This window comes from Vibrio alginolyticus NBRC 15630 = ATCC 17749 (assembly GCF_000354175.2).
Classification (GTDB): domain Bacteria; phylum Pseudomonadota; class Gammaproteobacteria; order Enterobacterales; family Vibrionaceae; genus Vibrio; species Vibrio alginolyticus.
Window position 1 is genome coordinate 2,537,546 of record NC_022349.1, and the last position, 57,671, is coordinate 2,595,216.

57 protein-coding genes and 1 pseudogene (2 of these 58 running past the window's edge) are annotated in these 57,671 nt (G+C 44.5%); 26 read left to right on the top strand and 32 right to left on the bottom strand.

The window, feature by feature from the left end:
* From N646_RS11670 to N646_RS11730, 13 genes and pseudogenes are all read right to left on the bottom strand, one after another.
* Positions 1-1,103 carry the 5' portion of a uracil-xanthine permease family protein gene (locus N646_RS11670; protein ID WP_005379335.1) on the bottom strand. The gene continues 286 nt to the left of window position 1, outside the view, so the window shows 1,103 of its 1,389 coding nt (coding positions 1-1,103); the start codon lies at positions 1,101-1,103; the stop codon falls past the left edge of the window.
* Between the two features lie 232 nt (positions 1,104-1,335).
* Complete coding sequence (recG, locus tag N646_RS11675) at positions 1,336-3,417, bottom strand: ATP-dependent DNA helicase RecG (protein WP_017820701.1); 2,082 nt, start codon at positions 3,415-3,417, stop codon at positions 1,336-1,338.
* Between the two features lie 253 nt (positions 3,418-3,670).
* Positions 3,671-4,354: a tRNA (guanosine(18)-2'-O)-methyltransferase TrmH gene (gene trmH / locus N646_RS11680; protein WP_017820702.1), complete on the bottom strand. Its 684-nt coding sequence runs from the start codon at positions 4,352-4,354 to the stop codon at positions 3,671-3,673.
* A gap of 52 nt (positions 4,355-4,406) precedes the next feature.
* Positions 4,407-6,527, bottom strand: a complete 2,121-nt coding sequence (gene spoT / locus N646_RS11685) for a bifunctional GTP diphosphokinase/guanosine-3',5'-bis pyrophosphate 3'-pyrophosphohydrolase (protein WP_005379340.1) — start codon at positions 6,525-6,527, stop codon at positions 4,407-4,409.
* A gap of 39 nt (positions 6,528-6,566) precedes the next feature.
* Positions 6,567-6,840: pseudogene (gene rpoZ, locus N646_RS11690) on the bottom strand (DNA-directed RNA polymerase subunit omega).
* Positions 6,841-7,021: 181 nt separating this feature from the next.
* The gene (gene gmk, locus N646_RS11695; RefSeq protein WP_005379347.1) at positions 7,022-7,645 is read right to left on the bottom strand and encodes a guanylate kinase; all 624 of its coding nucleotides are present in this window, start codon (positions 7,643-7,645) and stop codon (positions 7,022-7,024) included.
* A gap of 448 nt (positions 7,646-8,093) precedes the next feature.
* Complete coding sequence (locus N646_RS11700) at positions 8,094-9,317, bottom strand: tetratricopeptide repeat protein (RefSeq protein WP_005379348.1); 1,224 nt, start codon at positions 9,315-9,317, stop codon at positions 8,094-8,096.
* A gap of 9 nt (positions 9,318-9,326) precedes the next feature.
* Positions 9,327-9,959 carry an energy transducer TonB gene (locus N646_RS11705; protein ID WP_005379353.1) on the bottom strand — a complete coding sequence of 211 codons (633 nt, stop codon included), beginning with the start codon at positions 9,957-9,959 and terminating at the stop codon, positions 9,327-9,329.
* Positions 9,960-9,963: 4 nt separating this feature from the next.
* Positions 9,964-10,371 carry an ExbD/TolR family protein gene (locus tag N646_RS11710; protein WP_005379359.1) on the bottom strand — a complete coding sequence of 136 codons (408 nt, stop codon included), beginning with the start codon at positions 10,369-10,371 and terminating at the stop codon, positions 9,964-9,966.
* 25 nt (positions 10,372-10,396) lie between these two features.
* Complete coding sequence (locus N646_RS11715) at positions 10,397-10,924, bottom strand: MotA/TolQ/ExbB proton channel family protein (RefSeq protein WP_005379363.1); 528 nt, start codon at positions 10,922-10,924, stop codon at positions 10,397-10,399.
* Positions 10,925-10,933: 9 nt separating this feature from the next.
* Positions 10,934-12,295: a MotA/TolQ/ExbB proton channel family protein gene (locus tag N646_RS11720; RefSeq protein ID WP_017634999.1), complete on the bottom strand. Its 1,362-nt coding sequence runs from the start codon at positions 12,293-12,295 to the stop codon at positions 10,934-10,936.
* A 3-nt stretch (positions 12,296-12,298) separates the two neighbouring features.
* A complete protein-coding gene (locus N646_RS11725) occupies positions 12,299-13,063 on the bottom strand; it encodes a DUF3450 domain-containing protein (protein ID WP_005379365.1) in 765 nt (254 codons plus the stop codon).
* A gap of 65 nt (positions 13,064-13,128) precedes the next feature.
* A complete protein-coding gene (locus N646_RS11730) occupies positions 13,129-15,729 on the bottom strand; it encodes a TonB-dependent receptor plug domain-containing protein (protein WP_017820703.1) in 2,601 nt (866 codons plus the stop codon).
* 819 nt (positions 15,730-16,548) lie between these two features.
* Here N646_RS11730 and N646_RS11735 point away from each other — a divergent pair.
* From N646_RS11735 to N646_RS11760, 6 genes are all read left to right on the top strand, one after another.
* A complete protein-coding gene (locus tag N646_RS11735) occupies positions 16,549-17,574 on the top strand; it encodes an ABC transporter permease subunit (protein ID WP_005384771.1) in 1,026 nt (341 codons plus the stop codon).
* A 1-nt stretch (position 17,575) separates the two neighbouring features.
* Positions 17,576-18,619, top strand: a complete 1,044-nt coding sequence (locus tag N646_RS11740) for an ABC transporter permease (protein WP_005379369.1) — start codon at positions 17,576-17,578, stop codon at positions 18,617-18,619.
* A 37-nt stretch (positions 18,620-18,656) separates the two neighbouring features.
* Positions 18,657-20,483, top strand: coding sequence for an extracellular solute-binding protein (locus tag N646_RS11745; protein ID WP_017634997.1), 1,827 nt, complete (start codon positions 18,657-18,659; stop codon positions 20,481-20,483).
* Between the two features lie 9 nt (positions 20,484-20,492).
* Positions 20,493-21,350 carry an ABC transporter ATP-binding protein gene (locus N646_RS11750; RefSeq protein ID WP_005379371.1) on the top strand — a complete coding sequence of 286 codons (858 nt, stop codon included), beginning with the start codon at positions 20,493-20,495 and terminating at the stop codon, positions 21,348-21,350.
* Between the two features lie 35 nt (positions 21,351-21,385).
* Positions 21,386-22,225, top strand: coding sequence for an ABC transporter ATP-binding protein (locus N646_RS11755; protein ID WP_005379372.1), 840 nt, complete (start codon positions 21,386-21,388; stop codon positions 22,223-22,225).
* Between the two features lie 168 nt (positions 22,226-22,393).
* Complete coding sequence (locus tag N646_RS11760; protein WP_017820704.1) at positions 22,394-22,819, top strand: phosphate-starvation-inducible protein PsiE; 426 nt, start codon at positions 22,394-22,396, stop codon at positions 22,817-22,819.
* A gap of 55 nt (positions 22,820-22,874) precedes the next feature.
* Here N646_RS11760 and N646_RS11765 read toward each other — a convergent pair whose 3' ends face one another.
* Positions 22,875-23,741 (bottom strand): YicC/YloC family endoribonuclease, encoded by an 867-nt coding sequence (locus tag N646_RS11765; protein ID WP_005395766.1) that lies wholly within the window; start codon positions 23,739-23,741, stop codon positions 22,875-22,877.
* Positions 23,742-23,925: 184 nt separating this feature from the next.
* Between N646_RS11765 and rph the strand changes: the two genes are divergently transcribed.
* Positions 23,926-24,642, top strand: a complete 717-nt coding sequence (rph, locus tag N646_RS11770; protein WP_017634994.1) for a ribonuclease PH — start codon at positions 23,926-23,928, stop codon at positions 24,640-24,642.
* 104 nt (positions 24,643-24,746) lie between these two features.
* Entirely contained in the window at positions 24,747-25,388 is a 642-nt protein-coding gene (gene pyrE / locus N646_RS11775; RefSeq protein WP_017634993.1) for an orotate phosphoribosyltransferase, read from the top strand.
* An 84-nt stretch (positions 25,389-25,472) separates the two neighbouring features.
* Here the strand turns inward: pyrE and N646_RS11780 are convergent, their stop codons facing one another.
* From N646_RS11780 to coaBC, 3 genes are all read right to left on the bottom strand, one after another.
* Positions 25,473-26,423: a Kdo(2)-lipid IV(A) acyltransferase gene (locus N646_RS11780; RefSeq protein WP_017634992.1), complete on the bottom strand. Its 951-nt coding sequence runs from the start codon at positions 26,421-26,423 to the stop codon at positions 25,473-25,475.
* Between the two features lie 6 nt (positions 26,424-26,429).
* Positions 26,430-27,020 (bottom strand): nucleoid occlusion factor SlmA, encoded by a 591-nt coding sequence (slmA, locus tag N646_RS11785; RefSeq protein WP_005379386.1) that lies wholly within the window; start codon positions 27,018-27,020, stop codon positions 26,430-26,432.
* A 170-nt stretch (positions 27,021-27,190) separates the two neighbouring features.
* Positions 27,191-28,390 (bottom strand): bifunctional phosphopantothenoylcysteine decarboxylase/phosphopantothenate--cysteine ligase CoaBC, encoded by a 1,200-nt coding sequence (gene coaBC, locus N646_RS11790; protein WP_017820705.1) that lies wholly within the window; start codon positions 28,388-28,390, stop codon positions 27,191-27,193.
* Between the two features lie 193 nt (positions 28,391-28,583).
* Between coaBC and N646_RS11795 the strand changes: the two genes are divergently transcribed.
* The 8 genes from N646_RS11795 to N646_RS11830 all read left to right on the top strand — a co-directional run bounded on the left by N646_RS11795 (position 28,584) and on the right by N646_RS11830 (position 34,925).
* The gene (locus N646_RS11795) at positions 28,584-30,257 is read left to right on the top strand and encodes a methyl-accepting chemotaxis protein (RefSeq protein WP_017820706.1); all 1,674 of its coding nucleotides are present in this window, start codon (positions 28,584-28,586) and stop codon (positions 30,255-30,257) included.
* Between the two features lie 114 nt (positions 30,258-30,371).
* A complete protein-coding gene (radC, locus tag N646_RS11800; RefSeq protein WP_017820707.1) occupies positions 30,372-31,046 on the top strand; it encodes a RadC family protein in 675 nt (224 codons plus the stop codon).
* A gap of 302 nt (positions 31,047-31,348) precedes the next feature.
* A complete protein-coding gene (gene rpmB / locus N646_RS11805) occupies positions 31,349-31,585 on the top strand; it encodes a 50S ribosomal protein L28 (protein ID WP_005384783.1) in 237 nt (78 codons plus the stop codon).
* A 13-nt stretch (positions 31,586-31,598) separates the two neighbouring features.
* Positions 31,599-31,769 carry a 50S ribosomal protein L33 gene (gene rpmG / locus N646_RS11810; protein WP_004410866.1) on the top strand — a complete coding sequence of 57 codons (171 nt, stop codon included), beginning with the start codon at positions 31,599-31,601 and terminating at the stop codon, positions 31,767-31,769.
* 276 nt (positions 31,770-32,045) lie between these two features.
* On the top strand, positions 32,046-32,522 hold the full coding sequence (locus N646_RS11815) for a hypothetical protein (protein WP_031777180.1): 477 nt from the start codon (positions 32,046-32,048) through the stop codon (positions 32,520-32,522).
* Between the two features lie 102 nt (positions 32,523-32,624).
* The gene (mutM, locus tag N646_RS11820; protein ID WP_017820708.1) at positions 32,625-33,434 is read left to right on the top strand and encodes a bifunctional DNA-formamidopyrimidine glycosylase/DNA-(apurinic or apyrimidinic site) lyase; all 810 of its coding nucleotides are present in this window, start codon (positions 32,625-32,627) and stop codon (positions 33,432-33,434) included.
* 86 nt (positions 33,435-33,520) lie between these two features.
* Complete coding sequence (gene coaD / locus N646_RS11825) at positions 33,521-34,003, top strand: pantetheine-phosphate adenylyltransferase (RefSeq protein WP_017820709.1); 483 nt, start codon at positions 33,521-33,523, stop codon at positions 34,001-34,003.
* Positions 33,990-34,925 carry a glycosyl transferase family 90 gene (locus tag N646_RS11830; protein ID WP_017820710.1) on the top strand — a complete coding sequence of 312 codons (936 nt, stop codon included), beginning with the start codon at positions 33,990-33,992 and terminating at the stop codon, positions 34,923-34,925. Before coaD ends, N646_RS11830 begins: the two co-directional genes overlap by 14 nt.
* A 31-nt stretch (positions 34,926-34,956) precedes the next feature.
* Here N646_RS11830 and N646_RS11835 read toward each other — a convergent pair whose 3' ends face one another.
* From N646_RS11835 to N646_RS11845, 3 genes are read right to left on the bottom strand one after another with little or no spacing between them, the layout of a single operon-like run.
* Positions 34,957-35,745, bottom strand: coding sequence for a glycosyltransferase family 2 protein (locus tag N646_RS11835; protein WP_017820711.1), 789 nt, complete (start codon positions 35,743-35,745; stop codon positions 34,957-34,959).
* Positions 35,742-36,509, bottom strand: a complete 768-nt coding sequence (locus N646_RS11840; protein WP_005395793.1) for a glycosyltransferase family 2 protein — start codon at positions 36,507-36,509, stop codon at positions 35,742-35,744. The genes N646_RS11835 and N646_RS11840 overlap by 4 nt, the downstream gene beginning before the upstream one ends.
* Positions 36,510-36,544: 35 nt before the next feature.
* Positions 36,545-37,600, bottom strand: a complete 1,056-nt coding sequence (locus tag N646_RS11845; protein WP_017820712.1) for a glycosyltransferase family 9 protein — start codon at positions 37,598-37,600, stop codon at positions 36,545-36,547.
* 107 nt (positions 37,601-37,707) lie between these two features.
* Here N646_RS11845 and N646_RS11850 point away from each other — a divergent pair, with 107 nt between their 5' ends.
* The 9 genes from N646_RS11850 to N646_RS11890 all read left to right on the top strand — a co-directional run bounded on the left by N646_RS11850 (position 37,708) and on the right by N646_RS11890 (position 44,735).
* On the top strand, positions 37,708-38,115 hold the full coding sequence (locus tag N646_RS11850; protein WP_005395798.1) for a diacylglycerol kinase: 408 nt from the start codon (positions 37,708-37,710) through the stop codon (positions 38,113-38,115).
* Positions 38,116-38,126: 11 nt separating this feature from the next.
* Positions 38,127-38,837, top strand: a complete 711-nt coding sequence (locus tag N646_RS11855) for a 3-deoxy-D-manno-octulosonic acid kinase (RefSeq protein ID WP_017820713.1) — start codon at positions 38,127-38,129, stop codon at positions 38,835-38,837.
* 144 nt (positions 38,838-38,981) lie between these two features.
* Positions 38,982-40,046, top strand: coding sequence for a dTDP-glucose 4,6-dehydratase (gene rfbB / locus N646_RS11860; protein WP_017820714.1), 1,065 nt, complete (start codon positions 38,982-38,984; stop codon positions 40,044-40,046).
* Positions 40,046-40,912, top strand: a complete 867-nt coding sequence (rfbA, locus tag N646_RS11865) for a glucose-1-phosphate thymidylyltransferase RfbA (RefSeq protein WP_005379428.1) — start codon at positions 40,046-40,048, stop codon at positions 40,910-40,912. Before rfbB ends, rfbA begins: the two co-directional genes overlap by 1 nt.
* Complete coding sequence (locus tag N646_RS11870; protein ID WP_021034096.1) at positions 40,913-41,326, top strand: sugar 3,4-ketoisomerase; 414 nt, start codon at positions 40,913-40,915, stop codon at positions 41,324-41,326.
* Complete coding sequence (locus N646_RS11875) at positions 41,313-41,834, top strand: GNAT family N-acetyltransferase (protein WP_017634982.1); 522 nt, start codon at positions 41,313-41,315, stop codon at positions 41,832-41,834. The genes N646_RS11870 and N646_RS11875 overlap by 14 nt, the downstream gene beginning before the upstream one ends.
* On the top strand, positions 41,834-42,943 hold the full coding sequence (locus tag N646_RS11880; RefSeq protein WP_017634981.1) for a DegT/DnrJ/EryC1/StrS family aminotransferase: 1,110 nt from the start codon (positions 41,834-41,836) through the stop codon (positions 42,941-42,943). The genes N646_RS11875 and N646_RS11880 overlap by 1 nt, the downstream gene beginning before the upstream one ends.
* Complete coding sequence (locus N646_RS11885) at positions 42,943-43,875, top strand: glycosyltransferase family 2 protein (RefSeq protein ID WP_017820715.1); 933 nt, start codon at positions 42,943-42,945, stop codon at positions 43,873-43,875. Before N646_RS11880 ends, N646_RS11885 begins: the two co-directional genes overlap by 1 nt.
* Complete coding sequence (locus N646_RS11890; RefSeq protein WP_017820716.1) at positions 43,872-44,735, top strand: hypothetical protein; 864 nt, start codon at positions 43,872-43,874, stop codon at positions 44,733-44,735. Before N646_RS11885 ends, N646_RS11890 begins: the two co-directional genes overlap by 4 nt.
* Before the next feature lie 48 nt (positions 44,736-44,783).
* On the opposite strand, the gene N646_RS11895 is transcribed toward N646_RS11890, so the two are convergent.
* The 12 genes from N646_RS11895 to N646_RS11950 form a co-directional block, all read right to left on the bottom strand.
* Positions 44,784-45,464 (bottom strand): acylneuraminate cytidylyltransferase family protein, encoded by a 681-nt coding sequence (locus N646_RS11895; protein WP_017634976.1) that lies wholly within the window; start codon positions 45,462-45,464, stop codon positions 44,784-44,786.
* A gap of 2 nt (positions 45,465-45,466) precedes the next feature.
* Positions 45,467-46,102, bottom strand: a complete 636-nt coding sequence (locus tag N646_RS11900) for an HAD family hydrolase (RefSeq protein ID WP_017820717.1) — start codon at positions 46,100-46,102, stop codon at positions 45,467-45,469.
* Positions 46,086-47,696 (bottom strand): aldolase catalytic domain-containing protein, encoded by a 1,611-nt coding sequence (locus N646_RS11905; RefSeq protein WP_017634974.1) that lies wholly within the window; start codon positions 47,694-47,696, stop codon positions 46,086-46,088. Before N646_RS11905 ends, N646_RS11900 begins: the two co-directional genes overlap by 17 nt.
* A 103-nt stretch (positions 47,697-47,799) precedes the next feature.
* A complete protein-coding gene (gene waaA, locus N646_RS11910; protein ID WP_017820718.1) occupies positions 47,800-49,074 on the bottom strand; it encodes a lipid IV(A) 3-deoxy-D-manno-octulosonic acid transferase in 1,275 nt (424 codons plus the stop codon).
* A complete protein-coding gene (gene waaF, locus N646_RS11915; RefSeq protein ID WP_017820719.1) occupies positions 49,068-50,123 on the bottom strand; it encodes a lipopolysaccharide heptosyltransferase II in 1,056 nt (351 codons plus the stop codon). The genes waaA and waaF overlap by 7 nt, the downstream gene beginning before the upstream one ends.
* Positions 50,120-50,842, bottom strand: coding sequence for a glycosyltransferase family 25 protein (locus tag N646_RS11920; RefSeq protein WP_017820720.1), 723 nt, complete (start codon positions 50,840-50,842; stop codon positions 50,120-50,122). The genes waaF and N646_RS11920 overlap by 4 nt, the downstream gene beginning before the upstream one ends.
* The gene (gene lpxM / locus N646_RS11925) at positions 50,839-51,825 is read right to left on the bottom strand and encodes a lauroyl-Kdo(2)-lipid IV(A) myristoyltransferase (protein WP_005379461.1); all 987 of its coding nucleotides are present in this window, start codon (positions 51,823-51,825) and stop codon (positions 50,839-50,841) included. The genes N646_RS11920 and lpxM overlap by 4 nt, the downstream gene beginning before the upstream one ends.
* A 126-nt stretch (positions 51,826-51,951) precedes the next feature.
* Positions 51,952-52,893, bottom strand: coding sequence for an ADP-glyceromanno-heptose 6-epimerase (gene rfaD, locus N646_RS11930; RefSeq protein WP_005379462.1), 942 nt, complete (start codon positions 52,891-52,893; stop codon positions 51,952-51,954).
* 147 nt (positions 52,894-53,040) lie between these two features.
* Positions 53,041-55,233 (bottom strand): YjbH domain-containing protein, encoded by a 2,193-nt coding sequence (locus N646_RS11935; RefSeq protein ID WP_005379463.1) that lies wholly within the window; start codon positions 55,231-55,233, stop codon positions 53,041-53,043.
* A complete protein-coding gene (locus tag N646_RS11940) occupies positions 55,230-55,988 on the bottom strand; it encodes a capsule biosynthesis GfcC family protein (protein ID WP_017820721.1) in 759 nt (252 codons plus the stop codon). Before N646_RS11940 ends, N646_RS11935 begins: the two co-directional genes overlap by 4 nt.
* A complete protein-coding gene (locus N646_RS11945; RefSeq protein WP_005379466.1) occupies positions 55,985-56,665 on the bottom strand; it encodes a YjbF family lipoprotein in 681 nt (226 codons plus the stop codon). The genes N646_RS11940 and N646_RS11945 overlap by 4 nt, the downstream gene beginning before the upstream one ends.
* Before the next feature lie 69 nt (positions 56,666-56,734).
* On the bottom strand, positions 56,735-56,953 hold the full coding sequence (locus tag N646_RS11950) for a hypothetical protein (protein ID WP_005379468.1): 219 nt from the start codon (positions 56,951-56,953) through the stop codon (positions 56,735-56,737).
* Positions 56,954-57,358: 405 nt separating this feature from the next.
* Here N646_RS11950 and N646_RS11955 point away from each other — a divergent pair, with 405 nt between their 5' ends.
* Positions 57,359-57,671, top strand: the 5' portion of a protein-coding gene (locus N646_RS11955) for an outer membrane beta-barrel protein (protein ID WP_017820722.1). 206 nt of this gene lie beyond the right edge of the window; only the first 313 of its 519 coding nucleotides appear in the window; its start codon is at positions 57,359-57,361; the stop codon falls past the right edge of the window.

Below are 57,671 nucleotides of genomic sequence, written 5' to 3' on the forward strand. Positions count from 1 at the left end.
CCAAGTACTGGCTCAGGAATCAGCTGAACAAAGCTAGCGACGCCAGGAAACAAGCCAAGAATCACTAACATGCCAGAAATAAAGTAACCCACGTAGCGGCTCGCGACTCCTGTTAGCATGATGATGCCGTTATTCTGGCTAAACGTTGAGTTCGGGAAGCTGTTGAAAACGGCTGCGATTGCGGAGTTTAAGCCGTCTGCTAACACACCGCCCTTAATGCGTTTCATGTACACTGGGCCTTTTACTGGCTCACCAGACACTTCAGATGTTGCGGTAATATCACCGATGGCCTCTAGTGCGGTAATAAAGAAAATCAGTACCAGCGGAATGAACAGAGACCAGTCAAACGATAAGCCATATTGCATTGGTACGGGCAGTGCTACGATCTCGGTTGCGCCTAGCTGAGAGGTATCTACCATCCCCATAAAATACGCCATGATGTAACCCACTAGCATCGCAATCACGATTGAAGCCACACGGATGTATGGGTTTTTCGAGCGGTTTAAAATCACAATTAATCCAAGTACCGTCCCAGCCAGAGCAAGTTTGTCTAAGCTGCCGAAGGTTCCTTCATTTAATGCTGCGTAGCCACCGCCCATTGATACTAAGCCGACTTGAATCAGTGTGAGGCCGATAAGAGTGACGACGATGCCTGAAACGAGCGGAGTGATGATTCGGCGGGCATGCTCCAATACGCGAGATAGGAAAATTTCTGCAAATGATGCGACTAAAATCGTACCAAAAATGGCAGCCATCATGGTGCTGATGTCTGCTCCACCGGCTTTCAGCGATAGGCCTGCACCAATAATAGGACCTAAAAAGTTAAAGCTGGTGCCTTGAACAGAGAGCAAACCAGAGCCAATTGGGCCAACGGTGCGAATTTGAATAAACGAAGACACGCCTGACGCAAACAAAGACATGCTGATGATGGTATTCGTTTGGTCTGCTGGTACACCCAAAGACTGACAGATGATCAGTGACGGAGTGATAACCGCGACGAACATCGCCAATAAGTGCTGAAGTGCGGCAAAAATGGTTTGAGGCAAAGGTGGTCGATCGTTGAGTTGATAGACCAGTTCCGAAGATCGGTTTGAAGTTGTCATTGTTTGTCTCGCTAGTCGCAATATTTCCCTAGTTCTCGCTGAATGGGAGAGCAGGGTGGAGTTGACGTCGTTACCTGTGATTGCTGTTAATCAGAGTCAACTCAGGTTGGTGGAGTGTGATCTAACACACTTAAAAATTTGTGCGCGATTATAGAGAGATTTACTCAAAAAGCAAACGTTTGCTTTGTTTTTGGCGCATTAAAAAACGAGCCATTTGGCTCGCTTTCAATCATTACGCTTTGGAGTAAATATCCCGCTCACCCAACCAGCGATCGATAATCGCTGTTGCGTTAGACGGGTAATTGTCATGAATATGACGCGCAATGCGCTGAACTTCGGGAATCAGGCGTTGATCTCGAACTAAGTCTGCGATTTTGAAATCAGCAAGACCTGTCTGCTTTGTACCCAATAGTTCTCCAGGGCCACGAATTTCTAGGTCTTTCTGCGCAATGACGAAGCCATCGTTACTTTCACGTAGTACTCCGAGACGTTTTTGCGCGGTTTTTGACAGCGGAGAGTGGTACAGCAGCACACAATGGCTAGCAACGGAACCTCGGCCCACGCGACCTCTTAACTGGTGTAATTGTGCCAAACCAAGACGTTCAGGGTTTTCTATGATCATCAAGCTAGAGTTTGGCACATCCACACCAACTTCAATCACTGTCGTTGCGACCAGCAAATGCAGTTTATTGTCTTTGAAGTCTTGCATCACCGCTTGTTTCTCTGCCGGCTTCATTCGTCCGTGCACTAGACCAATTTTTACGTCCGGCAGTTTACGTTGAAGCTCTTCTGCGGTATCTGCCGCGGCTTGCGCTTCTAATACTTCCGACTCATCAATCAGGGTACACACCCAATATGCCTGCTTGCCTTCGTTTAAGCAGGCATTTCGGACACGTTCGACGATATCATTGCGTTTGGTATCTGGAATCGCGACAGTCTGGATTGGTGTTCGACCTGGCGGTAACTCATCAATCACCGACGTTTCTAAGTCAGCATAAGCAGTCATGGCTAACGTTCGCGGAATCGGCGTTGCTGTCATGATGAGCTGATGTGGATAAGCGCCTTGTTTTGCACCTTTCTCACGCAGCTCTAAACGTTGGTGGACACCGAAGCGGTGCTGTTCATCAATGATGACCAAAGCAAGGTGATGAAATTCAACGTGCTCTTGGAATAGCGCGTGAGTACCCACTACCATTTGCGCTTCACCACTGGCAATACGAGCCAGCTCGGCTTCCTTTGCCTTACCTTTGAGTTTGCCCGCTAACCAACCGACTTGAATGCCCATGGTTTCAAACCAGTTTGCGAAGTTGATAGCGTGTTGCTCGGCCAATAGTTCGGTTGGCGCCATGAGTGCCACCTGATGGCCATGCTCAATGGCTCTAACAGCGGCCAAAGCGGCAACCAACGTTTTCCCCGAACCAACATCGCCTTGCACTAATCGCATCATTGGGTGCGGTTTTTCTAGATCGGCTTCAATCTCTTGTACTACTCGGGTTTGAGCGTTTGTAGGAGAGAAAGGCAGTTGGGCTAAAAGCTGCGTTTTTAGTTTATTACAAGGACCGAGAGGTAGCGCTGAATCCTTCTGACCTTTGCTACGCACCGCTAGCATCGATAAGTTTTGTGCGAGCAACTCTTCCATGATCAAGCGGATTTGGGCAGGATGTTTGCCTTCGTCAAACTCATCTAAATTAATGGTTGGTGGTGGGCGATGAATGGTGTGCAGCGCTTGCGACATCGTGATTTGATGGTCATACAACCCCGCTGGAAGTAATTCCTGCACTGCGGTTTTATCAAGCAGGGCTAAAGCTTGTTCGGTAAGGTTGCGTAATGTGATTTGGCGTAAACCATCGGTGGTGGGATAAACAGGGGTTAAGCTCTGTTCTACATCGGGCTTTTGCTCGCTGACGTAAAACTTGTAGTCAGGATGAACAATTTCCAAACCCATGCCACCGCGCTTAATTTCACCGTAAGCATGTACTAACTTACCTTGCGTGAAATTGTTCTTCATGGCTGCGGTAAAGTTGAAAAAGCGCAGCGTGATAGTGCCATTACCGTCGCTGATTTTTACCGTTAGCATTTTGCGCTTACCGAAGATGGTGTCGACTGCCATGACCTTACCTTGCACTGCCGCCCAAAGGCCAGCATGCAGTTTGGCAATAGGGTAAATACGAGTACGATCTTCGTAGCGTAACGGAAGGTGAAACAGCAAATCTTGAACGCTATGTAAGCCAACTTTGGCGAGTTTTTCTGCGACTTTCGCGCCAACTCCAGAAAGGGAGGTTAATGGGACGGCAGATAACATTTGGGCGGACATAGAGGGCTCAAGAAAATGGTTAACATAGCAGTATGTTAACCATGGAGCTGTGTTTTTGTACAGGAAAAAATAGTCATGCTTTAGTTAGTGTCATGATTTGACTGATAACCTATCATTCCGAGGAGCTTTAGCGACATCAGGATTCTATTTTCAACAAGTATGTCGCTGAAGTTAACACTATCAGCATCTGTATATTTGAGAATTAGATCCTGAACCACGCTCCTTCGCCGCCGTTCAGGATGACGAAAGTCTGTTACTTGCTTTGCATCTCTTGCCACCACGCGTCATCGGCGATGATTTGACCTTCTTCATCGAGTGGTGGGTAAACGAGCCCTTTTCGTTTCGCGACCTTTGCCAGCACTGGGTGACCACGTTCAAAGAGAATACGGTTGATTGTCTCTTTAGGCAGAGCGCTTTCTTCTCGGTCGTACATGCCTGCGGCTTCACGTTGACGTTGCGCTTCATACAAAATTACGGCACTGGCAACCGATACGTTTAGTGACTGCACCATGCCCACCATCGGGATAATAATGTCTTGATCAGCAAGCTGTTTGGCTTGCTCTGAAGCGCCAACCTTTTCGCTGCCTAAAATGATTGCCGTTGGTTTGGTGTAGTCGATCTCGCGAAAATCGACGGCGGTGTCCGAAAGATTGGTCACCAAAACCTGCATACCTTGCGCTTTGAGTTCGGTAATCGCAGTTTCAATCGAATCGTGAGTATCCACTTCAACCCAGTTACGCGCGCCAGCTGAGGTATGGCTCAGCGTACGCATTTTGTCAGGCCAAATTGCGTGAACTTTGTGTAAGCCTGTCGCGTCAGCGGTGCGGATCACGGCAGAGACGTTGTTTGGCTTATGTACTTCTTCGAGACAAAGTGTCAGATCAGTTTGGCGAGTTTTTAGGACTTGGTGAATACGGTTGTAACGTTCTAGGTTCATATTTATTGAGGTATAAAAAATCGCCACCTAACAGAGTAGGTGGCGATAGAGGTTAGTTCTTTCTGCGTCTGACTCGGGTTGCTTGAGGCATTGCCTTAATCTTACGCATGATACCAGCAAGGTGGACACGATCTTTCGTCGTCAACAGCACAGTCACAGTGTATAGACGACCATCACGTTCTTCCGTTGAAAGGCCATGAATGTTTGATCCTGTTTTCGAGATCACGTTGGTAAGTTCTGCAAGAGCACCTTGGTTGTTAAGCATGTCGACTTTAAGTTCAGCAATGAACTCTTTATCGTAGTCTTCAGACCAAGCGACAGCCATATAACGGTCTGGCTCTTTCTGATAACCACGAACGTTCGGACATGTTTCTCGGTGAACAACCAAACCACGACCAGGCGATACGTGAGCAATAATGTGATCATCTGGGATAGGATGACAACAATTTGCAAACGTCAGCAATAAGCCTTCTGCGCCACGAATCGGAAGCTTCTTCTTCGAGTCCGTTGGGATTGAACTTGTTGTCGTGAGCTCTTCGGTGTCACCAAGGAGACGACGTGCGATCACAATGCTCATCAACTCACCCAATCCAATAGCAGCCAATAAATCATCGATGCTTTCTAGGCGAAGATCATTCAAGACTTCTTGGATATTTTCTGGATAAATTGAATCAATCGAGTGACGGCCAAGTGCGTGATTAAGTAGGCGACGACCTAAAGTAATCGACTCTTCACGACGCATCGTTTTCAGTACTTGTCGAATCTTAGTGCGGGCACGAGAAGTCACGACATAGTTCAGCCATGCCGCATTCGGACGCGCACCAGGGGCACTGATAATTTCCACCGTCTGACCGTTTTTCAATGCCTTACTCAATGGGTAAGGGTTACGGTCAACACGAGCACCAACACAAGAGTTGCCTACATCGGTATGTACGGCATAGGCAAAGTCGACAGCCGTTGCGCCTAAAGGCAATTCAACGATACGACCTTTTGGTGTGAAGACGTAAATCTCATCTGGGAAAAGATCGGATTTTACGTTTTCAATGAATTCGAATGAGTTACCCGCGCTTTGTTGTAGCTCTAACAGGCTTTGCATCCAACGCTGAGCTTTCACTTGCGCAGTGGTACCAGACTTGTCGCCTTTGTCTTTGTAAGACCAGTGTGCTGCGACACCTTTGTCCGCCATTTGATCCATATCTTCAGTACGGATCTGAACTTCAACAGGTACGCCGTGTGGGCCAACCATGGAAGTGTGTAGCGATTGATAGCCGTTCGCCTTTGGTACCGCGATGTAATCTTTCATGCGACCAGGACGTGGCTTATACAAGCTGTGTACTTGGCCTAAAACGCGATAACAAGTATCAGCGGTATCAACAACGACTCGGAACGCATAGATATCCATGATGGTGTGAAAGCGCTGTTCTTTGGTTTTCATCTTGTTATAGATAGAGAACAGGTTTTTCTCACGACCAACGACGCGAGCATTCAAGCCGAAATCTTGCAGACGGCCTTCTATTTCGCTGTGAATGCGTTGGATCATCTCTTTACGATTACCACGTGCGGCTTTAACCACTTCTTTCAGTACGCGGTAGCGGTTGGGATATAGCGCCTCAAAGCCCAACTCTTCGAGTTCGGTTTTGATATTGTGAATACCAAGACGATGAGCGAGGGGCGCGTAAATTTCTAACGTTTCACGAGCAATACGACGCTTTTTATCTGGTCGAAGCGCGCCAAGCGTACGCATGTTGTGCGTGCGGTCAGCCAGTTTGATCAGAATGACGCGGATATCTTGCACCATGGCCAGAACCATCTTACGAAAGTTCTCAGCCTGAGCCTCTTTCCTATCGCGGAATTTGAGTTTGTCCAGTTTAGATACACCATCAACCAATTCTGCGACAGTGTTACCGAATTTCTCTTCGAGATCTTCTTTAGTTACATCACAGTCTTCAATGACGTCATGCAGCAAAGCAGCTTGGAGGGTTTCGATATCAAGGCGCATTTCGGCCAAGATACGAGCCACAGCGACAGGGTGGATGATGTATGGTTCACCGCTAGAGCGGGTTTGCCCTTCATGGGCATCTCTCGCTACCACATAAGATTGACGCAGAGCCTCAATCTGAGGCTCTGTTAGGTATTCTTGGGCAACGTCTTTGAGGCTATCGAATAGATACAAATTATAGGCCCGGGAGGTTGTTGAATTCTAAAGTCAGAATTAACGGTTGTGAGCGATGCTGCTTACTGCCGCTAGCTCTGCCGCTTCTTGCTCTTGCTGTTCTTGACGTTCACGAGCGTCTAGAACTTCTTTAGTAATTAAACCTTCTTCGATTTCGCGTAGAGCGATAACCGTTGGCTTTATCGTTCTCTTCTGGCACTAGTGCATCTTTACCGCCAGTTTGCATTTGACGAGCGCGGCGAGCCGCAATCAGTACTAGGTCGAAACGGTTGCCAACTTTTTCAACAGCGTCTTGAACAGTTACGCGTGCCATGAGGACTCCAAATAGTTAACTAAAATTTTAGAATGACGAGAAAGTATACAACCTAACTACTTTATTTACTAGCAATTAGACAAGCCACCGTTTGTGGACTTTCTCAGGTAGTTTATTGTGTTTTTCGCACTGGGCAAAAAACGGGAAATTCTTTATGTTTTACAGCGTGACTTTTTTGAAGTTACTCTGCTAACAACGCGTCAAGCATACCTTTATATTTAGCAGCTTGCTTTTCTTCCTTCAATCTTTCAGCACGCAAGATAGCTTTAAAATCCATCAAAGCGGTATCAAAATCGTCGTTTACGATCACGTAGTCGTACTCGTTGTAATGAGAGATTTCCGACTTGGCTTCAGCCATACGCTTTGCGATCACTTCATCGCTATCTTGACCACGAGTGTTCAAGCGACGCTCTAACTCACCGTTTGATGGTGGCAGGATGAAGATGCTTTTGGCTTCTGGCATTTGTTCACGGATTTGGCGTGCGCCTTGCCAGTCGATATCTAGAAAAACGTCGATACCTTTATTTAGTGTTTCTTCAATCCATACACGAGATGTGCCGTAATAATTACCAAACACTTCTGCGTATTCTAGGAAGTCACCTTTAGCGATCAGGGCTTCAAACTCATCTTTCGCTACAAAATGGTAGTGGACACCATTTTCTTCACCAGGTCGCATGTTGCGCGTGGTGTGAGACACAGACACTTTCATTGCGTAGGTTGGGTTGCGTTCCAACATCGCTGAGATCAAGCTAGATTTACCTGCGCCGCTAGGTGCAGATACGATATAGAGAGTACCTTTGCCCATTGTACTGTTCCACTTTTGATTGGATTGATTGAGTGCCGAAGGAAAGTTCGACATTCTTATAACGATAGCACTGGCATTGAGAAATCAACCACCAAAGGGGTGGATATTGGTGATAATCCCGCCAGAAAAATGGAGGCGAAGAGTATCATGATCTCTATTTTGTTACCAGTTGATCTTTCTGTCTGTGATCGTCTCAGATGAAATAGTTACTTACGCCAGAGTGTTCCTAAACAGCGAAGAAGGAGCGTGATACAGGACTTACCATCCGCGCACTCTGTTATTAAAACCATTTCTACAACCGTTTAGTGTGCTGATTTTAGGTTTAGAGTCCCGATTTGGCTTGCGTGAGTGACTCTGGTTAAAAATAGGGGTTAATAAAGATAAAACGGAAAAAAGGGGAAGCTTTCACTTCCCCAGGCGTGCGACTGACTCACACTTAATCTTCGAATTATCCTTGAGACTCTAGGAAATTTATCCAAGGGCTAACGGTTGACCTGAATTTTGGCGATTGAGCAGCGCCTTTCATCGCCTGCAAGGCCTTTTGTGGCTGCTTAAGCTCGAAATAGGCCATCCCGCGAATGTATTCAAGTTCTGCCTTTTGCTCTTTAGAGGCACTGGATGCCGCGCTTTCTACAAAACGAGTTGCTTCAGAATACTGCTTGTCTTGTATCATTAAGCGAGCAATCTGAATTTGCGTTTTAGCAGAAGGAGCGAGGTTATATGACTTTTTATAAGCGAGAATTGATTTATCTAGCTCTTTAGCTTGCTGCCAGAAGCTGGCTAGGCGGTCATAGTTTTCCTTCGTCTTTTCAATGTTTCCAGCTGCCATTTCCTTTTCAAGAGTTTTGGCTGCTTTATATGGAATACCTTGATAAGCCAAGAAGTTTACAAAGCGTAAATATTCCTTCTCTCCTTCTAGTTTCCCCATTTTGTAAACCATTTCTAGGGTGGCTAGAGAGTTGCGTTCTTGACCTAGCTCCATGTAGACACCAGAAAGTTGCATCCAGTAACGCTTTTTCTGAGGGTACTTTGAAGTCAGAGTTTTGAGTACACTGGCAACGCTTTTCAGCTGGCCTAACTCGTAGTGAGATGCAACGAGAATTAAGTACCAAGACTCACTTGGGCTCTTGCTCATCGCGATGGCTTTTTTGGTTGGCGGGATTGCATTTTTGTAATCTTCCAACTGAACATAAGCGCTCGCTAACGTGATATAAGCATGAGCTTGAGGCTTCTCTTTGGTTGTTTCTGCAACCTTGAACCATTCCTTCATCGTTTTTACAGACAACGTATACTTTTCTTCAGCTAGGTAAAGCTGAGCCAAGCTGTAGCGAACTTGTTGAGCAACAGGAACGGGAAGTGCGTCGAGCTGTAATGCTTCGGCAAAGTATTTTGCTGCTTGCACATAATTGTCTTGTAGCGAATACAAAAAGCCAGTCTGCTGAAGTAAAACTGCTCGGTCGTATTTTTTCGAACTTGTGCTTTCTAAAGCGCTTGCTAGTTTTTCTTTCGCTGCTGAATATTTTTCAGTTGCGATCAACTCTTGCACTTTGTTAACGGTTCGAAATGTCCGATCTGATAACTGAGGAGCTTCTTTTGCCATCGTAGGAGCGGCCATTGCCACTCCTGCGAAGAGAATTAAAGAAGCCACTTTGCTTTTCCATAAACTTTTCATCGTGACTCCTTAATTGGTTGAGAACTCTATTTCTTGCGATAGGCGCGAGCTAACAGGTTTCCCGTCAACCAATTTTGGTTTAAATGTCCATTTAGAGACTGTTTTTCTTGCCGCTCGACCGAGGCCTAAGCGTCGTGGTTGCTCTTTAAGAACTTTGATGTCCTCTACGGCACCACGTGCGTTGACAGTAAACTCTAATAAGACGACCCCTTTTTCTATTCCTGCTTTCGCAGCTTTCCTAGGCATTTGAGGTTGGAATGTCGCTAGAGGTGTTGGACCTCCGCTACCCGCGAGTTGCGCACCTCCACCCTGGCTATAATGTCCAAGCACCGAACCACCTGTAACATTTACGGGTAGGTCAAGCTTTGGCATATCCATTGGGGTCTGCTCCATCACCGGTTTTACTGTCGCTGTCACTTTCATTTCTGGCGGCGGCGGCGGACGCTTAGGCGGTGGTGGCTTTGGAAGTTCGCGTTTTTTCTCCTGTATTTTTTCGTCTGGTTTAATGCGAATAAACTCGACCATACGCAGGTCATCATTCGACACTAACTCGTGGCGCTCTTTGTTTACTAGCTTGTCCATCCCCCAGAACAACCCGAGGGAGACAATGAGCGCCAGTGCAATTGAGGCCAGATACCGCATAAGCTTAATCCTTATTGGTTGCGGCAATGGAGATGCTTTCTACACCTGCCATTTTGATCTGGTCCATAACCTTCACGACTACGCCAGCATTTGCTTCTGTGTCGGCTTGGATAACAACTGCGCCATCAGGGCTTTCTGCACGAAGACGTTCAATATTCGCGCGAACCGCGTCCACTTCGATGCGGCGTTTATCAACCCAAACATCACCCGCCGCACCAACTGCGACCATGATGTTACCTTTTTTCACGGTTTGCGCAGAGCTTGCCGTCGGGCGGTTTACTTCTAGACCAGCTTCTTTTACGAACGATGTTGTTACGATAAAGAAGATCAACATGATGAATACGATGTCGAGCATCGGTGTCATATCGATAGCGGTTTCATCACTGCTATCACTGCTATAGCGTCTTTTCATGACCTATACCTCTAATTCCATTTACTCAGGCAATATGCTTTAGCTTATCTTCCAGCTTTTGCGTTGTGACTTTGGCTAAATGATCAAGACGTGAACTAAAGAACAGTCCTGATAGAGAAGCCACCATCCCGGCTAACGTTGGGATTGTTGCCTTTGAGATCCCCGAGGCCATTGCTCGAGGGCTTCCTGTTCCTGTTACCGCTAAGATGTCGAATACTTGGATCATGCCAACAACGGTGCCGAGCAAACCCAGTAAGGGACAAAGCGCAATCAACACTTTCACGATTGGCAGGCCCTTTTTATTCTCAATGTCCTGACGAGAAACAATTTCTTGTCGGATCATCTTAGCGTTCCAGCTCTGGTGCTCTGATCGCCCCTGCCATGAGCCAACGGCTTTTTTCATGGCTTTTGGAGCGACGGCAGCAAAATAGAACCAACGTTCTAACAATACTGCCCAAAGCATAAAGCTGAGGATGAAGATGGCGACGAGTACATCGCCACCCATTCCCAAGAAGCGCCTAATTGATTCAAGTTCTCCAACTAACCACCACATAACGCCTCCTTAGCTTTCGGCTTTATGTAGTTTTTCCTGATAGCGAGCGATGAAGCCTGCACTCTGTTCTTCAAGAGTTTGAACCAAACGACGACCTTTACTGTGTACGATGGTGTACAGGAACAGTAGAGGAATTGCGACAACCAGACCAAGCATCGTAGTAACAAGTGCTTCAGAGATACCGCCAGCCATTAGCTTAGGATCACCTGTACCAAATAGTGTGATTGCTTGGAACGTACCGATCATACCCATAACCGTACCCAGTAGACCTAGAAGTGGTGCTACAGAAGCGAACAGTTTGATTGAGCTGATAAAGCGTTCAATGCTCGGTGCGTTACGTAGGATGATTTCGTCCAGTTTCGCTTCCAGATCTTCAAGGTTGTCACCTTTGTGTTCTTGGTAAGCTTGGATAACTTCACCCAGAGGGTTACCAGGAATCACGGTTTCTGATTTCGCTTGCTTACGCATTTTACCGCCAATCACTTGAAGGCGTAGGAAGCAAACTAGAGCAATGATAGCGCCAACTGCACCCATACCAAGGATGACGTAACCTACAATGCCACCTTGATCAATACGTTCTTGAACGGTTGGGCTTTGTACAAGTAGAGACAGAATTACACCACGGGATGGGTCAATAAACAGTGGCTCATAGCTGTTTGACGCTGACTCAAAGCCTGCAACATGACGTGTAATATTGGTGCGAGGTTGTCGAGAGAGTTCTTCGAACTTACCTGTTTGAGGTACATAAGTAACGTACTTACCATCGGCAATCGCGTTAAATTCACCGACAAGAGTAACATCGCGAACCGCTTCTTTACCTTCGCCATAAACAACCGTTGCTTGGGTTGTTGCTGTCTCGCCTGAGGCAACCACTTGTTGAAGAATAGTATGCCAGAATGCTTCTAGCTCTTGCGTTGATGGCAGTTCTTTACTTTCAGCCAGTTTCGTTAGTAGCGCGTCACGCTCTGGGAACTGAACTGCGTTTTGAGAGGCTGCAAATAAGCCCTTAAACTCGCCCGCATATTGGCGGACCACACCAAACATTTCGCCCAAAGTACCAGAGCGAACACGTAAGGTTTCTGTTAGTTCAGTCAGCTGCTTATCGTTTTCATCAAATGTCGCTTTAAGTTGATCGCCCAGTGCTTGCTGTGAAGCTAGCTCTTCACGAGCCTGTTGCAATAATGCTGCTTGCTTATCTCGGTTGTTCTTGAACTCAGCTTCACGGGCTTTGTTCTCTTTTGACTCAACGATGCTTTCTGATTTTACGTTTTTGAGTAGTTCAGATAGGTTTTTAGGCGTTTCTGCTTGTACGCCTGAAGCCATAAATAAGCTCGCTAGTAGACCAGCGGCTAGAGTTTTGAATCCTTTCATCTCTTATTCCTCCCCAGCATATACAGGCAATTTGATTAGCGCTGGTGGCGCTTGCTTCTTCGCGATACGAAGGCCTTGCTGTACCGCTATGCGGTAGCTTTCCGGTAATGTTTCCCATTGACGTGTTTGTTGGTTCCACATACCTGTCTCACCACCGTCTGGAGATTGGAATAAAAGCGCCGTGCGACCAATACGTAGGAAATCGTAAGTCACGGTTTCCCCATTTCTATCTAGGCTAGCTTTGTAAGATTCAATTGAGCGAGAGAAGCCTTCTTCAATTTGGTAGGCTTCCATCACTTTACGGAATTTCTCAGAAGTCGTTACGTCGGCGCGATCCATGAGACGACGCAGTTCTTGGACACGTTTATTACGTTCTTTTTTCTGGAAAGGCAGATCGAGAGTCACAAACTCATCGAGTGCATCGATCATTTTAAGTGTTAGTGGCACTACTTCTGTTGCCGTTTGATCGATCTGAGCAATTTGGTTATTTAATGAGTCCAATTCACCTTGCTGTGATTGAACCATACGGTTAATTTGCTCGTTGTAGACTTTCATGCTGTCGATTTGACGTAGTAAGCCTTTGTATTCTGCCAACATGCCTTCAGTACTTTCGGCATAATTGTCGATTTTTTGTTGCGAAGCTTCTGAAGATTGATTTGCTTTTGCTTGTGTGGAAACGACAGCACCAGAGTTGGCCGCTATAGAGCTACTACTGATAGTAAGCAATGCTGCAGCTATGGCACTGAGACCAAATTCCTTGAATTTCATGGTTGCATCCTTGTCAGTGTTTTAGTCAGTCGAAAAGGGCGCGGAAAACCCGCGCCAAATATTTTTTAGAAGTCGTATGATGCCTCGACGTATAGTTGACGTCCGATTGGATCGTCATACCCAGTTGCATAGAATGGAGAGGTATCGCTTAGAGGATCTGCAGGCGGTACTTTGTCAAACATGTTGATAGCACCAAGAGTTACACGACCACTCTCGTTGAATTGGTAAGAAGCCGTTAGGTTCCACGTTGTCATACTAGCGATTTCTGCTTTGTAACCCGCTTTTTTAGCAGAATCACAGTCATCAAAGTAGTAACGGTTAGCGTAGCTTGAACACATACGGTCGCGGTATTTACCAAATAGGTTGATAGCGACATCTTCATATGCCCAGCCAAGATTTAACGTTGCGGTGTATTCAGGCATGAAATCTCTTTCATCCGTTACAGGCTCGCTGTCGTTTTCTTGATATTCAGCAATCAAGATCTTCGTTACAGCAACACGCGTGTTAAATGAGCCGAACTCATTAGTGTCGTATGCGTATTTGATCGCTAGGTCAATACCAGAACGCTCTTCATACGACTGGTTCACTGGACCATAGGATACCGACTTGATGGTGCCATCTGGGTTACGAACGACTTCAGTACCTGGGTATTTACCTGGATCGTTAATTACGTCTTGGTAAGTTGGTGCTGTTACGACGTCTTCCATCTTGATGTGGTACCAGTCAACAGTTACACCAAGATCATCCACAGGCTCCCACGCTAGGCCCAAGTTAATGTTTGTACTTGTTTCTTCTTTCAGCTCAGAGTTAGGGCCATTAAGCGTATCGAAGTACTGAGTATCACACTCTGGGTACTTATCTTTATCTTGTGGGCCGCTACCACCAGCGTTGGCACAAAGCACAGGGTCAAAACCAGAACCAAAGCCTCGAGTTTGATCACCAAATAGTCGCTTCAAGTCTGGAGCTCGGAAGCCTAGACCGTAGCTACCACGTAGCAATAGGGTGTCAGTAGGACGGTATGCTAGGGCTACTTTAGGAGTGAATGCGCCGCCAGTTGCCGAGTCGTCGAAGTAGTGGTCGTAACGACCAGCGACAGTCATTTCTAAATCTTCAATGATAGGAATAAGAGCTTCAACACCAAGACCAATCTGATCGCGGTCACCGCCGCCTGATGTTCCACCTAGACCAGAGAAACCACCAGCTGCTGTTGTAGCATCAATCGTCTCATTGTAGTCAGTACGGTTCCATTCACCATAAACAGCAAAGCCAGACATACCTGCAGGAAGTTCAACCAAATCACCAGCCAGTGAGCCGTTAATAGAGTAAAGCTTTGAGTAAGCTTCTTTGCTTGAAGTGCCGCTGTATTTGTCTACAACGTCTTGTGAGATAGGCCCTAGAAGATCGACATCACCATTTTGTACAGCTTGGTCGAGAGTTAGAAAGATTGCTGGGTTGCTTGTTTCAACGCTTTGCTCAGAGTAACCAGCGGATAGGTCCCAATCATACGTATCAGCAAGCAGGCCGTTCAAGCCTAAGGTTAAGCCAAAAGAATCGGCTTCAGTGTTACTTTCGCGTGGTCCAAATTCGACCATACGGCGAGTGTATTCGCCTTCGCCGCGGAAGTGAGTGGCATCAACTTCAACGCTGTAAGGGTTAGGTTCGAATTCAGATTCTGTAGACTTGTAGCCAAAACGGGCTTCTGCCATGGCAGTGACATTGTCGTTAATGTCCATTTCACCACGTAAAAGTAGGTCTACTTGTTTGTTTTCTGGTTTTAATGTTCGGTATGCAGAGCGGTTAACACCACACTTTCCATCCGCTCGTTCAATCGCGGCATCACCAACGACTTCTTTACATGAAGAACCAGCATCAGCTGGTGTTAGAAGTGTTCCGTTGGCGCCTTCAAAGTTTGCACCGTAGCTAGAGTAGCCACTTAGCTGAGAACGGCTAGAACCGTCATCGCCAGCCCAATCATCTCGGTCAGATTGCTTTAGCATTTCGTTGCCCGCAAATTGGCCAACGAAGAGAATACGTTTGTCGTCAAAGTTTTTGCCAGCTACAACGTCTAAACGACCATTTTGGTAACCACCATCCGTCGCGTCACCCGCGCGTACTTTTACAGAAACGCCATCAAAGTCTTTCTTTAAAATGAAGTTTACGACACCACCGATTGCGTCGGAGCCGTAGATAGCAGAACCTGAGTCGGTCATTACTTCAACACGCTCAATAGCGGCGACAGGGATTTGGCCGATATCTTGGAAGTTAGATGTACCATCTTGTGCTAGCGGGTATTGAGGAAGACGACGGCCATCAATAAGAATCAATGTGCGTGACGCGCCAAGGCCACGTAAGTTGACTGACTGCGCTGCTGGTGTAAACGAGAAAGAGTCTGTTTGAGCCATTACACCACCTGTGTTTTGGGTCAAACTGTTCAATACGTCTTGCGCGCTGTTAAAGCCTTTAGACTCAATGTCTTTACTATTAATAACAGTAACTGGTGAAGGACCTTCCATATCCGTCGTGGAGATACGCGAACCAGTAACTTTCATCTTTTGAAGTTTTTCAACTTGCTGCTCTTCTGCCAGTGCTGTTGCTGGGGCTGCAACTGCTGCTGTCCCCAAAGCAAGGCTTATCGCAACAGATAAAGCGGTTGTGTTTTTATACATCCTTGTTGCTCCGATTATTATTATTTCCTATGTCTGGCCGCATAGCGGCCAAATGTGACGTTAATATTTCGTTAACGTTCGGCCAATGTATAACCGAGATGAAAAAAGGAAGTCAAACCAGTGGTAAACGGGGATGCTTAAATGTAAAAAAGATGTAAATAACCAGGCTTTATTTAAAAGGCGGAATAAAAACCGAATAAGGTTTATGAATCGAGATTAAATTTCAATAAAACACCGTATTTTGTGTTTCTTATAAACTTTAATGACTTATCTTGCCTATGGTTTTTTAGTGGGTAATTGAATCTGGAAAAAGATATTTTTCCAGTGAATTGTTCTGAGATGAGTTTTATATCGAATCCATACTTTGTTAGCTCGAACTTATTAGGTGGTATCAAAATATGATACCCATTGCGGTTAAAGGGCTCACTCGTATTTTTAGGTCAAATATAACCTTGGATTATGTGTCTATTTATGTGTGTAGGGTGCATTTTTATGTAGGGTTTTGGCTCTAAACAGCCTAGATTGATATTCTGTATGAATTATTTTTGTGGTTTTTTATAATTTTTTACAAAAACATTTCTGTTTTTCGACATCGAAGGAAGTTTGTCATGTTTTGGTTTCAAACACTTGAAGCTGATGTGGATTCAAGATAAATATGACGCTGAAATTATTGCAGTAGTAGAAAAGTCTAGCTCTTGAGGCGCAGGGAGTGTGCTTCAACAGTTTTAGTTACTACGAGATAAATATGCACCATTTTGGGCGGAAAATATCCTCTTTCACTCCGTTTGAACTGGACAGTAGACAAGGAGCAAGTTGTATATGCTGTCGTACTTTTTACGCCGTTTGGCGTTGGTTATCCCAACGTTTCTCGGGATAACTATTCTCATCTTTGCTATCACTCGTTTCGTGCCTGGCGGACCTGTTGAACGCATGTTGTCACAAATGCAGTCTCAGGGAGATGGCGCCGCATCAATGACGTCTGCGGGTGGTAATACGGCCCTTTCTGACGATCAAATCGCGGAGCTGAATGCGTTTTATGGCCTGGATAAACCTGTAACGGAAGCGTACGTCGAGTGGTTAAGTCGTTTGGTAATGCTAGATCTTGGCGAGTCGACGCGTTACTACGAGCCTGTCTCGGATATGATCGCAGAGCGTTTGCCAGTGTCGTTGTTTTATGGCGGCATGACCTTCTTTATTAGTTATTTTATCTCGATTCCTCTTGGTTACTATAAGGCGCTCAAGCACGGTTCTGTGTTTGATTCCGCCTCTTCAGTACTCATTTTCGTAGGCTACGCGCTACCAGGTTATGTGGTGGGTGTATTGCTGATCACGTTATTTAGTTATCACTTGGAATGGTTTCCGATGGGAGGCTTTGTCGGCGATGACTTCGACGATTACGAAACCTTCTTTGAACGCGCTAAAGACATTATGTGGCATGCGGTGTTGCCTTTGATCTGTTACCTCATTGGTGATTTTGCCACGCTGACGATGACAATGAAAAATAACCTGATGGAAAACCTTTCCTCAGATTACATCCGCACCGCAATTGCGAAAGGATTACCTTTCAAAAAAGCAGTTCGTAAGCACGCGTTGCGTAACAGCTTAATTCCGATCGCGAGTCACTTTGGTAACTCTTTGTTGTTCTTCATGACCGGTGCCTTCCTGATTGAAGTTATCTTCAATATTGATGGCATTGGCTTATTGGGTTACGAATCAATCATGGAGCGTGATTACCCTGTTGTTATGGGTATTGTCGCCATTAATGCGCTGTTGCTGCTCATTGGTAACATTATTTCAGATATTTGTGTTGCTTTAGTCGACCCACGTGTGAAGTTTGGAGCGTAACATGATTAAAGTTAGTCCATTAACTCAAAAGAAAATTCGTCACTTTAAAGAGATCAAACGAGGCTATTGGTCGTTTGTTGCTCTTTCTATTATGTTGATCCTTTCTCTATTCGCCGAACTTTTGATCAACAGTAAAGCGCTAGTCGTCAAGTACGATGGTAGCTACTATTTTCCTGTTGTCAGTGACGTACGTTTAGGTAGCGAATTCGGCCAAGAGTCATCCAGTGAAGCCGATTATCGTGTACTGCAAAAAGCGTTTGAGGCTGAAGGGGGCGACAACTTTGTTATTTTGCCGCTTGTGCCGTGGAACCCATACGAACAAGATTTTAGTGGTGATTTCCCGCCAACAGCGCCTAGTGCCGAAAATAAGCATTATTTAGGTACAGATGTGATAGGTCGCGATATTTTGGCGCGACTCGTCTACGGATTCAGAACGGCGATGGGATTTGCGTTGCTTACGATGGCCATTTCCTACGCGATCGGTACTGCAGTCGGTTGTGCTATGGGTTTTTGGGGCGGTAAATTTGACTTGTTTGTACAGCGACTTATCGAAATCTGGTCAATGGTCCCGTTTTTGTACGTCATTATGATTCTTGTCTCAATCGTTCAGCCGACGTTCGCTCTCTTTGTCGCTATTAACGTGCTTTTCACTTGGATGGGGATGACATGGTACATGCGGACCATGACCTATAAAGAAGCGGCACGAGAATATGTAATGGCGGCTCGTGCTTTAGGGGCATCGACCGGACGTATCTTGTTTAATCACATCTTGCCAAATACGATGGTGATGATTGTAACCCTAGCGCCTTTCACTATTGCAGCTAACATCACAGCACTGACTGCTCTCGATTACCTAGGATTAGGCTTGATGCCACCAACGCCAAGTTGGGGTGAACTACTGCAACAAGGTAAGTCAAACTTAGATTCGCCATGGATTGTTGCGTCAGTAGTGACTTCTATTGTTCTGGTTCTGGTAATGGTGACCTTTATTGGTGAAGCCATTCGAGCGGCTTTCGACCCGAAAAAATTCACACGCTATGTTTAAGCGAGCATTGTGAGCAAAACATAAAAAGGGAAGTTTTATGAAGAAATTATTTTTAGCGTCCACGCTGAGCGCCCTGAGTTTTGGTGCAATGTCAGCAACGCTTCCGACTGACTTAAACTGGCAAACAAACTGGGATGAGCCTCAATATGGTTCGCCAGAAGCGAAACGTGGAGGGACTTATCGCACCTTTATGTCAAGTTTCCCGCAGACGTTACGTAGTGTTGGCCCAGACGCTAATGCAGGGCTACGTTCTTTTATCTTAGATGAAACACCAGGCTTGGTGGTCCGCCACCCAGATACTTTAGAGTTTATCCCTGAGCTTGCTAACGAGTGGGCGTTAGCAGGTGACAACAAAACGGTCTATTTCAAACTCAACCCTGAAGCCAAATGGTCGGACGGCAAACCTGTGACTGCCGACGATTTCGTGTTCATGCTGAAGTTTTATCGTTCCAAGGACATCTTGGAGCCTTGGTACAACGATTACTACAACAAAACGATTGCGGATGTTATCAAGTACGACACTCACACGTTTGCTGTTAAGGCGGCGAAAGAGTTTAATCCGGAAGAGTTGCTGTTACGAATGGGGGCCCTGCGCCCACGTCCCGCACATTTTTATGCTAACCCTTCAAAAGATGAAAATGGTGACGGTATACATGACAACTTTGTCCGCTACTACAATTTTAAAAGTGAACCAACGACCAGTGCATACTACCTAGATGACATTAAAAAAGGTAAAAGTGTTACCTTCAAACATGTCGGTGAAGACTGGTGGGGCTACAGCAATAAGTATTATCAACATCGTTATAATGTCGACAAAATCCGCATCACAGTGATTCGCGACAGTGATATCGCGATGAAGCACTTTGAGAAAGGGAAGCTGGACGCATTTGGTCTTGTTTTACCAAGCTTATGGCATGATAAATCGAATACGGAACCTTACCAAAAGGGATACATTCAAAAGTTCTGGGGTTACAACCAATTCCCAGTTGGGGCTGGTGGTGTATGGATGAACACCGCGATGCCTTTGCTGGATGATTTAAACATTCGCAAGGGCATTACTTACGCGATTGACTTTGATGGCATGATAGAGAATGTCATGCGTGGCGACTACTCCCGTAAACCGAACCCGACCGGTTATGGTCATGGTAAATACACCCTACCAGATGCTAAGGCACCGAAGTTTGATCCCGCAAAAGCGGCCGAGGCATTCGAAGCCGCAGGCTTTAACAAAATTGGTTCTGATGGTATTCGTGTTAATGATAAAGGTGAGCGCTTAAGCTTCGAGCTGACCTACGGAACACCTGTTCATACTCCTCGTATTGCATTTTTGCGTGAGCAAGCCAAGCTAGCAGGGCTGGATATTGAGCTCAAGTTAGTTGATGGCTCATCCATGTTCAAATACGTACGTGAGAAAAAGCACGATTTGGCTTTCTTAGATATGGGTACGTCTGAGATCCCAACGTATTGGGAGTACTTCCATTCAGTCAATGCGAACAAGCCGCAAACTAACTCTTTCACAAACTACAGCACGCCTGAACTGGATGAAAAGATCATCGAGTATCGTTTTGGCATGGATATGGATAAAAAGATCCAGCTAGGTCATGAGATTCAGCGTGACATCATTGATGCTCACGTTATCGTCCCAGGCTACATGGTTCCTTATGTCCGCTATGGTCACTGGCGCTGGTTAAAGTTTCCAGATAAGCCAATGAATCGCATGACAGAGGCGCTGTTCAGTGGTGCAATCATAGGCGATGGCACTTACTGGATTGATAGTGATATCAAAAAAGAAACGAAACAAGCGATGAAGTCAGGCAAAGCTTTTGAACCTGTTGTTGTCGTAGATGACACTTATAAGCTGTAAGGATTGGTTATGGAAAACGATGTAATCCTAAGTGTTAAAGATCTCGAAGTTGAATTTACCACCGATGATGGGCCAGTGAAGGTTCTGCATGGTGTGAACTTTGATGTGAGAGCTGGACGTACACTCGGTCTGGTAGGAGAGTCAGGTAGTGGTAAGAGCGTAACCTCAATGTCGATCATGGGGCTATTACCTAAGCCATATGGCAACATTATCAAAGGTGAAGTGAATTATCGCGGCACCAACCTAGTTGATTTGCCTGCGGAAGAGATGTACGCCATGCGTGGCGATCGCATTTCGATCATCTTCCAAGACCCGATGACGGCGCTCAACCCAGTGCACACCATTGGTCGTCAAATATGTGAAGTGCTTGAGCTCCATCGACCTGAGCTCGACAAAAAGGAGCGGGAGGCGTACTCGATTGAAATGCTGGCAAAAGTAAAAATTCCAATGCCAGAGAAGCGATTGAATGAGTATCCCCATAACCTATCTGGTGGTATGCGCCAGCGTGTCATGATCGCGATGGCATTGGCCTGTAAGCCGGATATTCTGATTTGTGATGAACCGACTACAGCGTTGGATGTTACGGTTCAGGCGTCTATCCTTGAACTGATGAACGAGCTTCAGGAAGAAACGGGCATGGCGATGATCTTCATCACTCACGATCTCGGGGTTGTGGCAGAAGTGTGTGATGATGTTGCCGTGATGTATGGCGGACGTATTGTCGAAAAAGCAGAAATTTTTGAGTTGTTTGATAACCCGCAGCACCCATACACAGAGCGTTTAATGGGATTGATGCCGAGCTTAGATAATGAGCCGAAGCAGATGATCGATATCAAGCCTATTGATGCCAGTATGTTTGCCAGTTAACTGGGCAAAGTGAACCAGTCATAAAAGAGGATGTTATGGCAAAAGAAGTATTAAGAATTGAAAATCTTAAGCAGCACTTTGTTTCTGGTAAAGGGCTGTTCAAGAAAGGCTACACCATCAAAGCGGTAGACGGGGTTTCACTGTCTGTTTCTGAAGGTGAAACACTGGGGCTAGTTGGTGAGTCAGGTTGTGGTAAAAGCACCCTTGGTCGCACGATCTTAAAGTTATACGAGCCAACAGAAGGTAAGATTTTCTTTGAAGGTAAAGACATCACTAAATTGTCTGTGAAAGAGATGCGATCGCTGCGTAAAGACATGCAAATCGTCTTTCAAGACCCAATGGAGTCACTCAATCAGCGTCATACCATCGGTATGATTCTGGAAGAACCGTTTGTTATTCATAAAATTGGCACGCCAACAGAGCGTAAACAATGGGTAAAAGAGCTTTTAATCAAAGTGGGATTACCAGAAACGGCAGTAAACCGTTATCCACATGAATTTTCAGGCGGGCAACGGCAGCGTATCGGTATCGCTCGCGCGATTGCATTGAAGCCTAAACTGCTGATTTGTGATGAATCGGTATCTGCGTTAGATGTGTCGGTACAGGCGCAAATCTTGAACCTATTGCTACAACTGCAACAAGAAATGAACTTGGCGATCATATTTATCTCTCACGATCTCTCGGTGGTGAAACATGTTTCTGACAAAGTTGCCGTGATGTATTTTGGCAAAGTGGTAGAAGCAGGCAGTGCTAAAGAAATTTATGCAAACCCGCAAAACGAATACACCAAAAAACTCCTATCTGCGATTCCGATCACTCACCCTAAATATCGGAAGAAAAAGCGCGTAGCTGAAAAAAAGCAGCAAGTGGCGTAAGTGATGCCACAGGTCCTATAACACAAAAGCGCTCCGCCAAATAAGCGGAGCGTTTTTATAAGCAAATGCCAGGACTTGGAGTCGATTTACACTGATGTTTATTCTGATTGATTGAAGATCGTTGCATGCTAAACTCAAGGCCTATTTTCTTTGTTTGGATAATGGACCATGCCGTCGAATTTACCGAAATCCTTTAGTCGACCTTTCCTGAGAATCTTCCATATTTTGGAGGCGGTATTATTAGTCTCTATTACCTTGGCGACGTTGTACGCCATGATGCAAGAGTTTGTGCACGTATTTGTAGAGAAGCGTGTCTTACTCACAGATATTCTGTTGATGTTTATCTATCTGGAAGTGCTCGCCATGGTGCAGCAGTTCGTGATGAACGGTAAAATTCCGGTACGCTATCCTATCTACATCGCGATGATGGCGATCGCCCGCTATATCACTCTCGGAATGAAAGAGCTGGATGCGGTTTTGGTTGTGTGGTTATCTCTGGCTGCGTTTATTTTGGCTGCGGCTACTTTGCTGATCAGAATTGGACACCATTATTGGCCCTACGTTGATAACAGAACCTTGGAAAAAGATGAGTAAAAGAAAGCCCCGCACTAGCGGGGCTTTTTTGTTTCAATACTCGATGACTTTTAGATCATTCAATGTTTTGGATCTGCTCACGCATCTGTTCAATTAGAACTTTCAGTTCAACGCCCGATGCGGTGATGTCGGTGCTGATGGATTTCGACGCTAGCGTGTTTGATTCACGGTTGAACTCTTGCATCATAAAATCTAGACGGCGACCCACTGCGCCACCTTTTTTCAGAATGTTTGTGGTTTCTTTTACGTGAGAGTCCAAGCGATCGAGCTCTTCAGCAACATCCGATTTTTGCGCTAGCAAAATCAACTCTTGCTCGATACGAGATGGATCCAGTTCCACTTTAGCGTCTTCGAACTTCGAGAATAGTCGCTCACGTTGCCATTCTAAAATTTCTGGCATGCGGGCACGCACTTTTACGACTTCTGCAGAGATGGCGTCTAAACGCTGTTCAATCAGCGCTTTCATGTTCTCGCCTTCACGAGCGCGCGCTTCAATAAATTCATCCATTGCGCCATCAAACGCTTCTAGTAGCACTTTATTTACTGCATCCATGTCTTGCTCTGGCGTTTCCATTACCCCCGGCCATTGCATGACTTGAAATGGATTGATTCGGCTCAGTTCACCAGTCATGTGCATGACTTGTTCAGCGGCTTTAATTACCTGGCTAGCAAGCGCTTCATTGATGCTAAGCTCACCTTTTGCGGCAGGGTTTGCTTCAAAACGCAGATTACATTCTACTTTGCCTCGCGCTAAGCGCTTACGAAAGCGCTCACGTAAAACGGGCTCTAACCCGCGAAATTGCTCTGGCATGCGGAAGTATGTTTCTAAATAACGCTGGTTCACGCTGCGGATTTCCCATACCGCAGAACCCCAATCGCCTTTTACTTCTTTGCGTGCATACGCTGTCATACTGTAAATCATCGAATTTTCCTGTCTTCATTTTTTGAAAATTACTTCAAGAGTGTATCACGCTGCGTCGATAGGTGCGCGGGATGTATGGATTGTTTATGTTGTGCCAGCGGCGTAACCTATGAATCCGGAATCGATTCCGTTATAATCTTCGCCCAACCAAATCGTCTTCTCCTCATATTTAAGGTAGATGCCCATGCGTCCAAACGATCGCAAGGCGGATCAAGTTCGCCCTATCAAAATTACTCGTAACTACACAGCTTACGCTGAAGGGTCAGTGCTAGTTGAGTTCGGTAACACCAAAGTGTTGTGTAATGCGACCGTCGAAGAATCTGTGCCACGTTGGCTAAAAGGTCAAGGTAAAGGCTGGGTTACAGCTGAATACGGCATGCTACCTCGAGCAACACATTCGCGTACTCGTCGTGAAGCGGCAAGTGGCAAACAAGGCGGCCGTACGATGGAAATTCAGCGTCTTATCGCGCGAAGCCTACGCGCTGTTGTCGACCTAAAAGCCATGGGTGAGTTCATGATCACCGTTGACTGTGACGTTATCCAAGCTGACGGTGGTACGCGTACTGCATCCATCAGCGGCGCAAGTGTTGCAATGGCCGATGCATTCCAACACCTAGTAGATAGCGGCAAGCTAAAAGCAAACCCAATGAAAGGCCACGTAGCGGCAGTTTCAGTTGGTTTGCTAGGTGATGATGTTCTGTGTGACCTTGAATACGTTGAAGATTCAGCGGCAGACACAGACATGAACGTGGTAATGACAGAAGAAGGCAAGATGATTGAAATTCAGGGCACCGCAGAAGGTGAACCGTTCAGTCACGAACAGCTGATGGCATTGCTCGAGTCGGCGAAAGTCGGCATTACGGAAATTGTCGCAGCGCAGAAGGCGGCGTTAGCCAATTGATTTAGATAGCTCCCATTATGGGGGCTATTTTTTTATCTCGACAATAGAGAAATGAATGATTGTCGAGAAGAGACACAAGAAACCAAGGACATAGAGAGAAAATAATGAAAGCATACCAGCGTGAATTTATTGAGTTTGCACTTGAGAAAGAAGTTCTTAAGTTTGGTGAGTTTACTTTGAAATCTGGCCGTAAAAGCCCGTACTTCTTTAACGCTGGTCTTTTCAATACTGGTCGTGACCTAGCGCGTCTTGGTCGTTTTTACGCAGCCGCGCTCGCTGATTCTGGCATTGAGTTTGATGTACTGTTTGGCCCGGCGTACAAAGGTATCCCAATCGCGACGACAACAGCAGTCGCGCTGGCGGATCACCACGATATCGACACGCCTTACTGCTTCAACCGTAAAGAAGCGAAAGATCACGGCGAAGGCGGTAACCTTGTAGGCTCTGCGCTTGAAGGTCGAATCATGCTAGTGGATGACGTAATCACAGCAGGTACTGCGATTCGTGAATCGATGGAAATCATCAAGGCGAATGGTGCAGACCTTGCTGGTGTGTTGGTTGCGATTGACCGCCAAGAAAAAGGCAAAGGTGAATTGTCTGCGATCCAAGAAGTGGAGCGTGACTTTGGTTGTGCAATCATCTCGATCGTTAGCCTGACTGACCTTGTGACTTTCCTTGAAGAGAAAGGCACAGACAAAGAGCATCTAGAAGCAGTCAAAGCATACCGCGCAGAATACGGCATTTAATTGGTTACTTTTTCTGAAAAAGTAAAAAGGGCAGATGGATATTCATCTGCCCTTTTTTGTTTTTGGATTCATCGCCTTGACCACTTACTTATAGCGAATGCCTTTCTCGACATGCTCATCTTGCATGGTTTTATAGCGTTTATGGAGCCACATCCATTGCTCTGGAGCGCGTAGAATGACTTCTTCCACATACTTGTTCATATAAGCGGCAGCGGCGACTTCGTCTTTTTGTGGATAATCGGCTTCAATGCACTTATCGGCGATGATGTCGTATTTCCCTTCGTCATTGCGAAACCCTGAGCCTGGGATGATCGCACATTTTGAGGTATACGCCAGAATGCTCGTGCCTGTTGTCGTACACGCATTGTCTACGGCAAAGAAGGGCACAAATACTGATTTTTTGCGACCGTAATCGTGATCCGGTAAATAGAACAGACGCTCACCGCTGCGTAAAACACGAATCATCTTTTTTACATCTTTACGATCAATCAGTTTATTGCCGTTATGTGTCCGTCCCCAATACTGGATAAAGTTATAAGCAGGATTATTATGTGGACGAAACGCGCCGTACCCGGCCACGCCTAACACGGCGAAAGCACGCGCAGTGATCTCTAGATTTAGAGCATGGACACAACAAAGTAGGACGCCTTTACCTTCTTTGGCTTTTTCACGCAGTGCGCCGAGATCTTTCTCGACGATCAGGTTTTTAAAGCGCCAAGTCGGCCAGAACCAAGTGATTCCGGTTTCTATCAGTGCCATACCAGTATTTTTGAAGTTCTCTTCAACAATATGTTGAATCTCTTCAGGTGTTTTGTCTGGAAAGGCCAATTCTAAGTTACGCTGAGCAACGTGGACACGCTTTTTACCGTAGCGCATGCCAAGTTTACCGAGTGAACGACCTAATGAAAGCAGCAGCCGATAAGGAAGAATATTGACGAGGATGGCCAACAGACCAAAACCAAGCCATACGCCCCAGTTACGAGGGTGAAGAAGTGAAAGAGAAAACTCGGGCTGCGTGTATTTGTCTTTACTCATAGTCTTTTACTTTATTTGTGCACTCAAAAGCGCCCAGTACTCGTCAAAGTTTGCAGTCGGCTGGTATTTAAAGTCGCTACGCACAAAGCGGTTTAGGCTCCCCTCAACTTGTCCCAGAATTTGCGCGGCTAGGATGCGCTCTTCGACAGGGAAAGACTTCCCTTCACGAATCTTACGTTCACGCAGGATTTGGCGCAATTGTGTTTCTATACGCTCAAAGAGTTGATTGATGCGTTCACGTAGACGTTCATTTTCAAACATTAGAGCATGACCCGACAAAATGCGTGTCAGACCTGGGTTACGTTCAGAGAACGCCAAAATAAGGTGCATCACCATACGAATACGCTCTAGTGTATCTTTTTCGTCGTCTAGAATACGGTTGATACGTGTCATCAAGGCTTCTTCAATGAACTCAATCAACCCTTCGAACATGCGCGCTTTACTTGGGAAATGACGATACAGCGCGGCTTCTGAAACGCCGACTTGCTTGGCCAGTTTTGCCGTAGTAATGCGTGAAGCGCCATCTGTTGATTCAAGCATTTCTGCCAATGCTTGTAAGATCTCTTCACGACGGTTGGATTTTTTACTGCCGGCCATTAGTTACTTCCTTTCAAAATAAAAGTTGAGCGGAGGGGATTATAAGACGCTATTTCGCCTCAAACTAGACCACTAAGGGTGGAATGGGAGATTTAACACCCTTAGTTGTCATTTTTGTACCAAATTTATGCCAGCTTTTGTAAAAAATTGGCAGGGTTTTCAAACGTTAGTTACATCAATTGATGCATTTTTTCGAGAATTTTAAAGCTCAATGCTTCTTTTGATTCTAAAGCGAGCGCAAGTTCACCTTCAGGCCAGTAAAGGGTAATTGCGTTGTCGTTGCTGTTAAATCCTTGCCCTGCAACCGAAACGTCGTTTGCACAGATCATATCGAGGTTTTTCTTTGTTAACTTGCCTCGAGCATAGGTCTCTACATCATTGGTTTCAGCCGCAAAACCGACGGTAAACGGACGCTTCTCCGTCATTGCTGCCACAGATGCAACAATATCAGGATTTTTAACCATATTAATGACCATTTCGTCGTTGTCTTCTGTCTTTTTCAACTTTTGAGACGCGATCGTTTGTGGGCGGTAGTCGGCAACGGCAGCGCAGCTAATAAAGGCATCATGCTGGTTTGCATGTGTCATAACGGCTTCGTGCATCTCTTGTGCACTGGAAACATTTATGCGCTCAACACCTACGGGCGTATTTAAACTGACAGGACCGCTCACGAGGGTGACTTTTGCTCCCATCTGCGCTGCGGCGCTCGCCAATGCATAGCCCATTTTCCCGGAGCTATGGTTTGTAATGTAACGCACTGGATCAATCGCTTCGCGAGTTGGTCCGGCGGTAATGAGTATCGACTTACCTTCTAGCAATTTTGGTTGAAAGAACTGTTCACATAGATGTACTAGCTGCATTGGTTCCAGCATTCGACCTGGTCCTACATCACCACAGGCTTGCTCTCCTGCCGCAGGGCCCCAGATGTGCATACCACGACGCGCTAACGTAGCGATGTTCTCTTGGGTTGCGATATTGCGATACATCTGTTGATTCATCGCAGGAGAAACAGCAACAGGGGAATCCGTCGCGAGCACGAGCGTGGTAAGTAAATCGTTCCCCATGCCTGCGGACATGCGCGCGATTAAGTCCGCGGTCGCTGGCGCTAATAGCACTAAATCTGCCCATTTGGCCAATTCAATATGGCCCATAGAGGCTTCCGCTGCTGGGTCTAGTAAACTGTCCGAGACAGGACGGCCCGAAACGGCTTGCATGGTTAAAGGGGTAATGAACTCTTTTGCGGCTTTCGTCATTACAACTTGAACTTGCGCTCCTCTCTCTATGAGGCGACGGGTTAGCTCCGCACATTTATACGCGGCAATACCGCCACTGATGCCGAGTAGAATTTTCTTTCCTGCTAGTGTTTGCATGTAAGATCTCCAATTTGATGACCGGATTTTAACACAATTCAAAGTCTGACCGCCCGAGCATATATAACGAGAAGATAATTCACATCAAACTCCAGAGTATTAATCTGACCGAGGAAGGGAAAATTCTCGCCTACCTCACAGACAAGTTGCGCGGAGTTTGCAAGTCTGAAAAGAAAAAGAGGTAGTGGAAACCATGGTGTTGAAAAGTCGAAACAAATTGCTGCTGATAACCCTAATTCCGCTGTTGTTGATCACTACGTTGATCTCAGTGGTGTATTACATCAACAGCAGTAAAAGTTTGGAAGCGGAGCTAGCAAGAGACAGGCAAGAGCTCATCGAAACGAAAAAGAAAGAGTTACAAGCCTACATGATGATGGGCGTTACGGCGATAAAACCGTTATACGACGCGGATGTAAATGGAAGTAATAAAGAGGCAGCAAAAGAAATTCTGAAAGCCATGCGCTTTGAAAGCGATGGTTACTTTTTTGCCTACGACTCTCAAGGTGTGAATACGTTGCACGCCATCAAACCTGCATTAGAGGGTAAAAACCTTTACGACTTAAAAGATGAAAATGGGGTCGCAGTTATTGCGGGCTTGATTGACGCTTCTCAAAAAGGGGATGGGTTCCTCTATTTCTCGTGGCACAAACCGACCATTGACGCACAAGCGCCTAAGTTGGGCTATGCAGAATATCTATCGAAATGGGACTGGGTTTTAGGTACTGGCGTTTATATTGATGACATCGACCAGCAAGTTGCGATGCACAGAGAGTTAAAGACTCAAGAGCTAAAAGAGCATACGTTATCTGCCGTGTTGATTTCCGTTATTGGATTGATCATTACCAGTGTTCTCACCAGTATCGTGGTGTCTAAAGGCATTCAGCCATTACAACATGTCGCGGCTTCATTAAAAGATGTTGCCGCAGGCGGCGGTGACTTAACGGCTCGTTTAAAAGTCGAAAGTCAGGATGAAGTCGGTGAAGTGGCGGCCGCGTTTAATGAGTTTATGGATAAGCTGCACCCACTGATGCAGGACATTCATCGCTCTGCGACGACAGTACAGACCGTTTCTCAAAGCCTGAACACTCAGACCAGCCAAGCGAGCGGTCAAATGCAGGATCACTGTTTAGAGACGGACAAAGTCGTGACGGCAGTGACGCAAATGAGCATGACTGCCAAAGAAGTAGCCAGCAATACTAATGCGACCGCGCAGGCAATTGACGATGCCAACAGTCAAGTCACCGCCGCTCAGCATGAGGTCGAGCAAGCAATAGAAGGCATTACCGAACTCGTGACGGAGATAGACAGCACGTCAGATGCAATTTCTGAGTTGAGTTTACAGACCGAAAAAATAACCAAAGTGCTGGATGTGATTGGCGAGATAGCCGAGCAAACGAATTTGTTGGCCCTAAATGCGGCGATTGAAGCGGCTAGAGCCGGTGAGCAAGGTCGAGGGTTTGCCGTCGTTGCGGATGAAGTGCGCTCGTTAGCCAGTCGTACGCAAAATAGTACTCATGAAATTGGCGACATGCTCAAGCAGCTACAAAATGGTGTATCAAGAGCGGTCAGTACGATGTCGGTGAGCCAAAAACGAGGTGTCAAAACGGCGGAAGAATCTGCGCTCATTCAGCAATCTCTTTCTGGTGTTCATCATTCTATCGGAACAATTCGAGATATGGGTATTCAAACCGCGTCTGCCGCAGAAGAACAAAGCGCGGTTGCAGAAGACATCAACCAAAACTTAGTGGCTATTCAACAGATCGTGAACAACATTAATGAGACGTTGCAGCATGCCGAGTCAATCAGCACGCAGCTATCACAGTCTGGAACGGAAATTCACGGCTTGGTTGGCAACTTTAAACTCTGATGAACTGTTAAGTTGCATGGAAAGCACTGATGGTACGAAGAAAGCGAAAGTCATACTCGACTTTCGCTTTTTGTTTTGTGGAATAGGGACACTTTCCATATAAAGAGACATCAGATGATACTGAAAGCTTTGCCAAATGAGTCCATGCCCAGAGAGAAGCTACTGCAACGAGGGCCGCAAGCTTTGACCGATGCCGAACTGCTGGCCATCTTCTTGCGCACAGGCACCCGCGGAATGAACGTGATTGAGCTTGCAGACTTCCTTATTCAAGACTTTGGTTCGCTCAGACAACTATTTTCAGCATCAGAAGAAGAGTTTTGTCGTCACAAAGGATTAGGGCAAGCCAAGTATGTTCAATTGCAAGCGGTACTAGAAATGACACAACGTTACTTGGCGGAGACGCTAAAGCGTGGTGATGCCTTAACCAGTCCCGACCAAACTAAGTTATATCTGTCTTCTATTTTAAGGGATCGGCAAAGAGAGGCTTTTTATATTCTTTTTCTCGATAACCAGCACCGAGTGATAAAAGATGAAATTTTATTTGAAGGAACGTTGGATGCAGCGTCGGTGTATCCGAGAGAAGTCGTCAAGCGTGCTCTGCATCATAACGCGGCGGCTTTGATTTTGGCGCACAATCATCCTTCAGGCGTCGCTGAGCCGAGCCAAGCTGACAGAAGGATTACAAGGCGTCTCATCGACGCATTAGCATTGGTGGATATTCGTATTTTGGACCATTTCGTCATCGGAGATGGGGAAAGTGTCTCTTTTGCTGAAAGAGGCTGGATATAACTGTGCGTTTTTTAGGTTGTTAGTTGCTAAAAATCTGCTATCATCCACGCCACTAAATTTTTAACTGAATTCAGCTTGGACTGCTAAAAAAATCTGCTGTCTAAAAAAAGATCACGAAAACCTGTAAAAAGGATCTGTTCGGGTCTTGAGCAATGCATATCAAGTTAGTATAATGCGCGACCTTTGATAGCCTTGTATGGATTTTCCATAGCGGTTCTTAACCTCTAACTTCTTTTCGAGAGATAGAGAGGTTCGGCCACCAAGGTTGATATCGAGCTGAAACGATTTTGGAGAAGACATTCATGTCACGAGTATGCCAAGTAACTGGTAAGCGTCCAGTAACGGGTAACAACCGTTCACACGCACGAAATGCTACTAAGCGTCGTTTTCTGCCGAACCTACAAACTCATCGTTTCTGGGTAGAGAGCGAAAAACGTTTTGTTAAACTACGTCTATCTGCTAAAGGTATGCGCATCATCGACAAGAAAGGTATTGATACTGTTCTTGCAGACATGCGTGCACGTGGCGAAAACGTTTAAGAGGAAATAAGCAATGGCAAAGAAAGGCGTTCGTGAGAAAATCCGTCTAGTATCTTCTGCAGGTACAGGCCACTTCTACACAACTGATAAGAACAAGCGTAACATGCCAGGCAAATTTGAGATCAAAAAGTTTGATCCAGTAGTTCGCCAGCACGTTATGTACAAAGAAGCAAAAATCAAATAATTGGTTTCAGTCTCTTTGATGAATTGAAAAACCCAACTTTCGAGTTGGGTTTTTTATTACCTGAATAAAAGTGCTGAAGATAAAGTGTTCAGTACGTCATCGGATTATAAAGTACTGCTGAAGTTATTTTACTGGTCCGACTCTATACTCGAATTTTTGATTGATCGCTCTCTGCCGCTTCGTTACCACTTCCCTACACACTTGCACACCGTTGTTCTAGTCAAGCTCAATACTCTTTGGTAGTTTACTCATAACGATAAGAGAGTAGAGATGGTTATGCGTGTGAGTCCGGCTCGTCGCCGCCGATGGAACAATATTCTTATTCTGGGCATTATCGCGTTTATAGTGATCTTAAATGCGCCGATGTGGATCAAAACTTACCTATTAACAGACCAAGCAGACCCTTACCCAAATGTACTTCGCTCCGACTATACGGTGGAGTCTTTGTACTATAGTGGCTGGGAGTTTGAACTGCATGATGGACGATGGCAATCCAACATCAAAGTTGATGCACCGATCAGTGAACTTGTATCACGCTGGCAATCATTGGAAGGGACCGAGCTCACCTCAGAACAGTACGATCATTTAAAACCTAACCTGACGGTACCTGAAACGGTAGAAGTTTGGTATCAGGATCTCGAAGAGCCGCAGCGGGTGACTTTCTTTCGTTTACCTGATTTTTGGCTATTTAAAACCTGGCAAGACAAATGGGTCGCTATCTCCGTCGATGAAAACTACCTTATGCCAGAGTAGAGCCTTTTTGCGCCTATACCCCTAATAAGCTTCCCTATTTATCGTTTTTCTTTTCGATTATGCTAGCAGCGAGAACTATTAGCCGGTGAATTGGAGAATCTAATGCCTGAGTTGCCAGAAGTTGAAGTGAGCCGTATGGGGATTAGCCCCCACATGGTTGGACAAACGATCCTGTCGTTTACTTTTCGAACGCCTAAATTGCGCTGGGATATTCCTACAGAGCTTAAAAAATTGGAAGGGCAGGTGATCCGTGCGATTAGCCGTCGTGCGAAATACTTACTGATCGAGACAAACACAGGTACAGCCATTGTTCACTTGGGCATGTCTGGGTCTTTACGTGTCCTAGATGCTGACTTTCCGCCAGCAAAGCACGATCATGTGGATCTCAAACTAAGCAGTGGAAAAATACTGCGTTATAACGATCCGCGTCGTTTTGGGGCATGGCTGTGGTGTGCTCCTGGCGAGTCACATGCTGTGCTAGCAAACATGGGGCCTGAGCCTTTAACTGAAGAGTTCAATGCGGAATATGTAGCGGAGAAAGCTAAAAATAAGCGTGTCGCCGTCAAGCAGTTCATCATGGACAACAAAGTCGTGGTTGGTGTTGGGAACATCTACGCGAATGAGTCGTTGTTTAAATCTCGAATTCACCCTTCAAGGCCCGCAGGTAAGTTGACTTCTCAAGAGTGGAGGTTACTTGTTGAAAATATCAAAATGACACTTGAGATTGCCATTACGCAAGGTGGGACTACTCTGAAAGATTTTGCGCAAGCCGATGGAAAGCCGGGTTACTTTGCACAAGAGTTATTGGTTTACGGAAAAGCAGGAGAGCCATGCCCAGAGTGCGGCGAACGACTTCAAGAGCTAAAGATTGGCCAACGTAATACCTTCTTTTGTAGTGAGTGTCAGAAGTAAGTCGAGCTATTATCGAGCTTAAGTTGTTGTAATCTTGCGTTCGAGCCTCAATAATTCAATCAGTTTCGAATAACTTAGTAAATTATATGAAAGTCATTTATCCGGGCACTTTTGATCCAGTGACTAATGGTCACCTCAATCTAATTGAACGTACTCACGAAATGTTTGATGAGGTTGTGATTGGCGTAGCCGCAAGCCCATCGAAGAACACTATGTTTTCATTGGAAGAGCGCGTTGCACTGATGCAGGACGTTGTAGCGCATTTACCTGGTGTGACGGTAAAGGGGTTCTCCGGGTTATTAGTGGATTTCGCGAGAAATGAGAAAGCTAAGGTTCTTATTCGTGGTTTACGAACAACGGTAGACTTTGAATACGAGTTTGGACTGACCAACATGTACCGAAAGCTATTACCAGGAATCGAGAGCGTATTTTTAACTCCTGAAGAAGAGTTTGCGTTTTTATCGTCGACTATCGTGAGAGAAGTAGCGATTCATGGCGGAAGTATCGAACAATTCGTTCCCAAGCCAGTAGCCATCGCGATTGGGGAAAAACTCAATGAAAGACAGTAAGTTCCCTTATTATTTCTCAAACGCTCTCTCGATACTTATCCCTCGCTTTGTATATCGAGCACAAGCCAAGCGTTTACTTTCGAATCTGACCGAGGCAGAGCTGCAACGCTGTCTTGAGCGGGTGAACTATTACAATAAGTGTGAAACGCCGTTTTCAGTCGATAGCCGAGAACAAAGTTACTCGACCATCGATACATTCAAAAAAACGAAAGGCTGGACGTATTTTTTCGATCTTCGCCAAGTTGTACGCTATTTCCCTTCCAGTTTTGCGTTTAACTACATCAACGGCGATGTTACACACATCCCCAATGTACCGAGCTTTATAAAAAGCCGCCCTATTTTTGGTAACAACCAAAATTCAGTGGTGTTGAAACTTAATCAAGTTCGTCATTTTAAATTTATTGACGATCCTGTTCGCTATCAAGATAAAAAGGACATGGTAGCGTGGCGCGGCGTGGGTTTTCAGCCGCATCGTAAAAAGGTGATTCATGCGTTTTACAACCATCCGCAATGCAATATTGGCCAGACCCGCCCGGTAGAAGGGAAACCATGGGAAAAGGGCTTTATGAGTATTGAAGAGCAACTGCAGTATAAGTTTTTGCTCTGTATAGAAGGCAATGATGTGGCCACCAACCTTAAGTGGGCTATGTCGTCTAACTCCTTGGTTATTATGTCAAAGCCAAAATATGAGACTTGGTTTATGGAAGGTAAGTTAGAGGCAGGCGTCCACTATGTTGAAGTGAAGGATGACTATTCGGATTTGCCCGAAAAGATGGATTATTACCTAGCGAATGAGCAAGAAGCATTAGCGATCATTGAAAATGCGCACCAGTGGGTTGAGCAGTTCAAAGATAAACGTAAAGAGCGTTTGATCTCATTGATGGTTGCCGATAAGTACTTCGCTTTATCTCAGCAACAATAAAAAAGGGGCGAAACGCCCCTTTTTTATAATCTTAAGCTTCTAGAAATTGATCAACACCATTCTCACAGCGTTTAAGCTTGTTTTTAATGGTGTTTTCTAAAATCTCGTCATTTTGTCCGAGTGACGCGCGAGAGTTTTCTACGTGGTACAAGTGGTAGCCTACACCTGCGAATTTTAGGTAAAGACGTGACTTACCCGCATTCAACATGCGATGAACAAACTCGCTGTCTTCGCGTCCCCATCCAACAAAATCTTGGTTGAAGCCATTCACCTCGATGACATCTTGTCGCCAAAACGCCATGTTGCAACCGCGAGTGGCTTTATCGTTATTGCGCTCGTAAGAGAACCATTTCGATAGCAAAGCGTTGGTGATGCAGTTTTTACGATTGCGAATGCCTTTGCTGAAGATAGAAGGCACTAAGCCGTTTTCCATGATGGCCTTGCTGCAGCTTTCATCCGTTAACACACGTCCGCCCTGCACAAACCAATTTGGTTTTGCGACTTGCTTATGTGATTCAATAAACGTTTGGGACAGCACCATGTCGCCATCAATCATGATGAGGTAGTCACCTGATGCTTTGGCGATCGCGCGGTTGCGGCTCATTGAAAGTTGAAAGCCATTATCTTCGTGCCAGCTATGAATAAGTGGTACTGGAAAGCCGTCACGCAGTTGGTCAACCATTGCTTTGGTGTCTTCTCGAGAGCCATCATCTGCAACAATTACTTCGTCAGGCAAAACGGTTTGACGTTTCACGCTTTCTAACACCGCTTTTAATGCTTCTTTCCAGTTGTAAGTGGTGATAATTAAAGTCGTTTTCATGATTTTTTTGCCTGTTCACGTAAGTAGAGATCGATATATTTTACAAAAGTAGAGTGCATGCTTAGCCAAGCTAGAATGAAGCCATGCTTGCCATCAAGGAAGCCTCGTTTGAGAACATACATCTTCAAAAAGCTAGCAAGAGCGTGAACGATAGCGGTCGTTAAACCCGCTTTCTTTTTACCTTCACGTTCATCCGTCCAGGCCTTGAGGTAGCCAGTGGTTTTATTGATGTAATGATGAAGGTGCTCGTAAGTGTAGTGATGCAGTCGACCATCCAGTTTTTCAGTTTGATAGTTTTTCTCATCAACTTTTTCATGAACGAGCGAATCATTATATTGTGTATATTCGGTGCGATATAAGCGCACAATCCAGTCTGGAGACCAACCAGAATGGTAGATGAACTTACCAAACGCTGAGCTTAGTCGATTAAGTTTGTATAAAACGTTCGGCTTATTGGCTGATACCGCGTGTAAGATACTTTCTTTTAGCTCTGGAGTGACTTGTTCGTCCGCATCAAGCCACAAAACGTAGTCTGCCGTAACGTATTGCTGCGCCAGTTGGCGCTGTTTACCGAATCCTGGCCAATCTAGGTTGGTGTAAAACTTATCTGTGTATTGTCGGGCGATTTCTTCAGTGCGATCAGTGCTGCCCGAGTCTAGAAGGACAATCTCATCGACCCAATCTTTTACTGTGTCTAGACAAGCTTGTAAGTGCTTCTCTTCATTTTTTACAATTAAGGCAACGGCTAAGGTTGGTTTGGACAAGGTCATTTCCTTCTTAACAAATCAAGACAGTAAGTTTACTGGTATTGAGGATACAAATCTTCTAAGACTTGATCGAACATGCTCATTACTTGAGTGCTGGTAATGCGGTTCATTGCCGTTTCATCTTTAGCGCGAGTTCGCCAGCTTAACTCGTGACTGTTTTTACCTGTTTCCGCAAAGATCGTTTCTTCATACACTGAGACAACGTATTTTAGATAACGGTAAGGTCCCACTCGCAGCGGATTATGGTGTGCATAGAGCCCGATGATTGGTGTTTTCATTGCATTCGCCATGTGTGCTGGTCCGGTATCGGGGGCGATGACCATTTCAACCTTATCTATTAACGCAAGCATTTGCAGAATTGAACTTTGTCCAACTAAATTTAGACACGGTTCTTCCAAGCGAGATTGAATGGCCTCTGCCAGATCCAATTCTACCTGAGCAGGGCTGCCTGCCAGAATCACGTTCCAGCCTTTTGCTCTGGCGTGATGAATCACATCCACATAACCTTCCGCGTTCCAGTTTTTATAAGCTTTGCTCGCACCAGGCACAATCAGCAGGTTAGGTTTACTACGAGAAATATGAGACTCTGCCCAAGCTTGATCGTGGTCTGAATAAGAAAGTACCCAGTCTAGTCCTGCCTTTGGTACCCCAATTTGATGGGCAAAGGCCATTAAGCCATCTGCGACATGCAGAGATTGCGGGGAAGGCACTTTGACATTGGTAAATAGTGTTTGAAAGTCCTGGCTTCTATCAGAAGAGAAACCAAGTTTGTATTTTGCTTTAATGCCCAACGTTGCGACACTCGCTCGAATCGCGTACTGCATATGCAATAGCGCATCAAACTCTCTGCCTTTCAGCTGTCGCCAAAGTGATTTGTAGCCATCAAGTCCCGCTTTTTTATCAAAAACAATCACTTCTACACCATCGATGGCGGCTAATAACTGGGCTTCAAGTTTACCCGTTATCCAAGTAATCTGGGTCGAAGGCCAGTGTTTCTGAATAGCTTGAATGCTGGCGATAGTATTGCAAACGTCTCCGATAGCGGACAAACGCAAGACGCATAGTGACGATGGGGCAGAAGTGAACATAATTATTGTCTGATTCGATGAATAGAGGCAGGTAAATTATGCAGACATCCCCAATAAATGTAAAATACACGGCTCGAATATAGCTAAGTACTGATAAGTGTTCTGCAATGTCAAAGACAACACCACATCAATCGCAAGAATCTGGCAAGCCGGGTAACACCGGGCTAAAGCGTATCGTTAAAGCGACGGGTTATTCGATCCAAGGATTAAAAGCGGCTTTTAAGCATGAAGCTGCAATTCGACAAGAGTTGGCTCTTTTGAGTATTGCTGTGATTTTGGCTTGGCTAGTGGATGTCGGCATGGTTGAGCGTATCTTAATGATCGGGGTCGTGGTATTAGTCTTGATTGTAGAGCTTGTAAACTCAGCGATTGAGGCGGTAGTGGATCGTATCGGTATTGAACGGCATGAACTCAGTGGTCGAGCTAAAGATATAGGCTCTGCTGCCGTTATGGTTGCTTTGGCGTTTGCTGCATTTACTTGGTTGTATATATTAGCCAGCCGGTATTTAGGCTAGAGGGTGAGCGTATGACTCAACAGTATAAAAACAACAACCAAGTGATCTGGTTTGATGACGAGACCATTACAGACCCTAGCCAACCGATATTTGATGCGGAATACTGGCAGTCCTCCGACAAGGTGGTTGGCAGTGCGACGGGGCGAGGCACGACATGGTTTATCCAACTAGAGAACATGCAAGCGGCACTACGTCATTACCGTCGTGGCGGTTTGTTTGGGAAGTTAATTAACGATCATTATTGGTTCTCTGGCTGGGATAACACCCGTTGTGCGCAAGAGTTTCAGCTTTTGTTGGCGCTAATTGAGGCTGGGGTGCACGTTCCTCGTCCTATTGCAGCAAGAGCCGTAAAGTCAGGACTCTTCTATCAAGCTGATTTATTAAGTGAGCGAATCCCAAACGCCAGAGATCTGGTTAGTATCTTGCAAGAACAGTCTTTATCGGTAGAAATGTATCAGAAAATAGGGCAAGAAATTGCCAAGATGCATCAGGTTGGCGTTAACCATACTGATTTGAATATCCACAATATCTTGATCGACGACAAAGATAAGGTATGGATTATCGATTTTGATAAGTGTCGTTTTGAAACTTCTGGTGACTGGAAGCATCAAAATCTAAATAGACTTCTGCGTTCATTTAATAAAGAGCGTTTAAAGCGACAGATTATTTGGCAAGAATCCGATTTTGAACATTTTCAGGACGGTTATGCTTCTCAATCTTAATTGAGTTTTTTATCATTTTATGTTGATTGCTCTAAGTAAGCCTTCTTGAGTCTAACGATGCTCGAGTGAGTCTATAAACTACAATAATCATAAAGTATTCATGTGTATCTGATGGCACAAAAATTAACGTAGGTAACATTTGTAATGAAAATATTAGTAACCGGTGGAGCAGGCTTTATTGGGTCAGCTGTTGTCCGACATATCATTCGTGACACCCAAGATACCGTCATCAATTTAGATAAACTGACCTACGCAGGGAATCTAGAATCACTGGTTGATGTCTCAGAGAGTGAACGTTACTACTTTGAGCAAGTAGATATCTGTGACCGAGCTGAACTAGATCGCGTGTTTTCAGAGCATCAACCCGATAGGGTGATGCATTTGGCGGCTGAGTCTCATGTCGATCGCTCTATTGATGGTCCTGCTGCTTTTATTGAGACCAACGTGATGGGCACTTACCATTTGCTTGAAGCGGCTCGTCAATATTGGTCGGGCTTAGATGAAGCGCGCCAATCGGCATTCCGTTTTCATCATATTTCTACGGATGAAGTGTATGGTGATTTAGAGGGAACGGATGATTTGTTCACCGAAACCACTTCATACGCGCCGAGCAGCCCATATTCTGCATCTAAAGCTTCGAGCGATCACCTGGTTCGCGCTTGGCAACGTACTTATGGCTTACCAACACTTATCACTAATTGCTCCAACAACTATGGCCCGTACCACTTCCCAGAGAAGTTGATCCCTCTGATGATTTTAAATGCCCTCGATGGCAAGCCGTTGCCTGTGTATGGTGATGGTATGCAGATCCGAGATTGGCTGTTTGTGGAAGACCATGCTCGCGCGCTGTACAAAGTGGTCAACGAAGGTGAAGTCGGTGAAACCTACAACATTGGTGGCCATAACGAAAAAGCCAACATCGAAGTGGTGAAAACCATTTGTGCTTTGCTTGAAGAGCTGCAACCAAACAAACCTGCAGGTGTTGAGTCTTATGAATCTTTGATCACGTATGTGAAAGATCGCCCAGGTCATGATGTGCGTTACGCAATTGATGCCACCAAGATTGCTCAAGAGCTTAACTGGACGCCGGAAGAAACCTTTGAAAGCGGCATTCGTAAAACCGTGGAATGGTACCTAAACAACCCGCAATGGTGGCAACGCGTGCTTGATGGTTCATACAGTTTAGAGCGATTAGGAGCGGGCGAATAATGAAAGGCATTATTTTAGCAGGTGGCTCGGGCACTCGCCTTTACCCTATTACACGCGGTGTCTCTAAGCAGTTACTGCCGGTTTATGACAAACCAATGATTTACTACCCGTTGTCAGTACTCATGCTTGCGGGCATTCGTGAAATCTTGATCATCACCACGCCAGAAGACCAGGAAGGTTTTCAGCGTCTATTAGGTGATGGCTCAGAGTTTGGCATTGAGTTGCAATACGCGATTCAACCAAGCCCAGACGGCTTAGCTCAAGCCTTCATCATCGGTGAAGAATTCATTGGCGATGACTCAGTATGTTTGGTGCTGGGTGACAACATCTTTTATGGGCAAGGGTTTACTCCGAAGTTGCAGCAAGCCGCTGCTTTAACGGAAGGTGCGACGGTCTTTGGTTATAAAGTGAAAGATCCTGAGCGCTTTGGTGTGGTGGAATTTGATGAAGAGATGCGAGCGCTATCGATTGAAGAGAAGCCATTCAAGCCAAAATCCAATTACGCCGTGACCGGACTGTATTTCTACGATAACCGCGTCGTGGACATTGCCAAAACTATTCAACCGTCCCATCGTGGCGAGCTAGAAATTACGAGTATTAACCAAGCTTACTTAGAGCAAGGGAAGTTGACGGTTGACGTGCTAGGGCGTGGCTTTGCGTGGTTAGACACGGGAACACATGGCAGCTTGCTTGAAGCTGCTCACTTTGTCGAAACGATCGAGAAACGCCAAGGTTACAAAGTGGCTTGCTTAGAAGAGATTGCGTATCGCCGAGGCTGGTTAACGCGAGAGCACATTCAAGCTGCAGGAAAAGCCTTATCTAAAAACGATTATGGCCGCTATCTTCTAGAGTTATTGGAAGAATAAATGTCGAATATACCGCTAATATCTTTTCAGAAAATGGGTGATGAGCGAGGCTCATTAATCTCGTTAGAGCAACACAAAAACATTCCGTTTGATATCAAACGTATTTACTACATCTTTGATACACAAAGCGGTTTAGCGAGGGGCTTTCATGCACACTACGACTTAGAGCAAGTCGCTATCTGCATGAAAGGTAGCGTGACTTTCGTCATTGATGATGGTACCACGAAAGAGACAGTGACGCTTTCCTCTCCCGATGTAGGACTGCATATTAAAGGCTTAAAATGGCGTGAGATGCACGACTTTTCTGAAGATTATGTACTGATGGTTGTCGCTAGTGAATTGTATGATGAAGCCGATTACATACGCGATTATGCTGAATTTTTGAATGTGGTAAACAAACATGCTGAAAAGTAAGACAATACAACTTCGCCTTGTTCAAGAAGATGATGCAGAGTTTATAACTCAGCTTCGAGGTGATGAAAAATACAATACACACTTGTCCAAATGCGATACGAGTGTTGAAGCACAAAGATTATGGATAAGAGCGTATAAAGAGGACGAGCAACAAAAGAAGCAGTTTTACTTCATTATAGAGAGGCTAGATGGAACCAAATGCGGAACAGTTAGACTTTACGACTTTAAAGGTGTTTCTTTTTGTTGGGGAAGTTGGATCCTGAATCATGAAAAAACACGTTACGCTGCCCTCGAAAGTGCTCTTTTAGTTTATCAATTTGGCTTTGATGTGTTGGGTTTTAAAAAATGCCACTTCGATGTTCGCAAAGATAACCATGCGGTAAACAAATTCCATGAAAAGTTCGGTGCTCGACTCGTTGGCGATACAGACTTGGATTATCTTTATGAAATATACCCGTCAGATATTGAGCCAATGAAATTGAAGTGTGAAAAAATCCTAGGTAGATAATGAACGTTAATTTTTTAGAGCTAAAGCGCTTAAATGCCGAGTACGAAGACGAATTGAAACAAGCCTGTGCACGCGTGATTGAATCTGGCTGGTATATCCTTGGCAAGGAAACGGAACAGTTTGAACAAGCATTTGCTGACTACTGTGGTGTTAAACACTGTATAGGCGTTGCGAATGGCTTAGATGCTTTAACACTGACGTTAAAGGCTTGGCGAGAGCTAGGAAAAATCAACAAAGGTGATGAAGTTATCGTACCGGGTAATACCTATATCGCATCGGTATTGGCGGTCACCGAAGCGGACTTGGTTCCGGTGTTTGTGGAGCCGGATGAGCAGACGCACAATATCAGTCCTGAAGCGATTGAAGCGGCGATTACAGAAAAGACGAAAGTCATTTTGCCGGTGCACCTGTACGGCCAGTTGGCCGATATGCCAGCGATTATGGCGTTGGCAACAAAACACAATCTTCTCGTGTTGGAAGACAGCGCCCAGTCTCATGGTGCGACACTTGATGGTAAGAAGTCTGGAGCATGGGGTGACGCCTCAGGCTTTAGCTTCTATCCGGGTAAAAACCTAGGTGCATTGGGTGATGGTGGCGCTATTACGACCAACGATGAAGAGCTTGCCGAAACCTTGCGTGCCCTTCGAAACTACGGTTCACATGTTAAATACCAGAATCTTTATCAAGGATTGAACAGTCGTTTGGATGAAATTCAGTCGGCGATGTTGTCAGTGAAACTGAACTACCTTCCAGCGCAGACGAAAGCGCGTCAGGAGCTGGCGGCATTTTACTTACGCGAAATCAACAACCCGAATATTATCTTGCCGGAAGTGACAGAGCCTGAGGCACATGTATGGCATTTGTTTGTGGTGCGAACTTCACACCGAGATGCATTGGTTAAGCATTTATCAGAGCATGGTATTCAAACACAAGTACATTACCCGATAGCGCCGCATAAACAGCAGGCTTATAAAGAGTTTGGTCATCTGTCATTAGCGTTGACTGAGCAGTTACAAAATGAGGTGCTGTCATTGCCAATGTCGTCCTACTTGAGTGAAGACGAGAGTCAAGAAGTAGTCGATGCAATCAACTCTTTTAAGGTTGAGTAATGACACAAGAGCATGTGCAAGTATTAGAAGACGTGGTTTATGTCTTCTTTTGTTATAAACAATCTCGTTATCTTGAGAAAACATTGCCAGCGGCATTGAACCAGACCGTGTGGCCAAGCCAATTATTGATCTTGGATGACTGTTCACCTGATGATAGTCATAAAATAATTCTATCGCTTTTAGAGTTTGCGCCTAAAGGATTAAATATTGAATATCGCCACAATAAGCAAAATGTTGGTTTAGTTAGCCAAATCAACTCCTTGCGGGGGCAATACCAAAATAAGCTTATTATTGTACAAGCTGGCGATGATATAGCGATGCCGAGCCGAGTTGAGGAAACTTATGAAGCCTGGTTGAAAAATGGCAAACCAAGCTTAATTATTGGTGGTTACGACAAAATTTCTGAGCAAGGCGATGTTATTGAGTCATTCGAATCGATTAAGCAAAATAAAAAGCCGTACACACTCGAAAATATTATTAATAGAAAGTGTGCAGTAGATGGTTGTTGCGCCGCTTTTACCTCTGATGTACTGAACGAGTTTGCTCCTTACAACAAAGACATCATCAATGAAGATCGCATCAATGTCCTTCGAGCCTTTTTGTTAAATGGTATTCATCATGAAAACAAAAAATGGATCCAATATCGATTGGGTGGCATATCAACGTTCGCAAAAGAAACACGTGAAGAAAGGTATGACAACACAGTAATTAATGCTCAGCGTGAACTGCAAGATCTTAAAATGAACTTGCGAGATGCAGAGAGTAAAAACGCCACTAAAGTTGTGAGTGCGATTAAAAAGCGTATGTGTACCGCTGAGTTTATGGCATCACTTTCACAATCAAAGTCTGCTTTGTACAGCGAAGCGATTTGTTATTTTGTTAAAACGCTGGATTATCGAACGGTTTTAAAAGTTTTGCGTAGGTTAAGATGAATAAAATTAAAAATATAAAGCAATCGATAAGTATGAAGAGGCATTTTTCTTCAACTTTCCGTTCATTCAAAAAGCGAAGCGATAAAAGCACTGATTCACCTAAAGACTTTTATCGTACACATGAGAAATGTACGGTTTTAGGTAATGGACCATCCTTAAAGTCAGATATTAATAGTATTGGTACAGATAGTGATGTGATTGCTGTTAATCATTTCTCAGAGTCTGAGCATTTTACGGCGTTGAAACCTAATAAATATATTTTAATTGATAGCTATTTCTGGGATGAAACCACCCATAGCTCTCTGGTGGAAAAAAGAGATAAATTGTTTAAAGATCTAAATGAACTTGTGTCTTGGGAAATGCAATTGATTATTCCTGACTTTGCTGACAGAGAGTTCATTCAAGGCAATATCAAAAACAGCAACATAGCGATAAAAGTGCTGCGAGCAATTCCTAGTAATGTAACTAATATTAAATATGGCCCAATGGCACTATCTTCTGGTATCGTCGCACCTCCAGCTGTCAATGTGCTTATCTTTGCTGTGTATGTAGCAATTCTATGTGAATATGATTCAGTGGAAATATTTGGAGCGGATATGAGCTTCCATAATGATGTCCATGTTGATCAAGAGAGCAACCAGCTTTATATGGTCTACAAGCATTTCTATGGAAAAGAAGAGAAGTTGCCGCTCCTAGAAAATCCTCAAAAGGTCAAACCTTTTAATATGACGGACTTGATGCGATTAACTTTCTTGACGTTTTATGCACATCAACTGTTAAATAAATGGGCCGATCTCAAAGGGGTAAAAATCGTGAATAGGTCTAGTTTCTCTATGATCGATGCTTATCCTAGACGATGAAATGACAGGTAAATAGACGCTACAATTGTAATGTCTATTTACCGATGATCATTTATTTTTCTGTAACCACATAGATTCAGCGAAAGTAAAGTCCTCTGGCCAATCTATATCAATTGAGCTCTCTGCATCCTGTATGTACATCGAAGGCTTTAGTCCAATTCGATCATTTAGCTTTTTGTAGTTTTCTACACTATTTAAAAAGACTGAGCTATCGATTTCATAAAGAGGTTCAATTGTCTGAGTTCTAGGCCATTTTTCTATATTACGATCGTAGCTAATTGGCTTATCTTTATTCCAAATAAACCCACGTAGTTCTTTGACCGTCATTAATGAATCATAACCTTCCGTGAGTGCTTGATTATACTGTTTGATAATAGCGCTATAACCTGACTCGTCTAAGAATGGTGAGGTTACATGAGTCCAAAGTACGTGACCCGTAGTAATAATCGAAGGAACATATCTAATAAGATCATCAGTGCTTGTTGAACTTGCCCCTAGGTGCTCTGGGCGTTCATCTATTCGTATGCGAGAATCTTTATATGTTGAAGCAAAATCCAGTACAAAGTCATCGTTTGAAGATACGACTATCGAATCTAGGTCAGTTATATTGATTAACTGATCCAGTTTGATTTTTAATAACCCACCTTTTACACCTGCAAAGTCTTTGGTATTTTTGTTTGGGATACGTTCACTGCCTTTCCGGCATGGTAGAAAAACATGGACACTCATGCTTACCAACTCCTTAGAATATTGAAACCTTCACTTTTTGATAAGCTTTCAAGCTCTTCTTTTACATTTGAAAAAGGAAGATAGCCAAGAAAATCAATATTATTCTCTTTGGCTGCGTGAAAGTCTGATAATGCGTCACCGATCATTAGAGCCGCGCCTGAAGACTCCTTTAGGATGGTTGCAACGTTATCTGCTTTCGCGGTAGGTGATCCTAGAATTAACGTAAAATATTGCGCCAGCTCTCTTTTAACAAATACTTCTCGTAATTCGTCTTGAGCAGATCCACTCGCTACATAGAGTTTGGCTGGGCAACCTGTAATTGCTGCAATAAAATTAGGCGTCAGTTGAGCTTCCATGTATAGCTCTTCACACTGCTTTGAGTAGCAGTTTAGTATACGTTCGTACAATGCTTCATCTGCATTTGTGATGAAATGTTCAACAAAGTAACTCACATGATGAAAACGCGATTTGCCAAAATTAGCTTTAAAATAAGTGCAACACTTATCTATTTCGAGCTCTGATACTTGGGCCATGCGTAAAGCATTACGCATGGCATCAATTTTGAGGTTATTTGAGTCTAGGATCACGCCATCGCAGTCAAAAATAACAGTATCATAGCCATTAAATAGCGGGTGCATAAATAGACCCTGCTTTTACTGGATAAGTGGTTGGGGTTAACGCTTGAATTGATGTACTTCCAAACTGCTGACTAACCATGCTAAAGATCTCATTCATTTCCATTTGGCGTCGGTCAGTCACATCATAACCATCAAAACCAACGAGAGATATCTTCTGCGCTTGACCTATAAAAGCGATACATAACGCATATGCAGCGGTATTATCATACGGTAGTGTACAGTAGTTTTTATGGGCGGTGAGAGTATCCTTCTCTATGGTGCTACTGTAATCAATCATAGAAATATTACTAAATTTACTTAGCTCGTCTTCGTCAAAGCGGTTCTTTGGCAAAAATACGGGTTTGGCTACCTCTGAGTAATGGCTGCTTTCTGACAAGTATTTAGAGTTATGAGATACAGCAAAGTAATCGAAAAGCTCAGTGTTAATCTCATGCTTTGTATTGATGCCAATTACGATAGGCTTTCGAGTCTTAATGTATGTCTCGATCGCGACTCTATGTGTTGCAGCATTAGGCGTATTAGTGACCAGTAAAATTTCTTTTCCTGAAAAGATCCCTGATAGGTCTGATTGGCTTTCAGTTGGTTGGCTTATTTTCCCTACAGTAAGCGCTTCTTCTAAGACATCACCATTATAGCTTGTCGTACCTTCTAGCTTTTTTAAATGCTCGATAGCACCAACAATTTCTTCTGTTCCGTAATTAGGATTAGAAAGCATATTCTGAATATAAGTTGGGTGAATATCGTTTTTGGCTCCCAAGTAATATAGAAGGCTTGAGCCCCAACCGTATCTTCTTTGCATTGGCTCAAAATGGCGAATAACTAGTTCATATATTGCTGTTGGCAAGTATTTATCTAGTCCATCAAGTTCGGCGAGCAGGTTTTCGGTCTGGGCGTTCCCAGCGCCTCGTCCCATTCCGGTAACGGTCACATCCAACCATGTAACACCATTCGAACGAGCTGTCATCGTATTAGACATTGCTTGACCCATGTTGTTATGGGTGTGGATGCCAATGTCGCCATCCCAGTTTTGCTTTACAATTTCGGCAATGCGAGTGACTTCTGCACTATCCATATTACCGAGAGAGTCAGCAAAATAGATGACGTCAGGGTTTGCTTTTGCTACCGCCTGTACTTTTTCCGCTATAACCACGGATGGTTTTCCGCCCGCTTGCATCAGATTTAAGCCAACGATATACCCCATTTCTTTGAAAGCTTTAATCATGCTTTCACACTGCTCTGCTTCATTGAAATGTGCCGCGATACGAACGAGATCAACTTTACTTTCTTGTGCTGGTACAAAAAGATCATTGATGGCAGCGACAACAGGTTTACCCGCATCTAGCAAAGTTTTTGCGTCAACCATTACGCCGTATGTCGGACCTTTCGGTAGGTGTAGCGTGTTTAGAAACTCTTCAGTCGTATAAGCAAATGGACCACTGTAAACAGACTTAGGATAGTTACGAAGCCCTAACTCAACATAATCAATTTTAGCTTTTGCAACTGCTGTGAGGTAAGCGTCAACGACTTCTGGTGAAAAGTCCCAGTGGTTATAGTAGCCACCATCGCGAAGAGTACAGTCTAAAATTTTTTGCATAATGGATATTCTTTTTAAGTTAAACAGGTAAAGTGCTTAGTACAGTAAAACATACAAGCTTAATAGTAAAAGTGAGGTATTTATCAAACTAATTATTAAGTTATTACTTATCACTTTGGGGGAGTAAGCTCATTGTTCGGTTTAGAGCGCCTTGATTGGATGAGGCCCATTTATTAGCATGCAAAGCTCGGAGTAAATATTTATCTTGTTGAGAAATGATCTCTGTAGTCCTTAGGGCAAGGGTCGTTGAGTCTGGCACAATTAAGATACCATCCACAGCTAGTAAGTTTTCAACAATCTCCTTAAAGTTGAAATAGCTAGGGCCAGTGATTATGACTTTTTCTAACATGGCAGGCTCTAGCACATTGTGCCCACCAACCTTATCTCCAATTAGGCTTCCACCCATAAAGCAGATGTCCGCTGCGCCCATCAACGTTAGCATCTCACCCATTGTATCGCCGAGATATACTTGAGTATTCGTCTCTACTGCATGCGTTGAAGTACGACGCACAGTTTTAAATCCTTGCTGTTGGCAAAGCGTGAATACATCATCAAATCGTTCTGGATGGCGAGGAACCAAAACGAGTAAAGCATTTGGAAGAGATTTTAAAACTTGTCTATGTGCATCTAATACCTGTTCGTCCTCGCTTTTGTGGGTGCTAGCTGCAATCCAAATCGGACGATCGTTTCCAAGTTGGGCTCGAAGCTGCTGTCCTTGCTGTTTCACTTGCTCTGATATTTGAATATCGAACTTAATCGAGCCAGTAACGGATAGTTTCTTTTTCTCAACGCCTAAGCGTTCGAAGCGCTCTGCATCTGAATCCGTTTGGCAGAGTACTTGAGTTAGGCATGGATGAAGCTGGTTAAAAAGCCGCTGTATTTTGGCGTAGTTCTGACACGATTTTTCAGATAGGCGCGCATTTACGACAGTTATAGGGACACCCGCTTTGTGAACATTGTGAAGCGTGTTTGGCCACAGCTCAGTCTCAATGATCAACATCTGTTTTGGTTGCACTGCTTTAAGAAAACCTTTGATAGCAAACCCAAAGTCAATTGGCATATAGCGGTGTTCAATTAAATCACCCAACTTAGCAATCTGTTCAGCTCCGGTACTTGTTGTTGTTGTAACTAGAATAGATTGTTCGGGGTTTTGTTCCTTAAGGGCTTTGATTAAAGGTGTTGCTGCTATGCTTTCACCAACAGATACGGCATGTATCCAAATAGGTTTGTCGTTGCTTTTTAGCTTGGGGGTTATGCCAAAATGCTCTTTCCAGCGAGAGCCGAACTTAGGCTTATTTGGTTTGCTCTTGTACAAACCAAATAAAAGCAGCGGTGACGCTAGGGCGAGTAGTAAGGTATAAACAATACGAACTAACATGAGCTTATCGTAATGGCGTCAAGTTTTTGGATGCTATCTAGCACTTGCTTAGGCGAAAGTTCTGTCAAGCACTTAAGGTGTTTGTATTGACATTCACGCTGGAAACAAGGGCGACAATCAATATCGGTATGAACAATCTCCACTTTTTCTGCGAGTGGGGGGGTGTACTTCGGTGAAGTTGAGCCATACACGGCAACAACATTACAACCAACCGCAGCTGCCACATGCATTAAGCCTGAGTCATTCGCGACAACTGTCTTGCATGCAGCAAGTAGGTCGACCGCTTCAATTAAGCTGGTTTGTCCTGCTAGAACATGAATGTTCTTATGGAATTGCGTCGGGACAAGTGCGCGAATATTGTTACAAGTCTCTAAGTCCTTTTGAGAACCAAACAACCAGATTTGATGCCCAGATCGAGCCATTTGCGTCGCAACTTCAGCGTAGTGTGTTTCGGGCCATTTTTTGGCAGGACCAAACTCTGCTCCTGGGCACAGTCCAATGGTTGGTTGGTCTTGCGTTAAGTTGAATTTTTGGATCGTGGCTTTTTGCTCTACTTCGTTGATTGCGAGGCGTGGGCGAGGTAAGGTTTCAAGCCCGCCAAGAGAGTTAGAATCCACCATTTCTGCTTTTGGATAAGCTAACGCTACATAGCGCTCTACCATGTACTGAAAAGACTTCATGTTAGGGCGTAAGTCATTCAATAAGCCATAGCGCATTTCTCCTTTCCAGCCAGTACGAAGAGGAATGTTGGCAAACCATGGGATCAGTGCTGATTTCGCTGATTTAGGCAAGATATAGGCGTGGTCATATTGCTTTTCACGTAATGATTTACCAATTTCCCTGCGGCCTAATAAGTTAAACTCACCATGACCGATAGGCATTTCAATCGCTTGGTGGATTTCTGGCATACGCTCAAGAATCGGTTTACACCATCCTGGAGCGATCACGTCAATTTGGCTATCTGGATGGCGTTGCTTTAATACGATATATAACGATTGCGACATTACCATATCGCCGACCCACGCAGGGCCAATGACTAAAATCTTCATGCTTTGTTTTTCCAGTATAGGAATTTCAAAATTGACTCATAAGTTCTAAAAAGTTCAGCGTATATTTTATTCGCAAGAGTCATTTTGGATTTATCTTTTCTTTTACCACCAATCGTCGAAGCAATCTCTGCTCTAGTAAAGAGATCTGGAGACACGCTGTAAACTTGAACACCATGTCTCCATGGTTTTTCCATGTAGTCATCGACTGGTTCAATAAACTTTTGAGCATGCATAACAAACTTTGAGGCTGCTTTAGGTGTGACAATATATGCGGTGGTACCACAAGTTCCAGCAGAGTAGCCCCCTAACATATGATTATCATCAATCGGTACGATTGGGGTGAATGCACACTTCTGAGTGGCAGACAACTTGATATAGTCATAAGTAGAAGTCAATGGAACGGCATGTTCGAGTACTCGCTTCAGCCCTTCTACGGGGTCGACGTTGTCTTCTAAGATGACGATCGGTTCATCAAGCTCAACACAGCGAACCCACAACTCGTAATGGCTTGCAAAGCAGGCGACTTCACTAGTTTTTAATTGATACCCTTTACGGCGTAGAGTAATGGTAGGACGACTTTTTTCTGAATGAAGAAAACGGTCAACAGAGCCATCTATTGCATCAAAAAATTCAAACGTAATGCCTTGTTGTTTTAACTTTTCTTCAATACGTTCTCGGCGATCCAGCGATCGAGCCAAGCTTACGACAAATACTTTCACTGCACTTTCCAGTCGCTGTTATATCTTGGTTTAAACAAATTGTAATAGTTATTGCCGTCTTCTTGAGAGTGCAGCAACTGTAGTACCCACATATATTGTTCGGGTTTATCACCGACAAAATATTCAATGGCTTCATTACAGGTACGAGCGTCTTGCTCTTCGCCTTTATCCAACTCAAACGCCGGTAAAATCTCAATATCAAACGTACCATCTTCAGTATTCATCGACGCAAATAGAGGCAGTACTTTTGAGCGTGATAGTTTCGCAATTTTGCCTAAACCAGGTAGCGTTGCTTTACGTGTTGCAAAAAAATCCACAAACACACTATGCTCTGGGCCGTGATCTTGATCAGGTAGATAATACCCTACATAGCCATCTCGAATGGATTTCAGAAAAGGCTTAATGCCACCTGAGCGTTCATAAACACGACCACCGTATTGGACCCTTTGCTTGTGCATCAGCCAGTCAGCAACATCATTCTTTTGCTTCTTCGCCATTGCAGAAACTGGCATTCCCATTGAAGCGAGCAAGATAGCAGGCACATCAATAGCCCAAGAGTGGGGAACCATTAAAATTACATTTTCGTTGCTATCAATGTGCTGTCGTAAAATGTCTAGGCCGCGAATTTGGCAACGGTTCTGAAGCCATTTTGGTGAGCGTAAACTTAGTAACCCGAAGCGAAAAAAGAACATGGCCGCTGTGTAGAGTGTTTTTTCTATCAAAGCTTCACGTTCTTGGAACGATTTTTCCGGAAAACACAGCTCAAAGTTAACCCTCGCTCGATGAGCTGGACCTTTGTGGGATTTAGACAGTTTTTTGGCTATGGTTTTCGCCAACCACTTTTGTAAACCCAGTGGCATTAATGATAACGGTAAAAATAAGATAACACCTAACCACGTGCCCCAGTACTTAGGCGACAGAAAGTGGCGCTTAAACTCAGGGTTATATGCTTTGGGGTCGAAGTCATCACGTTTTATTGTCATGGCGTGTCTAGTTACCTATTCGTGTACGGGCGAAGTGGTTTAAATGAGAAAAAGATAGTTAGGAATGATACAGGCTATTGCACTTGAGTAAAGGTGGCAGGTTATGGTTCTACCACCTTGTGGTGCTTAACTGTTTTGGATAGTTAAGTATTCGGCAACGCCTTCTGCAACTGTCTTGAATTCAACATCACAACCTGCGGTGCGCAGTTTGGTCAGATCCGCTTGTGTGAATTCTTGGTAAGCGCCTTTTAGGTGCTCAGGGAATGGGATGGTTTCAATTTGGCCTTTGCCATGATGCTTGATAACTGCTTTTGCTACCTCTTCAAAAGATTCAGCACGGCCAGTACCACAGTTAAAAATGCCTGATACGCCGTTTTCTAAGAACCACAGGTTTACTTTACATACATCACCAACGTAAACGAAGTCGCGTTTGAATGATTCGCTGCCCGCGAACAATTTAGGATTTTCACCTGCGTTAAGTTGGTTGTTTAGGTGGAATGCAACTGATGCCATGCTACCTTTGTGGTCTTCACGTGGGCCATATACGTTGAAGTAGCGGAAGCCGGTGATTTGAGAAAGGGTCTCACCATGTTCTTCAGCATCTTGCCATAGGCGACGAACGTAGTTATCAAACTGCTGTTTCGAGTAACCGTATACATTCAGTGCGCCTTCGTATTCGCGTTCTTCAACGAAAGTCTCTGTATCGCCGTAAGTGGCTGCTGAAGAAGCGTATAGGAATGGAATCTCGCGATCTAAACAGTAATGCAGCAGCTCTTTAGAGTACTCATAATTGTTTAGCATCATGTACTTACCATCCCACTCAGTCGTTGCAGAACAAGCACCTTCGTGGAAAATTGCCTCAATCGGACCAAAATCATCGCCCGCCATAATTTGGGTCAGAAAGTCGTCACGATCCATGTAATCTGTGATGTCCAGATCAACTAAGTTCTTAAACTTTTTGCCATTTTTTAGGTTGTCGACAACCAGGATATCGTTAATACCAGCTTCGTTTAGTGCTTTAACAATGTTGCTGCCGATCATGCCAGCGCCACCAGTTACGATGATCATAGAACTTCCACCATAGATTAAAATTTTCTCAGGAATTCTAGCAAGAAACGAAAAGTAGCGCTATTGGAAGCAGGAAGATAGGTTTGAGTCTTCTATACTCAGTATCTAGATATGAAAAAGGGAGCCGCAGCTCCCTTGATTACTTTATTATTCCACATCCGAACGGTTAGGCCTTTGATACCAAGGATTTCGCTCGTCGGTCAACTCAATCAAGCTGTATTTACGTCCGAGTTTCTGTCCTCCGTCACGAGTAAGAGGCTGCCAACTAAAGTTCGCACGATTGTTGCTTGGCTTAACGGTCATGATGTCAAATGGAATCGACAAGTAGAAACCTTTGGTAAAGCTACCTTCACCAAATTCATCCGCAGACAAGTCTGTAAATGACGCAAAGGCACCAGCAATTACGCCACTCTTGAACTGCTTAGAAACATTAATTTGTGTACCAACATCACCAGCTAGGAACTGACCAACATCGACTTGGATCATCAAATCTTGTAGGAATTCCCATTGAGGGTAGTAGTAACCAGATACAAAACCAGTGAAGCCTTTATCAATAACTTGGAACGGACGTCCATATTCTGGCACGTTTTGCCATTTATCATCGTAAACACCGAAGTAACTTTGTGGATCACGTTGAGAAATTAAGTTGACGTCAGCGCCAATCGCCCAGTTAGCTCCTTGTGGACGGTAAAGAAACTCGGTACCGACTCCAGCAAACATACTCTCCAGATAGCCCGCGTAGAATTGCTGATCCATCGTATCGGAATACTCTTGGAACCAAGTCAATTGTAAGTTTGACATGGTTACAGCATGTTCATTTTGGTAAGCGCGGAACATGGTGCGAACACGAGGAACAGTAGTGCCATCAGGTGGAGTGACATAAATAAACTTATCGTAGTTGTTATACCAATCCCAGTATAACGAACCGCCAATTTCAAGGTTGTCCGTCAGCCAATATGAGGCATTACCGCTTAGCCCTACACTAAAGAGATAGAAATCTTCAGCGTTTCCGAGAGTTTGAACTAGTTTAGGTGCAAAGCCCCAATCAAAACGTTCAAAACCATCGTAGATAGATTCTCCCGTAGGCTTAGTAGTAGCCCTTGAGGTTGCATCTTCTATTTTCGGATTGATGTAATTAACTTGGGCAAAGTCGCGATATTTCTCTTTGGAAATAATCGTTTGTTCACCGACTAAGCCTCGGCTACGTTCATTGATCGCATAGGTATCAATATCGTCAGGCATTTCATTATGGAGTACAGCTGCCGCTTTTTCGTGTGCCTCTGTACGGTCACGATATTTTTTCTGCTCACCAACGACAGTTACGGTATTGTTATCAACATAAACACGCGTGTTTCGATAGCCAGCAATTTTGTCTAAATCTTCTGTTACACGTTCCCAATCAACATCAGACAGTTCTTTGGGTTGGTTATCTTCCACTTCTGGGGTTGGTGTGTCTCGCCAGAATGATGGCATGTCATTGAAATTAGTGTTTAGCGTTAAGCCTGCTACTAAAGTATCGCCGCGTTCATAACTTAAACGAAAATCGGCCATGCCTAGACGGTAGAGAACACCAAAGTTCCATGGTGTGTGGGGAGACATATCTATACCGGCCTGAACAACTGGATAGTCTGTGCTGTAATCGTTACCGTCATATTCAAGCTTGAAGCGAAGAGGCTTATGAAGAGTTTGATATTCAATACCACCAAAAAGGGCAGCAGGGCCTTTAAAGGCTCTATCGAAGTTAGTTGTTCCGCCAGTAGATAGAAATTCTGAAGGTCTATCGCAGAATTTGTCTGATGCTTTACAAAAAGGGTTTGTGACCGTATCTCTAGTTCCTAGGTAGCCCCAGCCCATACCTAAAGTAAAATCAAAAGTACCTAATTTCGAATTAGAATATCGTTTTGTCGCCGCAAGAAACTCAGCATCAAAAAGACCAGTACCAGCAAAGTCTCGTACCCCTAGGGCGATTTCTGGCATGTATTCAGATTCTTCCCATAATCTAAATTTAAAATCTATCCCCTTGTCTGTATATTCATTGTCAACATCGGGGAAGGATGACGAATAAGGCAGATCGTGAACTCGAGTGTACCGGATAGTTGTTTCTAACCACGGCATGAGTTGCAGAGTCACATTGTAAAAAAGGTACTCATCACTACCTGTTACAGAAAAGTTGAACTCCCCTTCATGAGCCATACGTCCGGTTGGCATCTGCATTAAGCCAACACCACCAAAGTCAGATTGAGAAGGCTGTAAAGAGGGAGCCTCAAAGGGCATGTCTTGAGCCCAAACCAATGCAGGGCCCATTAAAGAAAGGGCTAAGCTTTTTCTAATTGGCATCATTGTGGTCTCTTTTTGGAATTTGGTATCAATTGAGTGAGTAGGCGGATAATATCTTGGTCCATTTCGGAATATTCAAGATCACCAAACGGAATATATAACAATGTCAGAGGTGGTAAGTAATATTGTGTTGTTAACCAAGCTCCGTGATGCGGCTTAACTATGTGACCATCTGGATAGATCAACACTGGCGGTGTTGATAACGCACCAATATTAGTTTTCAAATTCTCTATCTGTCTCTGCAAAGGGATGCCAGCTTGCTCCGTAATGGAATACACGCTATTTAGGTTTCCCAAGAAGTACACTTTCTCTTCGCGCAGAGGGCTTGCGAGCAGGAAATTGCCGCGCAACAGTGGGTTGTCGAATTTATTTAGTCGAATTTTATCAACATCGATCGCAGACAGTAAGCGCGGTGCAAAGCTTTGCTTCTGAATGAACTTGTAGAATGGATGTGCGACCAAATTGTGTTGAATCATTTGATTGAGCACCGAGTTCTTTAAAGCGGTTGAGGTTTTCTCGGCGCGTTCCGATTTATCAAACAAAGTGGTACCAAGAGAGTATTGCAGAGAGACGCCTTGCTCCCTAGCAAGTGCTAACACACTTTCTAAACGAGCCGTCCCTTGAAATTGTAGCCGTTTGCCTGCTTCTAGCAATTCAACATTTAATGGTTGCAATGCAGAGGTTTCTGTTTGAGCGAAGCTAGACATGCTCAAAAGCGGCATGACCAAACCGAATACTGTGAGTAGTTGCTTGCTCATGATTTGCTGTATCCCTTCAAAATGGTTAACTCGACCGGAATCATATTTGGCCCTAGATGTTGTATGGTTTTAACAACTTGACCTTGTTCATTGACCCAATAGTAGTTTTCGACCGATTGAGAAAGACTGCTAAACTCAACAACTTCTTTATATACGTTGGTCATAGTGCTAGAAATAGGTGTTGTTAACGTTTCTTGGCCTGAGTAAGAACGCGTTATATTTGCAGGAAAGCCATAACGGTATTGTGTTGCCCAATCGTATGAAAGTGCGTAGTTGACAGAGGTTGAGTGTAAAGAAAAATCTGGAACGTCACCGTAAACACCCGCTAAGTCGCCACTCTGTAGTCCAATCGTTTTGACGATGTGCCCATTTTCTGTAACGATCATGGCTTTATCGGCGCTTACCCATTTCAATTGTATTTTTCCATTTTGCGGATTTCGTTCCGCGAAAGCTAAAACGACAAACACCTGCTTCTGATTTCCAAGTTTCAAATAGGCACTGGCATATGGAATAGCATTGATTTCTTCTGGTGTCATCTCTACATCGATGTAGTTACCGTAGGCTTCTTGGACGGTTGCTGAAACATCGTTGAATTTCTGTGTACAGCCAAAGAGTACAAGGAGTAATGGAAGAATGAGGAGTTGGCGTATCCATTTAGGTATTCGGAAGATATTCATTGATCCCTCTTACAAATAAAATCGCCCTGACTTAATCAGGGCGATTGGCTTCTGTTCTACAAAACGAAATTAGTTAGAAGTAGAAGTAGAAGTAGATGTCGAAGTAGATGTTGAGTCGCTATCTGACGCTGCAACTGCTACTACAGTTACTGCGGCTGCTGCACCTACACCTACAGCTGTAGTGCCAGTTGCTGACGCAGAAGCTGCGCCTGTTGAGCCTGCTTCTTCTGCTGCAAATGCAGTTGTTGCGCTTAGAGCCATAAGAATAGCTAGAGCTGTATTCTTCATTATTAATCCTTGTGTATCCGGTATAAAAACATCGATGTTTGGTAGCATAAAAAATGCTCCAAATTATATTCTAGATAAAAAAGCCTTAGCATGTAAATAGTTTCTTATTTTGCTATGGCTTTCGATCTCATTTCTAACACCAGCGTGACATTGCACGGTTATCTTGCTCCCTTGCTTGCTGATAAACTATCAAGAGTGCATAATTTGTCTGCCTATTTCCTTCAGCACTAGAGGTTTGAAGTCAATAGGTCGTTTTTACTTAGACCATATAGAAAGCGATACAGTGGCTTACGCTCCATGCCTCAGGGCGGTAGCGTGCCAGCTCTTCAGTATTTAATGATCTGCATAGCAAAATTTAACTTTGCCTTGTCAGTCAATATTATTACCAGTACTAGGAACTTTTACGTGATAAGAAAGCAGCATTGTTTGGGAATACTTGGTGCACTGGGCTTGAGCCTGAGTTCTTTTTCAGCGTCAGCCGATTTTTACGCAGGCGCTCTAGTGAGCTACTCAAATGCAGAACTGAAAAGCTCATCTTCTGAGTCCGTGAAAGAGGGAAGCCCCTTTCTTCTTAGTGCTCAAGCAGGATACTTCTTTAATGACTACATTGGTTTAGAAGGTCGTTACGGGACATCAGTTCAACGTGACAGTGGTCTTGCCGTTGATAGCGCTTTGAGCGGCTTTGTTAAGTTGAATATGCCGGTTTCAGAGCGAGTTG

Excerpts from the sequence above, each read along its gene's own strand:
- recG (WP_017820701.1), bottom strand. The coding sequence starts at position 3,417 with ATGTCCGCCCAAATGTTATCTGCCGTCCCATTAACCTCCCTTTCTGGA.
- trmH (WP_017820702.1), bottom strand. The coding sequence starts at position 4,354 with ATGAACCTAGAACGTTACAACCGTATTCACCAAGTCCTAAAAACTCGC.
- gmk (WP_005379347.1), bottom strand. The coding sequence starts at position 7,645 with ATGGGCAAAGGTACTCTCTATATCGTATCTGCACCTAGCGGCGCAGGT.
- N646_RS11700 (WP_005379348.1), bottom strand. The coding sequence starts at position 9,317 with ATGAAAAGTTTATGGAAAAGCAAAGTGGCTTCTTTAATTCTCTTCGCA.
- N646_RS11705 (WP_005379353.1), bottom strand. The coding sequence starts at position 9,959 with ATGCGGTATCTGGCCTCAATTGCACTGGCGCTCATTGTCTCCCTCGGG.
- N646_RS11710 (WP_005379359.1), bottom strand. The coding sequence starts at position 10,371 with ATGAAAAGACGCTATAGCAGTGATAGCAGTGATGAAACCGCTATCGAT.
- N646_RS11715 (WP_005379363.1), bottom strand. The coding sequence starts at position 10,924 with ATGTGGTGGTTAGTTGGAGAACTTGAATCAATTAGGCGCTTCTTGGGA.
- N646_RS11720 (WP_017634999.1), bottom strand. The coding sequence starts at position 12,295 with ATGAAAGGATTCAAAACTCTAGCCGCTGGTCTACTAGCGAGCTTATTT.
- N646_RS11725 (WP_005379365.1), bottom strand. The coding sequence starts at position 13,063 with ATGAAATTCAAGGAATTTGGTCTCAGTGCCATAGCTGCAGCATTGCTT.
- N646_RS11730 (WP_017820703.1), bottom strand. The coding sequence starts at position 15,729 with ATGTATAAAAACACAACCGCTTTATCTGTTGCGATAAGCCTTGCTTTG.
- N646_RS11735 (WP_005384771.1), top strand. The coding sequence starts at position 16,549 with ATGCTGTCGTACTTTTTACGCCGTTTGGCGTTGGTTATCCCAACGTTT.
- N646_RS11740 (WP_005379369.1), top strand. The coding sequence starts at position 17,576 with ATGATTAAAGTTAGTCCATTAACTCAAAAGAAAATTCGTCACTTTAAA.
- N646_RS11745 (WP_017634997.1), top strand. The coding sequence starts at position 18,657 with ATGAAGAAATTATTTTTAGCGTCCACGCTGAGCGCCCTGAGTTTTGGT.
- N646_RS11750 (WP_005379371.1), top strand. The coding sequence starts at position 20,493 with ATGGAAAACGATGTAATCCTAAGTGTTAAAGATCTCGAAGTTGAATTT.
- N646_RS11755 (WP_005379372.1), top strand. The coding sequence starts at position 21,386 with ATGGCAAAAGAAGTATTAAGAATTGAAAATCTTAAGCAGCACTTTGTT.
- N646_RS11760 (WP_017820704.1), top strand. The coding sequence starts at position 22,394 with ATGCCGTCGAATTTACCGAAATCCTTTAGTCGACCTTTCCTGAGAATC.
- N646_RS11765 (WP_005395766.1), bottom strand. The coding sequence starts at position 23,741 with ATGATTTACAGTATGACAGCGTATGCACGCAAAGAAGTAAAAGGCGAT.
- rph (WP_017634994.1), top strand. The coding sequence starts at position 23,926 with ATGCGTCCAAACGATCGCAAGGCGGATCAAGTTCGCCCTATCAAAATT.
- pyrE (WP_017634993.1), top strand. The coding sequence starts at position 24,747 with ATGAAAGCATACCAGCGTGAATTTATTGAGTTTGCACTTGAGAAAGAA.
- N646_RS11780 (WP_017634992.1), bottom strand. The coding sequence starts at position 26,423 with ATGAGTAAAGACAAATACACGCAGCCCGAGTTTTCTCTTTCACTTCTT.
- slmA (WP_005379386.1), bottom strand. The coding sequence starts at position 27,020 with ATGGCCGGCAGTAAAAAATCCAACCGTCGTGAAGAGATCTTACAAGCA.
- coaBC (WP_017820705.1), bottom strand. The coding sequence starts at position 28,390 with ATGCAAACACTAGCAGGAAAGAAAATTCTACTCGGCATCAGTGGCGGT.
- N646_RS11795 (WP_017820706.1), top strand. The coding sequence starts at position 28,584 with ATGGTGTTGAAAAGTCGAAACAAATTGCTGCTGATAACCCTAATTCCG.
- radC (WP_017820707.1), top strand. The coding sequence starts at position 30,372 with ATGATACTGAAAGCTTTGCCAAATGAGTCCATGCCCAGAGAGAAGCTA.
- rpmB (WP_005384783.1), top strand. The coding sequence starts at position 31,349 with ATGTCACGAGTATGCCAAGTAACTGGTAAGCGTCCAGTAACGGGTAAC.
- rpmG (WP_004410866.1), top strand. The coding sequence starts at position 31,599 with ATGGCAAAGAAAGGCGTTCGTGAGAAAATCCGTCTAGTATCTTCTGCA.
- N646_RS11815 (WP_031777180.1), top strand. The coding sequence starts at position 32,046 with ATGCGTGTGAGTCCGGCTCGTCGCCGCCGATGGAACAATATTCTTATT.
- mutM (WP_017820708.1), top strand. The coding sequence starts at position 32,625 with ATGCCTGAGTTGCCAGAAGTTGAAGTGAGCCGTATGGGGATTAGCCCC.
- coaD (WP_017820709.1), top strand. The coding sequence starts at position 33,521 with ATGAAAGTCATTTATCCGGGCACTTTTGATCCAGTGACTAATGGTCAC.
- N646_RS11830 (WP_017820710.1), top strand. The coding sequence starts at position 33,990 with ATGAAAGACAGTAAGTTCCCTTATTATTTCTCAAACGCTCTCTCGATA.
- N646_RS11835 (WP_017820711.1), bottom strand. The coding sequence starts at position 35,745 with ATGAAAACGACTTTAATTATCACCACTTACAACTGGAAAGAAGCATTA.
- N646_RS11845 (WP_017820712.1), bottom strand. The coding sequence starts at position 37,600 with ATGTTCACTTCTGCCCCATCGTCACTATGCGTCTTGCGTTTGTCCGCT.
- N646_RS11850 (WP_005395798.1), top strand. The coding sequence starts at position 37,708 with ATGTCAAAGACAACACCACATCAATCGCAAGAATCTGGCAAGCCGGGT.
- N646_RS11855 (WP_017820713.1), top strand. The coding sequence starts at position 38,127 with ATGACTCAACAGTATAAAAACAACAACCAAGTGATCTGGTTTGATGAC.
- rfbB (WP_017820714.1), top strand. The coding sequence starts at position 38,982 with ATGAAAATATTAGTAACCGGTGGAGCAGGCTTTATTGGGTCAGCTGTT.
- rfbA (WP_005379428.1), top strand. The coding sequence starts at position 40,046 with ATGAAAGGCATTATTTTAGCAGGTGGCTCGGGCACTCGCCTTTACCCT.
- N646_RS11870 (WP_021034096.1), top strand. The coding sequence starts at position 40,913 with ATGTCGAATATACCGCTAATATCTTTTCAGAAAATGGGTGATGAGCGA.
- N646_RS11875 (WP_017634982.1), top strand. The coding sequence starts at position 41,313 with ATGCTGAAAAGTAAGACAATACAACTTCGCCTTGTTCAAGAAGATGAT.
- N646_RS11880 (WP_017634981.1), top strand. The coding sequence starts at position 41,834 with ATGAACGTTAATTTTTTAGAGCTAAAGCGCTTAAATGCCGAGTACGAA.
- N646_RS11885 (WP_017820715.1), top strand. The coding sequence starts at position 42,943 with ATGACACAAGAGCATGTGCAAGTATTAGAAGACGTGGTTTATGTCTTC.
- N646_RS11890 (WP_017820716.1), top strand. The coding sequence starts at position 43,872 with ATGAATAAAATTAAAAATATAAAGCAATCGATAAGTATGAAGAGGCAT.
- N646_RS11895 (WP_017634976.1), bottom strand. The coding sequence starts at position 45,464 with ATGAGTGTCCATGTTTTTCTACCATGCCGGAAAGGCAGTGAACGTATC.
- N646_RS11900 (WP_017820717.1), bottom strand. The coding sequence starts at position 46,102 with ATGCACCCGCTATTTAATGGCTATGATACTGTTATTTTTGACTGCGAT.
- N646_RS11905 (WP_017634974.1), bottom strand. The coding sequence starts at position 47,696 with ATGCAAAAAATTTTAGACTGTACTCTTCGCGATGGTGGCTACTATAAC.
- waaA (WP_017820718.1), bottom strand. The coding sequence starts at position 49,074 with ATGTTAGTTCGTATTGTTTATACCTTACTACTCGCCCTAGCGTCACCG.
- waaF (WP_017820719.1), bottom strand. The coding sequence starts at position 50,123 with ATGAAGATTTTAGTCATTGGCCCTGCGTGGGTCGGCGATATGGTAATG.
- lpxM (WP_005379461.1), bottom strand. The coding sequence starts at position 51,825 with ATGACAATAAAACGTGATGACTTCGACCCCAAAGCATATAACCCTGAG.
- rfaD (WP_005379462.1), bottom strand. The coding sequence starts at position 52,893 with ATGATCATCGTAACTGGTGGCGCTGGCATGATCGGCAGCAACATTGTT.
- N646_RS11935 (WP_005379463.1), bottom strand. The coding sequence starts at position 55,233 with ATGATGCCAATTAGAAAAAGCTTAGCCCTTTCTTTAATGGGCCCTGCA.
- N646_RS11940 (WP_017820721.1), bottom strand. The coding sequence starts at position 55,988 with ATGAGCAAGCAACTACTCACAGTATTCGGTTTGGTCATGCCGCTTTTG.
- N646_RS11945 (WP_005379466.1), bottom strand. The coding sequence starts at position 56,665 with ATGAATATCTTCCGAATACCTAAATGGATACGCCAACTCCTCATTCTT.
- N646_RS11950 (WP_005379468.1), bottom strand. The coding sequence starts at position 56,953 with ATGAAGAATACAGCTCTAGCTATTCTTATGGCTCTAAGCGCAACAACT.